The sequence below is a fragment of the Clostridium vincentii genome (assembly GCF_002995745.1).
Lineage (GTDB): Bacteria > Bacillota > Clostridia > Clostridiales > Clostridiaceae > Clostridium > Clostridium vincentii.
In genome coordinates, this window is record NZ_PVXQ01000007.1 from 1 (window position 1) to 57671 (window position 57671).

Here is a 57671-nt window from a genome sequence, read left to right on the forward strand (position 1 = left end):
ATTCGTTAGCCTAACAAGCAAATATCAAAAGATACATTAATTTCTAATGAACCGCCGTGTACCGAACGGTATGCACGGTGGTGTGAGAGGACGCTAAATAAAATAATTATTTAGCTCCTACTCGATTTCTAAAAAAATATTTGCACGTTTATAAATTAAATAAAAATTAGTCCTGCTTGTCCTGTTTTTTTACTAAGTAATTAATGTCATCAGAATTTGCTTGAACCATAACCTTAATATCTTGAAGCTCTCTTAAAATCTTTTCTAATAGTTCTTCTTTTTTAATACTCATGAGAAAGTGCACCTCCTAAAGTTTTGTTATATTAATTATAATTTATACTGTAAAAATTATATATGAGATGTACAAGTCATTTAAGGGGGATATTACCACTATATTAATAAAACAAATTAAATAGCAAAGAATCATTCCGTTAAATTCATTTGACAAATCTTTTGCAGATAATGGAGATATAAAACTTAAGGTGGAAGATGGCGAATGGAAAATAGATAGTTTTCATAGCGTATTGCAGTAATAGAAAGTTGTAATAATTTAATTACAAAACATAATGAATAATAATAGAGTAAATAAAAAATTAACATTAAATTAACACAGAAAAAGAAGGAAAGAACTTAAATATGTAGAAATATACTCTAGTTAATATGAATATATTGATTAATATCGTTATTAAGGTGGTGTAATATTATGAGCAAATTTGAAATCAGTGACATAGTTAAAGAAAAAGCATTCAAGAGCTTGATTCAAGAACTTGAACAAGAAATTAAAAATAAACCTGTTGAAATAGAAGAACTAGAAATTGAATATATTAAATTTTCTTTTTTAAATAAAGTTGAAAAAGAAGATTATGATGAAGAGCTAAAGGAATTGATGGCAAAGATAAAACAAGAAAGAAAAATTACCGCTAAACTAAGAGCTAAAATAGATAATTTGAAAAGTAATTTTGAAGGTAAAATTGTTATTAAGAACTAATTATAGTAAAAAATCGTTCTATTCTAATTATATGAATAGAACGATTTTTTCTATTTTTTTCTTTTAGCACTCCAATAGGCAGTAGCTTCATCTTCAAGCTTTTTTATTCTGATGTAATAATCAGGGAATTCCAATAAATGTGCTAAAGCTATTTTCCCAGTTAAAATTGGGTCATTTTGAGTTACATTAGCCTGGGGGAACTTATCTCCATGCTCCAGTTCTACATTTAAACCAATTTTAAATTGTTCGAGATCAAACTCTTGTTTAGAAAAATCAATTCCTAGAGTTTTAGCTATTTTTGATGCTTCATCTAGAGTAAATGATTTTTTGTTAGGCTCATCTCTTAGTCTCCATATTATCCAATTACTATGTTTCACTTTTACACCAAATTTATATTATTTTCATTGTTAGTATATGGTTAAAATATTAAATGTGTAACAGACTACGCTATGAAATTAGAGATTATCAGTAGTGTGTACTAGTACAGATATACAAATTCAATGTATAAAATAGAAAAAATGTATATTATAATTTGTTAGGGTAATGGAAACTTAGGGGGAAATTATGGGTTCAAAAAATGGTAGCAAGCTTTGGAGTAAATATTATATTATAACAATACTTCTTTCAATAGGAATTAATATGGTTAGCCATCTATTATTATCAACTATAGTAATACATGCAAAGGCAATTACTGGATCGGATATATATGCAGGGTTTATGACTACGGTCTTCACACTATCAGCTCTTTTTGTAAGAACTTTTATTGGCAAGGTTTTAGATAAAGTTGGGAGAAAAAAAGTCCTTATTGTAGGAATGATAATAACAGCAATAGCGGCTTTAATGTATGGAATAACTGATAATATATATATAATTATAATTTCACGTATTATTCATGGAATTGGATTTGGTATAACATCTACAGCAATTGCAACCATTGTTACAGATATTATTCCTGAGGATAGGCTCCTTGAGGGGATAGGATATGCAGGCATAGCTGCAACGGTGGCATCTGCTTTAGGACCTACAATGGCATTATCGATAATTGGATCAGACTATAGTAATTTTAAGAGTTTATTCTTCATAACATTTATAATTGCAGCAATAACAACAGTTTCTGCCTTTCCTGTGAAATATAAATTTCAAAGATCTGGCCATAAAATAATTATAAATAAGGAAGATGAAGAAAAAGAAGTGAAATTCTTTTCTTTAGGACTTAAGTTTTTTGCACCACTTGCAATTATATTTATTTTGGCAATAGCTCAAACTACAGTAATCTGCTTTAGCAACTCTTATATCTAGATTGTTTATAACTAAAATTACAAATCAATTTGGAGTTCATAAAATAGCATTATGTGATTTTGTGATACTAATAATTGTTTTATTTTTCATGGCAAATGTAATGTCTAAAAATATATTAATTTTATTAGCATTTCCATATGGATTAGTAATTGGAACTCTAATGCCTATTCTTAATGTTATGGTTATTAAGGCTGTTCCAAAAAAGATAAGAGGAACTGCAAATGCCATGTATTATGCTGCTATAGATTCTGGCTTTGGAATAGGGTCTCTTAGTTGGGGAATGGTAGCAGAGGCCCTAGGAGGATATAATCTTATATTTTTAATAGCATCGATAATAGCAATTGTTGGAATGATTGTATACATATTAAGTGAAAGAAAATTATCTAAAAAAGTTATAGTTGAGTATGGTATATAAATCTATAGAGGGCTGATGCTACGAAAGTATTAGCTTCCCTTTAATGACATGTAGAATATTATTACTCAATTGACAGATATACTCAAAATACTATAATATAAATTATAGATTTAAAATTGTTAAGCTCATATTATAATAGTAGCTTAATAAAAGGATTATATTTAATTGGGGGTAATTATGGCAAATAAAAATGATTTAGATGAATATTCATATGGTGGAAATAAGGGAAGAGAGAAGGGAAATCTTTTTACCTTTTTTGTAGGGATAATTGTTTTTGGAATAGGAGTGTTTTTAATATTTCAAAACACTACCATATCAAGTAATTTTGGTTTATCAAGAATGTTAGGATTTGATCCACCTTTTGGACTAGTATTATTGCCACTGATAATTGGAATAATAGTTTTATTTTTCAATGAAAAGTCAATACTTGGATGGTTATTAGTTATTTTTGGAGTAATATTTATTTTATTAGGAATACTAATGGGACTACAGATAAGCTTTAGACGGACTACTTTATTTATAGCAATACTTATGTATGGAATGACAGCAGCAGGAATTGGTATAACTTTAAAAGGGTTATTTGGCAAAAGTAAATAAATCATGCCATTGAATGTTAAATGGTAATATTATATAATTTATATTAAGCTTATATTCACTAGAATATAAGCTTTTAACTTATAAAAAAAAGGATGAGATTATGATGGAGAAAGTTACTTTTAATCCAAAGGACATAATATTTTCATTAGATATAGGAACACGTTCTATAATAGGAACAGTTGGTGTTGTTAGAAATAAAAAATTTGAAGTTTTATGCGAAAAATATCAGGAGCATGAAGAGCGAGCTATGATAGATGGACAGATACATGATATTAATTTAGTTGTTCAAGTTGTAGATGGTATAAAGAAAAAGATAGAGAATGAATTAGAGATAAAATTAGAAGAGGTTTCTATTGCAGCTGCAGGTAGATTTTTAAGAACCTGTGAAGCTAGGGCAGATATATCATTAAATGGAGAGCAGGAAATTGACAAGGAAATTGTAAGAAGTATTGAATTGAGTGCAGTAAAAAAGGCTGAAGAGGAAGTTAATAAAAATACAGCTGGAAAATTATATTGTGTAGGATATTCAAGAAAGGGATATTATTTAAATTCTTATGTAATTTCAAGCATTTTAGGACATAAAGGCGAAGAAGTAGGAGTTGATGTTATAGCTACATTCCTGCCACGTTCTGTTATTGATTCTTTATATACAGTAATGAATAAGGTTGGACTTAAGGTTATTAATTTAACATTAGAGCCTATTGCAGCAATTGAGGCTGTTGTTCCTAAAAATTTAAGATTATTAAATATAGCCTTAGTTGATATTGGAGCAGGGACATCAGATATTGCAATTAGTTCAAAGGAGACTATAAGTTCTTATGCAATGGTACCTATGGCTGGAGATGAGGTAACAGAGGTTATAGCACAAGAATACTTAGTGGATTTTAATGCTGGGGAAGACATAAAAAGAAAAATAGAGATTTCAGAGGAGATTACATATACAGATATATTAGGTCTTGAGAATACTGTCTCATCTGAAAATCTCAGAAAGCTCATAAACCCAGTTGTTAGTAAAATAGCTGAGGCTATTGCAACTAAAATAACTGAAATAAATGGAGGGAAATCACCTGCAGCTGTATTTTTAGTTGGGGGAGGAGCTCATACACCTGGGCTGCTTGAGAAAATTGCTGCAAATCTTAATATTCCAACTCAAAGAATTGCAATTAAGGATAGGACCTCAGTGCCAGAGTGTGTAGCAAATAATGACCTTGGTTCAGCAGGGGTTACTGTTTTAGGAATTGCTTTGATTGCAATAAGAAGTTTGGGAAATGACTTTATTAATGTAGAGTTAAATGATGATGCTGTAAGTTTATTTAATTCTCATAAACATACGGTAATGGATGTTCTTCTTCAGGCTGGAATTAATCCAAGTCTTTTAATTGGCAAGGCTGGTAAGAATATAAGATTTGTAGCTAATGGTAAAAAGAGACTAGCCTTTGGTAGCATTGGACAAAATGCTGGCATAACTATAAATGGTTCTCAGGCAAATATTGAATCTGAAATTAAAGAAGGAGATTCAATAAAGGTTACTTACGCACAAAATGGTAAGGATTCTTCTCCTAAGGTTAGTGAATTTATAGAGGATATTAATTCTATAAGTATTTATGTAGATAATAAAATTATTAACCTTGAGCCAATATGTATAGTGAATGAAGAAATTAAGGAATTTACAGAAGAAATAAAGGATGAGGATGATGTAAAAGTATTTATACCTAACACTCTTTTATTGCTTAAAAAATATATTTTAAAAGACGAAAAAGCCTTACTTAAGGATAATGAAGAAATAAATGATGATTTTATACTAGAAGATGGCATAAAATTATATACTAATAATGATAAGGAAGAAGTGGCTATAACAACTGAAAAAAATAGTGAGAAACAAGAATTTTTTACTGTAATGGTTAATAAAGAAGAGGTAAAGTTAAGTGGAAACTCTTCCTATATATTTGTAGATATATTTAATCATATGAATTTTGATTTAACAACCATTAGGGGAAATATTAGATTATTATTAAATGGTGAGAAAGCTGCCTATACAGATAAGTTAACCGAGGGAGATCAAATAGAGGTTTATTGGGATTAAGGCATATTTTTTTCATATGCCTAGTATTTTTTTGGAGGAATATCAATGATTGCCTTTTTAAAGGAAGCAGAGAATATTAAAGAAGAATTAATTACTATCAGAAGAGATCTACATGAAAACCCAGAATTGGGCTTCGAAGTCTTAAGAACTTCACAAATAGTTAAAGATTTTTTGAAAAAGGAAGGAATACCTTTTTGTTCTTTTGCAAAAATAGGGGTATGTGGAATTATAAAAGGGGAGAAAGATGGAGAGAATAAAACTATAGCCCTTAGGGCTGATATGGATGCACTTCCAATTCAAGATAGGAAAAAATGTTTATATAGTTCAAAGGTTCAAGGGAAAATGCATGCATGTGGGCATGATGGGCATACTACAATCTTACTTGGAGTGGCTAAAATATTAAATAAATATAAAAAGTCTTTTCACGGTCAAGTAAAGCTTATATTTGAACCAGCAGAAGAAACTACAGGAGGAGCTCCTATTATGATTAAAGAAGGGGTTCTAGAAAATCCTAGAGTAGATATGATAGTTGGACTTCATGTTACTGAAGATTTAGATTGTGGAAAGATAAAAGTAAGAAAAGGTACATCTAATGCTGCGTCAAATCCTTTTATAATTAAGATAAAAGGGAGTGGAGGACATGGTGCTCATCCAGATGATACCATAGATCCTATTATAGTGGCAGCAAATGTAATTACAGCAATTCAAACAATTGTAAGCCGGGAAGTATCACCCTTAGCGTCTGCTGTAATAACTGTAGGAAGTATTCATGGAGGAACAGCACAAAATATAATACCAGAAGAGGTAATTTTATCAGGTATTATTAGAACTATAACCAATGAAGACAGAATCTATTGCACAAACAGAATTGGAAAACTTGTTAAAGGGATATGTACTGCATTTAGGGCGGAGGCAGAAGTCCTAATAGAAGAAGGATATCCATGCTTATATAATGAGGATGATGCAGTTGATAGGGTAAGAAAATCAGCTGAAGCTATTTTAGGAAAAGAAAATGTAGTAGAGCAACAAAATCCTAGTATGGGTGTTGAAAGTTTTGCATATTTTGCTAATGAAAGACCCTCTGCCTTTTATTTTTTAGGAACTAGAAATGTTGCGAAGAATACGGATAAACCTGCTCATAGTAGTCTTTTCGACATAGATGAGAGAGCATTGCCCCTAGGAGTCGCCATTCAATGCGACATAGTATATGAATATTTGACAAAGAAGTGATTTAATATTATTCTAGTATAATGGATATTTATGAACAAAAGGATAACAATAGGAGTTGATTTTATTTTGAGAATAGAGATAGGAACAAATGAAGCTGGACAAAGATTAGATAAATTCTTAAGAAAGCTTTTAAAAGATGTACCTTTAAGTGCTATATTTAAGGCATTAAGAAAGGGAGATGTTCGAGTTAATGGAAAAAAGGAAAAAGAAAAGTATTCCTTGCAACAAAATGATGTAGTAGAAATTAAATATATTACAAGCGTTAAAGACACTGCTGAAAAATTCATCAAGGTGGATTCAAGTGGACTTAAAATATGCTTTGAGGATGAGAATGTTCTTGTTGTTGAAAAATGGCCAGGGGTATTAGTACATCCAGATAGCAATAAGAAGGAAGAAGCTACATTAACAGATTATGTACTTTCTTATTTAAATGAAAAGGGACAATATATTCCTGAAGAAGAAATAACATTTACACCAGCAGCTTGTAACAGACTAGATAGAAATACATCTGGTATGGTTATGTTTGGAAAGAATTTTGAATCTTTAAGAGTGTTAAATGAAACTATAAGAGATGGGCAAATCGAGAAGTATTATTTTACCCTAGTTAAGGGTAAAGTGAAAAGTGGATTATATAACGCCTATATCATAAAGAATGAAGAAACTAATACTTCAAAAGTATTAGATCATATGGCTCCAAATGCTAAGGAAATTGCTATGGAAGTTACTAGCATCCAAACAAATGGTGCTTTATCTTTCTTAGAGATAAATTTAATAACAGGAAGAAGTCATCAAATTAGAGCTCATCTTACTTACTTAGGTAACCCTCTTATAGGAGATTCTAAGTATGGGGATAAAAAGCTTAATTCATCTTTTGTAAATAAATTTGGATTAGAGCATCAATTCCTTTATGCATATAAGATTATATTTAGAGAAGTAGGAGGAAAATTAAGCTACTTAAGAAATAAAACTATAGTTCAAGCACTACCTCCTATATTTAAGAAGATAAAACTGGACACATTTAAATTTGATATATAGATAGGTGACGATTATGAGAGAAAAATCTTCAGTAGCTAAGGGTATGTTTATACTTTCCATAGCTGGTATTCTGGCTAAGGTAATATCTTTGTTTTATACACCTTTTTTACGAGAAATATTAGGAATTACAGGATATGGGGTATATACAAAGAGTACAGAAGTATTTGTATTTATATATGCTTTAACTTCCATGGGAGTACAGCCAGCTGTTGCAAAGGTTGTTGCGGAGTATACGGCATTAAAAAATCCTAAAGGAGCAATAAGAACTTTAAAAGTAGCCACCAAATTTTATGTTTTTATAGGGGCAATCCTTGGGATTTTAATGATAGTTTTTGCAGGCGTAATTGCTGATATTTCTAAAACACCAGAAATGAAAATCGGTATAATGGTATTAGGTCCTTGCGTTTTAATAACTTCAATGTTAGCTGTTCTTAGAGGATTTATGCAAGGAAAAAGTGACATGAAGCCAATTGCAATTTCTCAAATATTTGAGCAAATAATAAATGTTACATTAAGTCTACTTGGAGCTTATATACTAGTTCAAAGCAGTGTAGCTCTAGGAAGTGCAGGAGCACAGATTGGTACTTCTGTTGGTGCTTTATTTGCATGTCTATATATAATTTATTGTTATGATAAACAAAGGTATAAAGAGGAGGCTTTAGAGGCTCCTTCCCTGGATAAAAAAATAATAGATAGCAGAATCCTAAAAAAGTTAATTATGTACTCTGTTCCAATCACTATAAGTGCAGGATTGCAAAATTTTGGCGGTATAGTAGATATGGTTAATGTTTCTAAGCGGCTTTTAGTCGCAGGTTTTAGTCAGGATGCTGCAAATGCTTTATATGGTATGCTAGGAATATATAGAACTTTATACGGCGTTCCCTTAGTAATTATTACAGCAATAGGGACAACCGTTTTACCTGCTTTAGCTAAGTCACTTGTACTTAAGAATCGACAAGAATTAAAGAAAAGTATAAGTCAGGCCTTTAAACTAACATTTATGATTGCAATTCCATCAGCAGTTGGTTTATCAATACTTAGCTCAGATATATACATGGGTCTTTATTTAAGTGATGGAGGCTCTGATATGATGCTTATGGGTTCATTTGTTATGGTTCTTATGTCTATGACACAGATACAAAGCATAGTAATGCAGGGAATTAATAGACTATATTATATTCTGGGGACCTTTTGTATAGGAATTGTAATTAAAATAATAGTTAATTATGTCTTAGTTGGAATACCAGAAATAAATATTTATGGTGTAATTGTAGGTAATTGCTTATGGCATCTAATACCTGCTATATTAAATCATAGAAAGATATGTTCCATTATGAAGATGAGAATGCCAATAATAAGACTAATAATTAGGCCTATAGTAGCATCGTCAGCTATGGCAATAGTTATTTATGTTATGAAATTACCATTTGAATTTTTATATAGGTTTGTTGAGCCGTCAAGACTTACAGCAATACCAATTTGTATAATTGGAGTGGCATTAGGCGGATTTGTATATGCATACTTAATGATATTAATGAGAGGTATAACAAAAAAGGATATAGAGAATATATCTCCTAAAATAATGACAATACTTCCAAGATTTATGCGTATAAAGCTTAGATAAATTGAAAAATTGTGATACAGAGCTATATTTAAAAATGCTAATAAGTTTAGTATTTTTTTAATATAGCTTTTGTGTCACTTTTTTTATATAAGTATTGACACATTTGCCCTAAAGTATTATTATAATAAAACATAGTAAACATATGAAGATAATAATAATAATTAATATATAAATTATTAGGGGGTAAAATAGTGCAAACTTTTGTTGAAATTGAAAGTAGAAAATTAAAGATTAGAGGAATGCTCCATGTTCCTGAAAATATAAATGAGAAGATTCCTATAGTTATAATCTTGCATGGATTTTGTGGCAATATGATGGGACCACATTTTATGTTTGTGAAACTCTCTAAATTATTAGAAAAAATGGGAATAGCAAGTATAAGATGTGATTTTATCGGAAGTGGCGAAAGCGATGGAAATTTTATAGATATGACTATGGAAACAGAATTAGAAGATGCTAATAATATTTTAAATTATGTGAAGAATTTAAGTTTTGTAGATAATGAGAGAATAGCACTTTTAGGGTTAAGTATGGGAGGGGCAATTTCAAGCATGCTTGCAGGTAGAAGAAAAAATGATATTATGGCTCAATGTCTATGGGCACCAGCAGGAAATATGGATGAAGTTATTTTATCACAGAGTTATATTGGGGATAAATATGAAGAATTTAGAGAACAAGGATATTTTGATGTTGAAGGGTTGCTTCTTGGAGCAGGTTTTGTGGATAATGCTAAAGATATAAAAATCTACGAAAAAGCTGCTGAGTATGATAAAAAATCGCTTATAATTCATGGAGACAAAGATACTGTAGTTCAATTAAGTGCATCAGAAAGGTATATTGAAATTTTTAAAGAGGCTTCTCAATTAAAAATAATTAAGGGATCTAATCATACATTTGATAAAAAAGAATGGGAAGAGCAAGTGATTGAAAATACAGTGGAGTTCTTAACACAAGAACTCCTATAGGGAGTTTGAACCTTATATAAAAAGGCTTTACTATAAGTGAAAAATACTTATATTAAAGCCTAATTTTATTTCATGTACCTTAATATTCTTGTTGACCAAATGTTCCAAGGAAGGTGAAGAGTCCGAAGGTTATAAGTATAATTAGAATGTTTTTAAATACGTTTAATGGTCCAATTACATTCTGTATCAACATGTTGAAAACAATCAAAATTATGCCAAAGAGCAAAAGGTAGATAATTATATCAGTTATGGATAAATTAAGATAAATTGTTTTTTGAACCTCATAAAGATTAAGTACCACACTTACAATGGAGGTTACAAATAATGTGATAGTATATCCGTATATATTTATACTAGGAATAGAGGTAAATACATATAAACCTATAAGCTCTAATACAGCGACTATTAATGAATTTCTAAGAATAATTCCCTGCTTATTTATACCATTTAATATCCCAAACATAGTAACTGAGGTGAAGAATATTGGAGCTGATAAAGCACCATATTTAATATAATCGCCTAAATCATTTCTTTGATAAAGCATTTCTCCTAAAGCATCTGGTATTAGGAGGCATATTGTTGTGGTAGCTAGTCCTAAAAGGAATGCTATCTTCATAACCTTTTTTATCCGGACCCCAGCATCGTAGTAGTTTCCTTTACTAATACTTTGGGAAAGGTCTGGAATAAGCAGGATGTTAATGGAGCCAACAACTATAAGGGGCATTCCAATAATCATCATTGCCATACCTGTGAATTTTCCAATCATTGATAAGGCTTCTGTATGTGAAAAGCCTGAATTTACTAGACACCTAGGTATGACTAAGGTGGATAAAGTATTAAATATATTGCTTAAAAACCCGTTCAAGGTCAAGGGCAAGCAGAGAATTAGCACGTTGAAAAGTAATTGGGAACGTCTTTCTGTTTTTTCATAGGTCTTTGGAATTTTGTTAATACACCGCCTATAATAAATATAAAGCAAGATAAGACTTTGCAATTCTCCAAGAGAAAGGGCAACATAACAAAGAGTAACTAATAAAGTTAGATCCTTAGCAGTAAATAAATAGATTAAAATTCCTACAGTTAATATTCTTAAAGCTTTCTCGAAAATATCAATTATAGCCGGTACTGCTATTTTATAAGTACCCCAAAAATATCCCTTCAATATATTAGAGAGAGCTATAAAAACCATAGCAGGACATGTCACCTTAATTGCATCGATGGTTCTAATATCGTTTATCCCTTGCCCTCCTATTGTAGGTGCAAAGAAAAAAACCATTATTCCAATAAAAATTGCCCATGCAATATTAAATATGGCAACAGTATTAATTGTCTTGAGTAAATTACTATTTTGATTTTTTTCAGCATACACAGCAGAAATTTTAGAAATAGATGTTGAAATTCCAGCTGACATCATGCAAATAAAAAGATTATATATAGGCATAACCAAATTATATAATCCCATTCCTTCAGGTCCTAATACATGAGAAAGATATATGGAAAAAATAAAACCCAAAATTCCTGTGGTTATATTAGAAGCCGTTAATAAAAATGAATTTCTAAAAAAGTTGTCCTTATGCAAAGCTTGTTCACCCCTTTAACTACAATAAAGCATATTCAAAAAAACAGAAAATTAGAATAATATTAATTTTATTGCTAACAATAAAATTAAAAGGTGGTTATGCAATGAGAAAATTTACTGTTTTATTATTAAGTTTAATATGTTTATCATTTAATATGTTAATAGCAACACCGGTAGCGGCGGCAACTGTATTAAAGGAAGGTGTTTACAAAGTAGATGAGTTAAAATTTTCATCAGATATTATTTATATTATTGAAAATGTTTCCACAACCAATAGTATTAATATATTTGTTTTTGATAAGGATGAAGTTATACAACAATCTATACGATTGCAACCTAAATCACAAAAATATAATTTGCTACCGCTTCAAGCTGACTACAAAATATCAATAATTGGAAAGGGAGAAGCTTTGATTTCTTAAAAGAAAATTGGGATATTATATTTTAAGTATTTAATTTTTATATTAGCGAAAATATAATAAAATGAGGTGTATAAAATGAAAATTAAGAGAATTTTAATGATTTTTCTAATATTTATAATTGGGTTTACTCAAAGCCCAAAAGCAATTATAAGTTCAAAAACTTATAAACAAGGAATCTATAATATTTCTGAAATTCAGCCGTTTAATGCTACGGCTAAGCTTATAACTCCCAATAATGTTACAAGTTTAGTAATACTTGATTCTAATGGAAATCAGAAACTATATAAAAGATTTGATGTTAGAAATGAAGTTATAAACTTAGGAACTATTAATAATGGAGATATTATATTAGTAGTTGGTACTGGAGAGATAGCTATTATAATTTCTACATAAGTTTTTTGTGGATATTATTTGTTTGGGAATATGTGGTACAATGTGTTGAAAGTTAAAGCAGATTGCCTAGAAATTATTTAACAAAGATGTAAATTTAATTGTTGTTATAAATATAATAGGCACTTTTTTTATAGTTTATTAAATTTTAAATTAAGAGGGAATTAAAAAAATGTATGATTTGAGTAAGTTAAAATTAATAGCAAGTGGTGGACAAGCAGATATATATGAATTAGATAATGACAAAATATTAAGGGTACTTAGAAATCCTCAAGATAAAGCCTATGCCCTAACAGAATTCTATGTTATGAAAGCTTTAGAAGATAATGGAAAAGAAGTTCCCAAAGTATATGAATTTATAAATGTAGATAATAAGCCGGCAATAATTATGCAAAGAATCTATGGTAAAACCATGTTGTTGCAGATGCAGAAAAAGCCTTATCAGCTATTTTCTCAAGTTAAAAAGCTTGCAAGTCTTCAAATAGAAATTGCAGGGTCTGCAAAAGGTTTGAATTTGAGTCCCATAAAACAAAGAGCTAGATATCTTATATCAAAAGTAGAAATGTTAGATTCTGAAATGAAAGATTTTGTAATTGATGTTATAGATGAACTTCCAGAAGGAAATGATATTTGCCATGGCGATTTTCATCCAGGTAATATAATTATTTCAGAGGATAAGTATTATGTAATAGATTGGTTTGGAGTGACATCAGGTAGGAAACTTTCAGATATAGCACATACATTTATATTAATGAAGAATACACCGAAAATTGAAAGTGTGTCAAAAATGGAACATTTCATTACAAGCACTGTAGGGAATTTGATTTCAGGAAGGTATATCTCAAATTGCAATAAAATAGAACAGTTTGATTGGAGTGAATTTTCAAAATGGCTGATTGTTAGAGCTGCTGAGAGATTATATTATGGGATGCCTTCGGAAAAAGCAAATTTAATTAGTTTTATTAAAAAATGTATGAAAGCTGATAAATCTAAAATAAGTTCCAATAAATGGTGGAAGTTGTTATAACTAAAAGAAAGCTAGGTAATTTTTTTAAATTACCTAGCTTTCACAATTATAAACTAAATTAAATTTTTAGGATTTAAGCATTTCAATTCATCAATAACAAAAAGTCCATCTTTTCTAATTAATATATCATCAAAATAGATCTCTCCACCATCGTATTCAGGTCTTTGGATTAAGACTAAATCCCAATGAAGGGCTGAATTATTTCCGTTAGGAGCATCATCATAGCAGCTTCCTGGAGTAAAGTGGATAGAACCAGTTATTTTCTCATCAAATAAAGTATCCTTCATAGGTTCTAAAATATATGGGTTTACTCCAATTGCAAATTCTCCTACAAATCTTGCACCCTCATCCATATCGAAGACCTTATTTATTCTTTCGGTATCATTAGCTGTTGCCTCTATTATCTTTCCATCCTTAAAGGTAAGCTTAATATCTTCGTAGGTAAAGCCGTCGCGAAGAGATGGAGTGTTATAAGAAATTATTCCATTAATTGAATCTCTAACAGGTGCAGTGTAAACTTCACCATCTGGTATATTCATTTCTCCAGCACATTTAACAGCAGGAATATCGCGAATGGAGAATGTTAAGTCTGTGTTTTTCCCAGTAAGCCTTACCTTATCAGTTTTATTCATTAGAGCTTCAAGGGTATCCATAGCCTTAGACATTTTTGAATAATCTAAGTTACACACATTAAAGTAATATTCTTCAAAGGCTTCAGTGCTCATATTAGCTGATTGTGCCATTGAATAGTTAGGGTATCTTAAAACAACCCACCTTGTTTTTGGAACTCTAATTTTTCCATGAACAGGCTCTCCAAAATATTTTCCGTAAAGGGACATTTTATCAGCGGGAACATCTGAAGTTTCAGAAGTGTTTCTGCCAGCTCGAACTCCAATATAAGCATCCATATCGGACATTCTAGCAGCTTCATATTTAGCCATAAATTCTAATTGTTCTTTTGTGGCATTCATAAGTAGTTCTCTATCTACTTCCTTATCTTTTAAGGTAACAAAAGGTATAGCCTTAGCGATGTAAGCTGCCTTAACTAACTCCTTAACTAAAGGATGACAATCACCTATTCCTTCAATTAATACTTTTTCACCTTCTTTTAAATTGCATGAATAATTTATTAAATTATTAGCTAGTTGTGTAAATCTAGGATCTTTCATATAATTTTCCTCCTTAGGTCAATAATTAGTTATAGTATAGCATTAAGTTAAGATTATTCAAGGAGACAAGTAATAATTTAAACCCTAGAAAATATAAATTAATGAAGAGATAAATTAGGAGGAACTATGAGAAAACTTCTTAGAGATATTATTATAGCTATTTTAATAGTAACAGCCGCCTTTTCGGTGTTTAAAATATCAAACAAATATAGTATGAGCGTATTAAAGGGAGACATAGATTTTACAGTAATTTCTAAGAGTTGTGAAAATGCTAAAGCAATTGCAACTGATGATAATAAAAACCTCTATATTGCGTATAGAGATTGGTTAAAAGCTATTGATAATGAAGGTAAGGAAAAGATATTATTTAAAAATAAGGAATTAGATATAGAAGATATAATTTATTACGAAAATAAAATTATTTATATATCAGGGGATAAACTTGAAGAGTATTCCTTGGATAGTGGCCTGGTTAATACTTTATATAGTGGGATACCTAATGGCGGAAATGGAATAGATAGGAAGTTATTATTAAAGGACGACATTATATATTTGTCAGTTGGAGGATCTACAAATTCTGGAATAGCTGAAGGTAACGAGGTTGATTTACCTTCAATGGATATAACTTTAACAGGAATTAATTATAAAGATACAGGTGCATTTAAGGTAAAGGGAATAATTAGTTCTGCTGGAGAAAAGATTAGCAAGGTAGCCTTTGGAAATGGGGCACTATACTATATAAATTTGAAAAATAATAAAATGAATTTATATTCAAATGGAATTAGAGGTATAACAGGATTTGATTTCAATAGCGAAGATGAGATGATGGCAATATTTTCAGGCATGAAAAATGAAGGGTTAAGGCCTGTGAATAGAGATAAGGACTATATATATAAAGTGGAAATAGATAAATGGTACGGATGGCCAGATTATAGTGGGGGGGATCCTATAAGTTCTCCTAGATTTAAGGAAGAAGAAATAATTCAGCCTCTAATTGCGAATCCTCCAACACATGTAATAGACGGGCTAGTATATCAACATAAAACTTTAGATACACTAAAAGAACTCGCTATAGATACTGAAGGAACTATTTTAGAAAAGGATAGTCTTCTCTTTTGGGATAAAGAAGAGGCTGTGATATGTGCACTAAGTCCAGAGAATATTTATTTTAAAGTTCTCAAGATAAAGGAGAGCAGTGAAATCAAAGATATTATTTTTAATAAGGATGAATTTTTAATTCTTGATAGTAGTTTAGGCTGTATCTATAGAATCTCTCAAAAACAAGGAATGTTAGGATTTAAACTTCCCATTGAAATCTGGACATTTATTTTAGGATTAACATTTGTATTATTATCAATTTTAGTTTTAAAACTTACTAAGAAATTTCATAAATAAATTATAGATGAATTCATTGATTTTCAATGAATTCTTTTTAGTTAATATAAGACTATGTTTATTTGGATGTAAAAATATGGTAAAATTAACTAGGAAGAGGTGATTTTATGGGTAAGACATTGGTGATCAATATGAATGATGTATATATTAAAGGAGATATTCTAGATGTTGCAAAAGAAAATACAGGAATAATATATAATATATCAAAGGAAACAGAAGAGGAACTGTCTATAGACTATATAGATGCAGATAATAAAAATATACTAAGGAGAAGTGAATATGATGCGTGTACCTTTTTCTTTAATATAAGCTCTATTTGGGGATTTAAAAAAAGGGAGAGTCTTTTTAAAGAGGTTTATACTTATTTAAAAGAAACTGGAGAAATATATATATGGGATATAAAGAAGGAGAGGGGAAATTTCATTGATAATAAAGTTGAAGTAGTACTCCCTGGGGATAAGGTTAAAAGGGTTGTATTAAAAAATTATAATCCGTTAATAACTTGTAGCATTGAAGAAGTGAAAAAAACTCTTGAAAAGTATTACGAAATAGTAGAGACTAAAACGTGGGAAGATATATTCTTTATTAAAGGTGTAAAAAAGAAGGTACCATAAGACAAGGAGGACTAAAGATGAAAATTTTGCTAACTGCCATAAATTCTAAATTTGTTCACAGTAATTTAGCTGTCAAATATTTAAAGGAATTTACAGCTGATCTACCATATGAGGGGAAAATTAGAGAGTTTTCTATAAATTATAGGGTAGAGAATGTATTAAAAGAAATAATAGAGGAAAAACCTGATGTAGTTGCATTTTCAACTTATATATGGAATGTGGAGATGGTTACTCGTTTAGCTAATCTAATTAGTATGCTAGATCCTAAAATAGAATTATTATATGGTGGACCAGAGGTATCTTTTGATAGTAGAGTATTTTTAAAAGATAATGTTGGGCATTATATAATTGAAGGAGAAGGTGAAAAGACATTTAGAGAATTTGTGGAATTTAAATTAGGAAATAAAAATATTGATAGCATAAAAGGACTGCATTATAGACACGGAGATAATATTTATTCTAATTCAAGTAGGCCTTTAATGGATATGGATGATCTAGTCTTTCCATATAGAGAAGAAGATGATTTAAATAATAAAATAGTTTATTTCGAAGGAAGCAGAGGATGCCCATTTAATTGTAAATATTGCTTGTCGTCAACTACTCATGGAGTTAGATTTCATTCAGTTGAAAGGTCTCTAAAGGAGCTCCAGTTCTTTATTGATAAAGAAGTGACTTTGGTAAAATTTGTGGATAGAACTTTTAATTGTAATCATAAATATTCCATGGCTATATGGGATTTCTTAATTAATTCAGATACTAAGACACAATTTCACTTTGAAATATCAGCAGATATACTAAAAGAAGAAGAGATAGAACTTCTAAAAAAAGCGCCAGAGGGTAGGTTTCAATTCGAAGTTGGAGTACAAACTACTAATGATCAAGTTCTTAAAAATATAAATAGGTTCGTGAATTTCAGCGATATAAAGGAAAAGGTTGTAGAATTATTATCAATTAGAAACATAAAGCAACATTTAGATTTGATTGCAGGACTACCAGGCGAAGATTATATTTCCTTTGTTAGATCATTTAATGATGTACATAGTATAAGACCTGAGGAAATTCAACTTGGCTTCTTAAAACTTCTTAAAGGTTCGTCTATGAGGGAAGAGAGTGGAAAGTACGGTATGAAATATTCCCCTTATCCTCCATATGAAATATTAAGTACGGATACATTATCTTATGAGGAGTTAATTAAGCTGAAAAAAGTTGAAGAAGTGGTAGATAAATATTATAATAGTCACAAATTCAATAATATTCTTAATTATTTTTATTCGAAATTTGAGACTCCTTTTATATTCTTTTCTGAATTAGGTGATTTTTTTGAAATGAAGGGTTACTTTAATAGAAATATTGGGAACTCAGAATATTATAAAGTTTTTTTAGATTTTAATATGGAAGTACTGAAGGCGGATAATAGAGTCTTGAAAGACGTTATAAAATATGATTATTTAAGTTTTAATAAAAAAAGAGGAATACCTAGCTATATAAAAGGGGAAATTAATGATGATATTCACAAAAAAATAAAAGATAAATATAGAAGTGAATATTCATTTAAAGAATATAGTGTTGAAAATTTCTCCATAGATATGGACAAATATTGTAATAAAAATGTTATAATAAACACAGAAAGTTATTACTTGGTAGGGAATAATGGAGAAATGATAAGAATATTCTTTTAACTGACATTAAAAAAAGTAATAAAATGTTGAAAAAAATAGGGATGAGTGTATAATGAGAATATGGGACAAAGTAATTAATACTATATAAAGCATTAATACATATTTTGTTCATATGACACAAGTTAAGGGCATGAAGGTGGTGATATTTTGGCATTAGATGCAATTAAAAAAGTGAAGGATGCTGAGGCTGAAGCAGACCAAATGATTAAGGATGCAACAGCAGAAGCAAAAGAAAGTGTTCGATTAGCCAAGGAAGAATCTGAAAAACAATATGATGAAGTTTTAGACCAGGCGAAGAGAAAATGTAGTGGTATCTTAGAAGAAGCATTGGCTGAAGGAAATAAGGACGCAGAACCTATATTAGCTAACGGCGTGAAGGATTCAAAGGATATTTCTAGCATAGTTAAAGAAATTAAGAATAATGCTGTTAAATTAGTGGTTGAAAGGATAGTGAAGGTAAATGGCAATAGTTAAAATGAATAAATTCACTTTGTTAGCCTTTGAATCACAAAAAGCTGAGCTTTTAGAAAAGTTACAAAGCTTTTCAGAAGTAGAATTCATTAATTTACAAGATGATGATGTTATCGAGAATAATGAAATGCTTATTGACCTGTATAAGGACGATTCAGGTTCACAGTATGCAAAGTGTGAAGAAAAATTATCTATGGCTAAATTTGCTCTCCAGTTTTTAGAAGAGTATATTCCTAAAAAATCAGGATTTAAGGCAATGAAGGAAGGAAAGAAGGAATTAACATTAAAGGAGATTGAAGATCAGGTGCTAAAAAGTAGCTGGGAAGAAATCTATGATAAAGTTAAGGATAAGGAAGATAGTATAAATGGTTTAGACAATAAGATAACTAAACTACAAACAATAATTGATACCATGACTCCATGGGAAAAATTAGATGTTTCTTTTAAAGATCTATCTTCAATGAAAACTCCTCACTTCTTAGGAAGTATTCCTAAACAATATGAAGAAACTTTTGCTTTAGAAATTACTGACTCATATGTTGAAATTATATCTTCAAATAATCAAGATTTATTCTTTTTAGTTATTTGTGGAGAAGATAAAAATGAGGAAATTGCTGAAAAATTAAGAGAGTTTGGATTTAGTCAATTCAAGACAGAATTAACTGATGTTCCTATAAAACTTATTCATGATAGCATGGATAAGATTGAAAAACTTCAATCAAAAAAGTTTTTTGTTTGTGAATCATTATCAGCACTAGATGAAGAACATAAGCTATTTCAATTAGCTTACGACTATTATGATAGTATGGTCATTAGAAAAGAAGCCGTTAATAATTTTTTGAAAACAGAAAATGTTACGATTATTCAAGGTTGGCTTCCGATAAATGAAAATGAAAAATTTAAAAATATAATAGAAGAAACATTAGCAGGGGATTTTTACTTTGTTTTTGAAGATGTAAAGGATGAAGAAATTTTAGATGTTCCTATAAAATTACACAATAACAGTCTAAATAATCCTTTTGAAAGTATCACAGAAATGTATAGTGTCCCAAGATATGACGAAATAGATCCGACACCACTTCTTACACCATTTTACTTATTGTTCTTTGGAATGATGGTAGCAGATGTAGGTTATGGATTAATTCAACTAGTAGCAACATTAGCTGCTCTTAAATTATTTAAATTTGATGAAGCTACAAAGAAATTTGTTAAATTTTTCTTTTATTTAAGTTTTCCAGTAATAGGATTTGGACTTATTTATGGTTCTTTCTTTGGAGATTTTATAAAGTTTAAGGGTTTAATAAATCCTAATACAGATGTTAATACAATACTTATTGCATCAATAGTATTTGGTATTGTTCAGATATTCTGTGGTTTAGGAATAAAAGCATATATGCTTATAAGAATAGGCAAATATAAAGACGCATTTTATGATGTAGGTATTTGGGTTATTACCCTTATAGCTATAGGTATACTACTTGGTGCTGGAACCTTAGGATTATCTGATTTAGGTAAGAATATTGCAATGGGTGTTATGATATTTGGAATGCTTGTAATTATACTTACTGCAGGACGAGAAATGAAAGGCAAAGGTGCTCAATTAGGTCAAGGAGTTTATGCATTATATGGAATAACTAATTATGTTGGAGATCTTGTATCTTATACAAGATTGATGGCACTAGGACTTGCTGGTGGTTCCATTGCAAGCGCATTAAACTTAATAATAGATATGGTGCCAGGAGTAGCAATATTTATAGCAGGACCATTAATATTTATATTAGGACATTTATTTAACTTAGGGCTTTCTCTATTAGGTGCCTATGTGCATACTTGTAGATTGCAATATGTTGAATATTTTGGAAAATTCTACGAGGGTGGAGGAAAAGCAATTACTCCATTCAAAACAAATAATAAATACATTAATTTAAAAAGAGATTAGGAGGATTATACATGGAAGCAACTTGGATTCAGTTTTTTATTGATAATAACGGAGGGTTTATCTTCGGAGCATTAGGTATTGCATTAGCAGTTGGTATGTCTGGTATAGGTTCAGCAAAGGGTGTTGGTTTAGCAGGTCAAGCTGTTGCAGGTCTTTTAACAGAACAACCAGAAAAGTTTGGTAAAGCTTTAGTACTTCAATTATTACCAGGTACACAAGGTCTTTATGGATTTGTTATAGGGTTTGTAGTTTTAGGTAAATTAGATACATCTCTTACATTCCAACAAGGACTTTACTTGTTCTGTGCTTGTTTACCAATAGCTATAGCTGGGTTATTCTCAGGTATTGCACAAGGTAAAGCGGCGGCTTCTTCAGTTCAAATTTTAGCTAAGAAACCAGAACATAATACAAAGGGTATTGTTCTAACAGCAATGGTAGAAACTTATGCTCTTTTAGGATTCGTTATATCATTCTTATTAGTTAACAATTTATTCTAGGATTGGAGAAGTGAAGTTATGTCAAATGTAAGTAATCTGACTTCTAAAATCCTAAAGGATGCAGAAGAAAGAAAAAATAGTATTTTAGCTGCAGCTGAAGATGAAAAAGCTAATATTCTTAAAAAGAAAAATAACTCTGCAAAATTAGTAGAAGCGACAATGTTAGATAAAGCTATTATTGAAGCTAAAACAAGAAAAGAAAGAATCATTTCTAGTGCTTTACTTAAGGCAAGAAATGAAAAAATCAAAGCAAAGCAGGGTATTATACAGGAAGTTTTTGAAAAAAGTATAGAAGAACTTTGTAATTTAAGTAAAGATGAATTTATCGCTTTTCTTAAAAATAGCATATTGTCATTAGATATATCCGGTGATGAAAAACTAATTCTTAATGAACAAGGAAAAAAAGTTGTTGATGAAGTTTTAATCAAGGAAATAAATAATGAACTTGCTCTAAAGGGCAAAAAAGGTGAGTTAACTATAAGCTTAGAAATAAGAGATTTTAAGGGCGGATTTATTTTAGAAAGAAATGGTATTGAAATAAATAGTACTTTTGAAGCTTTAGTAAACTCATTAAGAGATGAATTAGAACTTGAAGTGGTAAAGGAACTATTTGGTTAAGGAGGTTAAATAATGGATGTTATGGAATTTACTCAAGTTATTCCAAGAATTAGAGTATTGGAAACTAGACTCCTTGATAAGGCCAAGATTGACAGAATGATAGATTCTAATTCTGCACAAGAGGCATTAAAGGTGCTTCAGGAAACAGAGTATGCAAATGTTATGATAAATGTTAAAAAAACAGAAGATTATGAAGAAATGTTAAGTGCTGAACTTAAGAGAGTCTATCATGAGGCTTATGACATGTCCCCATTAAAATCTCTTGTAGATATAATGAGCATTAAATATGATTATCACAATATTAAGGTTATGTTAAAGGGAATGTTTCTTAAAAAGGATTTTTCTTATATGTTGATACCTGTTGGAATGATTGAAGTTTCTAAATTAAAACTTTCTATAGATACAAATAGCTTAACTGATTTTAATCCAATTATGAGAAAAGGTATTGAAGTAGCTATAGATGATTTTAATGCTAAAGGTGATCCTCAAAGGATTGATATTATATTAGATAAAGCTATGTTTGAAGAGATGGTAGAAATAGCGAAGAAATTAGAGGATGATTTTACCCGAAAATATGTTGAAGTTTTAATAGACTTAACTAATATAAAAAGTCTATTAAGAGTTAAAAAGCAGAATAAGGGTAGAGAGTTTTTCTTAACTTTAGTTATAAATGGAGGCTCTATAGATAATGACAAATTAGTGACTTTACTTAATGATGCAGTAGAAAATGTTTCAAGTAAGCTATCATATACTAACTATGCTGAAGTGTTAAAACAGGGCATAGACCAATATGTAGTTAGTGGATCAGCATCTCTTTTAGAGAAGTTAATTGATAATTATATTATGGGAATGATGAAGAATGCTAAGATGATAACTTCTGGTGGAGAGCCTTTACTTGCATATATTTATGCAAAAGAAACTGAAATAAAGGTAGTAAGAATTATAATGGTTGGCAAGCTCAATAATATTACTGAGGAAGTAATAAGAGAAAGGCTGCGTGATATTTATGTTTAAGAAAATCGGTGTAGTTGGAGACAAAGATTCAGTTTTAGCCTTCAAAGCATTGGGAATAGATGTATTTCCAGTTACTGAGCCTGATGAAGCTAGAAAAACTATTGATAAATTAGCAAGAGATAATTACGCAGTAATATTTGTAACTGAACAAGTTGCAAAAGAAATTGAAGAAACAATTGAAAGGTACAATAAAGAGACACTTCCTGCTGTAATATTAATTCCAAGCAACCAAGGAACATTAAATATTGGTATGCAAAGAATTAGTGACAATGTAGAAAAAGCTGTAGGTGTTAATATCTTATAGAAAGGTAGGTTGATTAGGTGAAGACCGGAACGATAATTAAAGTTTCTGGACCTTTGGTAGTTGCTGGAGGGATGGAAGAAGCTAATATATATGACGTATGTAAAGTTGGAAAGATGGGTCTTATCGGTGAAATTATCGAAATGAGAGGCGATAAGGCATCCATCCAAGTATATGAAGAAACATCTGGAATAGGTCCTGGGGATCCTGTTACTACAACAGGAGAACCACTAAGTGTTGAACTTGGACCTGGACTTCTTGAATCAATGTTTGATGGAATACAAAGACCTTTAGATGCATTAATGGAAGCAGCTCAGTCTAACTTCTTAAAAAAGGGTATTTCAGTTCCATCATTAGACAGAGAGAGAAAGTGGGAATTTAAAAAGGTAGTTGAAATCGGAGATGAAGTTAATCCTGGCGATATAATTGGTACAGTACAAGAAACAACAGTTATTATGCAAAAGATAATGGTACCTTATGATGTAGCAGGAAAGATTAAAGAAATCAAAGAAGGCCAATTTACAGTTATTGACACAGTTTGTATTATAGAAACTGCTAAGGGTGACAAGGAAGTAACATTAATGCAAAAATGGCCTGTAAGAAAAGGTAGACCATATGCAACTAAGTTGAATCCAATAGCACCAATGATCACAGGACAAAGAGTTATAGATACATTTTTCCCAATAGCTACAGGTGGCGCAGCTGCAGTTCCAGGTCCTTTTGGGGCTGGTAAGACAGTAGTTCAACATCAAATTGCTAAATGGGGAGATGCAGAAATCGTTATTTACGTTGGCTGTGGAGAACGTGGTAATGAAATGACTGACGTTTTAAACGAATTCCCAGAACTTAAAGATCCTAAAACAGGGGAAAGCGTAATGAAAAGAACAGTTCTTATTGCAAATACATCTAACATGCCAGTTGCAGCAAGAGAAGCGTCAATATACACAGGTATTACAATTGGAGAGTATTTTAGAGACATGGGCTACTCAGTAGCAATTATGGCTGATTCTACTTCAAGATGGGCAGAAGCTCTAAGAGAAATGTCTGGTAGACTTGAAGAAATGCCTGGGGATGAAGGTTATCCTGCTTACCTAGGGTCAAGAATTGCTGACTATTATGAAAGAGCCGGTAAGGTTATATGTTTAGGTAAGGATCAAAGAGAAGGATCAATTACAGCGATTGGGGCTGTATCACCTGCAGGTGGAGATATTTCAGAACCAGTTACTCAATCAACTTTAAGAATTGTTAAAGTGTTCTGGGGACTAGATGCAAATCTTGCTTACCAAAGACATTTTCCATCAATTGACTGGTTAACATCTTATTCGTTATATGCAGATACTGTAGATGGATGGATGGATAAAAACATTAAAGAAGATTGGTCAATATTAAGAAAAGAAAGTATGTCATTACTTCAAGATGAAGCATCTTTACAGGAAATTGTAAGACTTGTTGGTGTCGATGCATTATCAGAACAGGATAGATTAAAGCTTGAAATTGCTAAGTCAATAAGAGAAGATTACTTGCAACAAAATGCTTTCCATGAAGTAGATACCTACACTTCACTTAATAAGCAATATAGGATGTTAAAGCTTATAATTGAATTTAAGAGAGAAGCAGAAAAAGCACTAGAAGCAGGCGTGTACTTGAATGAAATTTTAGCTCTTGAAGAAATAAGAGATAGAATTGCAAGAAGTAAATACATTGTGGAAGAGGATTTAGCTAAAATAGATAAAACTAATGTAGACCTAAAGGCTGAAATCAAAAAGTTAATTAGCAGCAAGGGAGGGTTACAAGATGCTTAAAGAATACAAAACAGTTACTGAAGTAGTTGGCCCTTTGATGATTGTTGCAGGTGTTGAAGGGGTTAAGTACAATGAACTAGTTGAAATAGAACTTCAAACTGGAGAAATGAGACGAGGTAAGGTTCTTGAAATTAATGGATCCAATGCAATGGTTCAAATCTTTGAGGGTTCCACAGGAATTAACTTAAAGGGAACTAAGGCTAGATTCTTAGGAAAACCTCTTGAAATTGGTGTATCAGAAGATATGCTAGGTAGAGTCTTCACTGGTATGGGTAAACCAAATGATAATGGTCCTGAAATAATACCAGAAAAAAGAGTAGATATAGAAGGAGAGCCTATTAACCCAGTTGCTAGAGATTTTCCATCTGAATTTATTCAAACAGGAATTTCAGCTATTGATGGACTTAATACGCTAGTTAGAGGACAAAAATTACCAGTGTTCTCTGCATCAGGACTTCCTCATGCACAACTAGCAGCTCAAATTGCAAGACAAGCAAAGGTTCTTAACTCAGATGCTAAGTTTGCTGTTGTATTTGCAGCTATAGGTATTACCTTTGAAGAAGCTCAATTCTTCGTAGATGAATTTAAAGAAACAGGAGCAATAGATAGATCTGTTCTATTTATGAATCTTGCATCTGACCCAGCTATCGAAAGAATAGCTACTCCAAGAATGGCATTAACCACAGCTGAATATTTAGCTTATGAAAAAGGTATGCACGTTCTTGTTATAATGACTGATATTACAAACTATGCAGAAGCATTAAGAGAAATATCAGCTGCTAGAAAAGAGGTCCCAGGCAGACGTGGATACCCTGGATACTTATATACTGACCTTGCTACTTTGTATGAGAGAGCGGGAAGACTAAAAGGTAAAGAAGGGTCTATTACACAAATTCCAATATTAACAATGCCTGAGGATGATAAAACTCATCCAATTCCAGATTTAACTGGATATATAACTGAAGGTCAAATAATTCTTTCAAGAGAATTATATAAGAAGGGTATTGTGCCTCCAATAGACGTTTTACCTTCACTTTCAAGACTTAAAGATAAGGGTATTGGTAAAGGAAAGACTAGAGAAGATCATGCAGATACTATGAATCAATTATTTTCAGCATATGCTCAAGGTAAGCAAGCAAAGGAATTATCTGCAATCCTTGGAGAGTCAGCTTTGTCAGATGTTGATAAAAAGCTTGCAAAATTTGCAGAAGCTTTTGAGCTTGAATATGTATCTCAGGGCTTTACTACAAATAGAACCATCGAAGAAACTTTGGACTTAGGTTGGAAACTATTAAAGATGATACCAAGATCTGAGCTTAAGAGAATCAGAGATGAATTCCTTGACAAGTATATGCCAAGAGAGGAGTAGTGTATGGCAAAACTTAATGTGAATCCTACTAGAATGGAACTTTCAAAACTAAAAAAAAGACTAGCAACCTCAACAAGAAGTCATAAACTCTTAAAGGATAAGCAAGATGAATTAATGAGACAATTCATTATTTTAATTAAATATAATAATACTCTAAGAAAAGCAGTTGAAGAACAACTAGAGGGTTCTTTAAAGGATTTCGTTATGGCGAGAGCTTTAATGAGTTCGGAATTTTTAGAGGAAGCTATAGCATATCCTAAAGAACATATAACTGTTGAAGTAGGCACAAAAAATGTTATGAGTGTATCTGTTCCTGTAATGAACTTCAAGCGTGAACTTGAAGGAGATGAGGGTAGCATTTATCCTTATGGATTTGCCAGCACTTCTTCAGAACTAGATGATGCAATATCCAAGCTTTATGGAATACTTCCAAAGCTACTTGAACTTGCAGAAGTTGAAAAGTCATGCCAACTTATGGCTGATGAGATAGAGAAGACAAGAAGAAGAGTTAATGCTCTTGAATATATGACAATTCCCCAGCTTCAAGAGACTATCAAGTATATTAGAATGAAACTTGATGAAAATGAAAGAGCTTCTATAACTAGACTTATGAAAGTTAAGAGCATGATCGAACAAAGAGTAGATTAAAAAGCTTCCTTAGGGAAGCTTTTTTTCTTTATATAATATAGATAAAAAAGAATATTAAGATTTTTGTAATTGCTAAAAAAAGTCGATAATAGTATAATCCATTTATAAGATTAAAAAAAGTTGTAAAGAAAGACATAAAAGGTAAGGAGCAAAATTAAATATGCAATATATTAAACCACTTGTAGCGACTTTCTTAATTGTATACTTTGTTATGCCAATGTTAATGAAGCTAGCAAATAAGTTGGAGTTTACAGATAAACCAACAGAAAGAAAGAAACATAGAGGAGAAATTCCATTATGCGGAGGCTTTGGAATATACATAGGCTTTTTTATAATGTATTTTATATTTATGAAAGAAAATAGAAGTGAACAAATATGGATATTTATAGCGGCTACATTAATTTTTTTAATTGGTATAGTAGATGATTTTTATAAGGCAAAAGGCAAGGAATTTCCTATATATCCAAGACTTATTATACAAATACTTGCGGCTATATTAGTATTTAAATCGGGGATTGTATTTGAAGGTTTTGCTAACCCTTTTACAGGACAATATGTTTTATTATCAGGGGGAGTACAATTCGTATTAACAATCATATGGATTTTTGGAGTTACAACAGTAATTAATTGGTCAGATGGTATGGATGGACTTGCTGGGGGAATCTCTTTAGTATCTTCAATTACCTTTTTTATAGTAGCAATAATATTAGGGCAAGGAGAATCAGCAATGTTCTCTATAATCCTTTCAGGTACTATGATAGGATTCTTAATGTATAATAGGCATCCTGCAAAAATATTTATGGGAGATTCAGGAGCAAACTTAATTGGATTTTTACTCAGTATAATCGCAATTGATGGAGCTTTTAAGCAAACCACAGTTTTGAGTTTGTTTATTCCTATTTTAGCTTTAGCAGTCCCTATTTTTGATAATTTATTTGTTATAGTTAAAAGATTTTGGGAAGGTAAACCAGTATATGAGGCGGATAGGAGTCAAATACATTATAGGCTAGAGGAAAAAGGTTTTTCTATAAATCAAACAGTAAGCTTTATTATTGGTATAAGTGTAATATTTAGTACTATATCTATCATACTATTATTAATTAAGCATTAAAATTTATTTACAAAGATAAAAATATAGTATACAATGTATGAAAGTGAATATAAACTTATCATGAGTGGTGGAGGGAATGGCCCGATGAAACCCAGCAACCGGTATGTATTATCATATGTATATTTGGTGCTAAATCCTGCAGCGGAAGCTGAAAGATAAGGGTTGTTTTATAGTATAGTAAATTATTATACCTAAAGGATACCCTTTAGGTATTTTTTGTTATATAGCCAATAAGGTAAGTAGCAAAGCGAATATTTTAGCAACTGAAAATAAAAAATAATTTGATATGGGGGAGTATATTATGGAAAAAGTTGAAAGTTTTGAATTAGATCACAGAAAGGTTAAAGCACCTTATATAAGAAAATGTTGTTTGCTCGATGGAGAAAAGGGAGATAAGGTAACTAAATTTGATATAAGATTTCTTCAACCTAACAAAGAAGCTTTTGGAACAGCAGCAATGCATGGACTTGAGCATATTTTAGCTCATTCACTTCGAGATAAGCTTGAAGGAATAATAGATTTATCACCAATGGGCTGCAGGACTGGATTTTATTTAAGCATCTGGGGAGATAGAGAACCAGCAGAGATAAAAGAAGCTGTAGAATATGGATTAAAGATTGTATTAGAATCTAAGGAAATTCCAGCAGCTAATGAAATTCAATGTGGAAATTATAAGGATTTATCACTATTTGGAGCTAAAGAATATGCTAAGGAAGCCTTAGATAGAGGTTTTTCTCTTAACATATATGGGGAGTAAGAAGTGTTAAAGCTTAAGATGGTTAGAATACCTAAGGATGAAGTCCTTAGGTATTTAGGCTATAAGAAGCAGGAAATTGAAGAATCCTTAAATAAGTTAATTGATGAAACTATTGAAGAGTCTAAAGAATTGCTACTTCCAAAGTTTGTTTATGGAAGCTATAAAAACAAATTACAAGATAATGGCGTATTGCTAGAGGGCACCAATTTAGTTCTTGAAGGAAAAGATATTAAGGAACATTTAAAATATTCAAATGAAGTTAGTGTAATGGCAGTGACAATAGGCAGTAAAATAGAGACGAAAATAAAATTCTATGAAAAAAGCAATCTCACTAAAGCATTAATATTAGATTCATGTGCTACAACAGCTGTGGAAGAAGTTTGTGATCAAATAGAGGATTATATAAAGATGGAAGCAAACAAAAATAATTTATCAATAACCTTTAGGTACAGTCCTGGGTATGGAGATTTGCCTTTAACTATACAAGGTGAAGTTATAAGCATTTTAAAGGCAGATAAGACAATAGGCCTGACAGTATCTGACCATCATATACTATTTCCCAGGAAATCCGTCACAGCTATCATAGGATTAATACCAATGGGGCATGAATTAAAAGAAAAAGGATGCAAAACTTGTAAAAACTATGAAACCTGTGGATTCAGGAGAGAGGGGATTATTTGTGGATCTTAGAGAATATATAAAAAATAATATCCTTGTAATTGATGGAGGCATGGGGACCATGCTTCAAGTAAAAGGGCTAAAACTTGGAGAAACTCCAGAAGTGTTTAACATAGAAGAGGCAGAAATAATAAAAGATATTCATAAAGATTACATAGAAAATGGTGCTATGGTTCTTACTACTAATACCTTTGGAGCAAATGAATTAAAACTTGAACATTGTGAATACAGTGTTGAGAAAATAATTGATGCAGCTATAAATATAGCTAAGGAAGCAAGAGAAGATAAAAAGATATATATAGCTTTAGATATTGGACCAATAGGGCAACTTTTAGAACCTATGGGAACATTGAGTTTCGAAAGAGCCTATGAAATATTTAAAAGACAAATTGTTCAAGGTGTTAAATCAGGGGCTGATTTAATTATTATAGAAACAATGACAGATTTATATGAGGCTAAAGCTGCGGTACTTGCAGCAAAAGAAAATTCAAACCTTCCTATACTATGTACAATGTCATTTGAGGAAAATGGAAGAACTTTTACAGGCTGTACTCCAGAAAGTATGGCAGTAGTTCTAGAAGGATTGGGTGCAGATGCGGTAGGAGTTAATTGCTCTTTAGGACCTAAGGAGTTATTACCAATAATAAAAAGAATAGTAGCAGCTACTAATATACCTGTAATGGCACAGCCTAATGCTGGATTACCTGAATTGCGATTGGGGAAAACTATATTTAATGTTACTCCGGAAGAATTTGCATATTGGGTAGAAAAGTTTGTTTGCGAAGGGGTTAGTATTATAGGCGGATGCTGTGGTACTACACCAGAGTTTATCAAAAAACTTAGGGCGATAGCAGATAATAACAAGAGGCTTAAGAGAGATAAAATAACATATTCTTGTATTTGTACTCCTTCAAATATGCTAAAAATAGAAGGGGTAAAGATAGTTGGCGAAAGAATAAACCCTACAGGTAAAAAGTTATTTCAGCAGGCTTTAAAGGATAATAACTTAGATTATATTTTAAAGCAAGCAATAGATCAGGTAGAAGCTGGGGCTGATTTGTTAGATATTAATGTTGGATTACCTCAAATAGATGAAAAGGAAATGATGATTAAAGTAATCAAGGAAATTCAAGGAATTATGGATGTACCTCTTCAAATAGATTCATCAGACCCTGAAATTTTAGAGGCAGCATTAAGAATATATAATGGGAAGGCATGTGTTAACTCAGTAAATGGAGAAGACGAAGTTTTAGATAAAATACTTCCTATTATTAAAAAATATGGAGCAAGTGTAGTTGGACTAACTTTAGATAAGCGAGGAATTCCCCCTACTGCTAAGGAAAGATTTGAAATTGCAGAAAAGATAGTAAATAAAGCAAAGGAATATGGAATAGATAAGAAAGATGTATTTATAGATTGTTTGGTCCTAACAGCATCTGCGCAACAAGCAGAAGTTCAAGAAACATTAAAGGCAGTGAGACGAGTTCATGATGAATTAGGAGTTAAAACTCTACTTGGAGTTTCTAATATATCTTTTGGACTTCCGTGTAGAGATCTTATAAATGAAACTTTTCTAGCAGCCGCACTTGCTAATGGATTGGATTTACCTATTATGAATCCTAATAGTACAGGAATGATGGATGTAGTTAATTCTTATAAAGTATTAGCTAATATTGATAAGGGTTCAGCAAATTTCATTTCTATCTATGGTGGAGCAAAGGTAGATAGAAGTGTCAGATTTAAATCTGGTAAAAATGATAATAATTCTACTGATGAAAGGGATCTAAAATACATAGTTATAAAGGGATTAAGAGATGAAGCAGCAGGAGAAACTAAGGAACTACTAAAAACAAATACTGAACTTGAAATAGTTAATAAACTCCTAATTCCTGCATTAGATGAAGTAGGTAAAAAGTTTGAAACGGGAGAAATTTTTCTTCCACAGCTTATACAATCGGCTGAAACTGTAAAAAAGGCCTTTGAAGTTATAAAAGCAAGTCTTATATTAAATAATTCTGCTAGTATTTCAAAAGGAAAAATAATTTTAGCTACAGTTCAGGGAGATATACATGATATAGGAAAAAATATAGTTAAGGTTATCCTTGAAAATTATGGGTATGAGATAATAGATCTTGGCAAAGATGTTCCCGTTGGGACGGTAGTAGATGCAGCATTAAAAAATAACGTGGGATTAGTTGGACTAAGTGCACTAATGACAACCACTTTAAAGAGTATGGCAGAAACTATAAGATCCCTAGAGGAAAATGGATACAAAGGAAAAGTATTTGTTGGTGGAGCAGTTTTAACTCCTGAATACGCAAAGGAAATAGGAGCAGATTATTATGCTAAGGATGCAAAGGAAGCTGTTGAAGTCGCAAGGCAAATATTTAATTAATTAAATATAACTTTACTAGGCTGTTTTAAGGGGATTAGATTCACTTTAAAACAGCCTTTTTTATTTACAAAAAACTTTACATGCGTGTACATATTTGGTATGCTAGTGTATATTCATCGTAAAGAGGGGGCATATAAATGAACAGTAGAACAAAACAAATGGTATATGCAGCATTATTAACTGCATTAGCAATTATTATTCCAATACAATTTTCTTTTTTAAGAGTTTATTTTCCACCATTTAGTGCTACATTAGCATCGCATGTGCCTATGTTTATGGCGATGTTTATTTCACCATTTGTGGCAATAATTGTTGGGGTCGGATCAACTTTAGGATTTTTCCTTACAGGACTACCTTTGCCAATAGTAGTAAGAGCTGCTACACATATTTTAGTTGGATATATTGGGGCTAAAATAATTCAAAAAAATAAAAATTATGTTAAAGCGGTAGTAATTACGGCTCCTATACATGGACTAGCCGAAGCTTTAGTCGTAATACCTTTTGTAGGATTTGCTGATTATAAATTTTTAGTTTTTATGGCTGGTTTCATAATAATACATCATACTGTTGATGCTATAATTTCTTTCGTTATAATTAAAGCGTTAGCCAGAGCTAGAAGGAAAAGTATATATAACACTTTCTTAGAAGTTAAAGAAGCAGCGTAAATAAATATTGTAGGAGCTAAATCAGGAGTATAAAAGTATACTCCTGATTTTTTTATATTTGGAGTATATATTAAATAGCCTTTATATTATTGAGAATTAGGGCTATAATAAGAGTATGATACTAAGAGATAGAGGTAAAATATGAAGAAGAATATGCGAGAAGAAAAAGAAATTTTAATAGAAAAAAGAGAACTTATCAAAGAAGAAATTCAGGAGAAACAGTCGAATATAAATGCAATAGAACAAAAGGTTAAGAATATTAGTAGGGAATCAGGAGGTGGATATAGTGAAGAAAAGGAAACTACTGATAAGGTTTATGAAGTTCTAACTAGAGAAATTACTAGTTATGAAGACGTGTTAAAGGAACCTTATTTTGGTAGAGTAGATTTTAGAGAACATAGAGGATTAGAAGAAAGTATATACATAGGCAAAAAAGGAATAAGTAATGTTAAAAAGGGTGAAGAGGTTGTAGTAGATTGGAGAGCTCCTGTTGCAGACCTTTATTATAGTGGAACAGGAGGAGAAGCCTTTTATAAAGCACCAAATAGAATTATTGAAGGTGAACTGAGCCTTAAAAGAAAATTTTTATTTAATGACGAGGAAATAGAGAAGGTTTTTGATGAGGGAATTAATGAACTTATGATCAACGGAGAAGCTGGTCAAGGATTAATTGATGAACTGTTGAAAGTTAATCTAGAGGAGAGCCGAGGTAAAAAACTTAGAGAGGTAGTTGCAACAATCCAAAAAGAACAAAATGAAATTATAAGGTGGCCTAAAAATCTGCCTATTATTGTTCAAGGTTCTGCAGGATCTGGAAAAACTACCATTGCCCTACATAGACTTGCTTATTTAATTTATAGGTATAGAGAAACTATGGAAGGTAAAGATATACTTGTACTTGCACCAAACAAATTGTTTCTAGATTATATTTCAGATATTCTTCCAAGCCTTGGGGCATCTCAAGTTGAGCAAGATACATTTGAGGAGTTAGTATTATCTAAGCTTAAAATAAAAAGCAAGATATATAATAAGGATGAAAAGCTTAAAAGTATAATGGAAGAAAAAGATGAAGATAAGAAAAAACTTATAGTAGATTCAAGTGAAATAAAGGGTAAGTTAATCTATAAAGCTATGATAGATAGATATATTACTTTGGTTGAAAGCAAAGAATTAGATATCGAAGATATAATTGTAGCAAATGAGGTACTATTTAGTAAAAAAGAAATACTTAGATTATATTTGAAGGATTTAAAATCGTACCCAATTAATAAAAGAAAAGATGAGATTAAAAGATATCTTAATCTTAAAATAAAAGAACGGGTAAACGTACTGCTTTATAAAACAGATCTTCAGTGGGATATTAAAATAAAAGAAGTAAGACTAAGCGGTGAAGATTCAAAGGAGAGACGAGAAGCGCTAATTGCGGTGTATGATGAGAGAGATAAGATAAAAAATGATATTTCTAAAAATGCAAAAAAGCAATTAAATCTATATTTCAAAAATTGGAGAGGAATAGGATCAAAAGATATTTATTATAACTTCTTTAATGATGAAGAATTATTTTCTATAGCAACTGATAATGAAATCCCTGATGACTTATATAAATTTATGAGGGACGAGTTTAATGAAAATTATGAGAATAACATTATAGATGAGGATGATTTGCCTACTCTTTTATATATAAGAATTATCCTTGAAGGAATAGCAGAATCAGAAAAATTTGAACATATAGTAGTAGATGAAGCTCAAGATTATAGTCCTTTCCAAGTTTTTCTTGTAAATATGATTGCTAAGAGGAATTCTTTAACTTTAGTTGGGGATTTGGCTCAAGGGATATATTACTATAAGGGAATAAAAACTTGGGATGATATTACATTAGGATTGTTTAACGGAGAGGCAACGTATGTTCAATTAACTCAAAGTTACAGATCAACTGTTGAAATTATAGAGCTTGCACAGGGTGCATTAAATGCACAGAATCTTGGACTTAAAAATGCTAAGCCTGTATTAAGACATGGAGAGAAACCTTATATTAAAAAGGTTAGTCATGAGGATGAATATCCTAAGACTATTGATGAAATAATAGATGAAGTTAAAAATAAGGAAAAAAGTACTGTGGCTATTATAACTAAAAATAGCGAGGAAGCTTTAATATTAGATAAAATTCTAAAAAAGAAGAGTAAATATTCCTTTGAATTAATTAAGGGAAAAGAGAAGGAAGTTCAAAAAGAATTAATAATAATTCCTTCATATTTAACTAAAGGATTAGAATTTGATGCAACTATTATATTTAATCCAAGCACAGAAACTTATGGAGACAATTTATTAGATCAAAGGTTATTATATGTCTCTTTAACTAGAGCTCTTCATTTGGAATATGTTATTGAAAAAGATAATATTACGACTTTACTAGAACCTTATAATGTAAAGGGCTAAAATTCTTGTAATAAAGAATTCATACTAGTATAATAAAGATTATAAGATAATTGGTATTTGGAGGTAAAGATATGACAGCTGAAAAGTTAAAGGATAATATTTACTCGGTAGGAGTAAAGGACCCAGGATTAAGAGTTTTTGATATTATAATGGAAACTAAAAGAGGAACTACATATAATTCATATGTAATTAATGATGAAAAAGTAGCTCTAGTGGATATTTGCAAAAATGGATTCTATGATGAATTTAAAGGTAATTTAAAGGAAGTTATAGGAAATAAAAAGTTAGATTATGTTATAGTTCAACATACAGAGCTAGATCATAGTGGAACAATAAAGATGTTAATTAAAGATTATCCAGAGATTATTGTTGTAGGAACAAGAAGTGCTTTAAGCTTTTTGGACAATATAATAAATGAATCGTTTAATAGATTAGAGGCAAAAGAAGAATTAAATTTAGGTAATACAACATTACAATTTATTGCAGCACCAAATTTACATTGGCCTGATACTATGTTTACATATATAAAGGAAAAGAATGTATTATTTACTTGTGATTTTACTGGATGTCACTATTGTCCAGAAAAGTCAATTGAAGAAGTAGGAGCAGAGGAATATTTTGAGGAAATGAAGTATTATTTTGAATGTATAATGGGACCTTTTAAGCCATTTGTACAAAAAGGCCTTGAAAAAATAAAGAATTTAGATATAGATATTATGGCTCCTAGCCATGGACCGATTCATAGGGGTGAAAGTGTAGCTAAAGCATTAAAGTTATATGAAGAATGGGCTATAATAGAACCAGTGAATCCTAAGAAAGTGGAAATATTTTATATAACAGCCTATAAAAACACAGGCGATATGGCTAATTACTTAAAGAAGAAGATAGAAGAAAAGGGATTTGAGGCAGGAGTTCATGAAATAACTTCCATGCCTATAGAAGAAGCTATAAAGTTAATCGAAAAGGCTAAGGGATTGATGATTGGTTCTCCAACAATAAATTCTGATGCAGTTAAACCAGCGTGGGATTTACTATCTTTAGTTAACCCTGTCATTAACAGAGGAAAGGCAGCAATGGCCTTTGGTTCTTATGGATGGAGTGGTGAAGGTGTACCTATGCTAACAGATAGACTTAAATCTTTAAAGTTTAAAATTGTAGAAGGTGGATTAAAGTTTAAATTTGTACCATCTGAAGAAGATTATAAAAGAGCTGATGAAATGGTTGAAGATTTTATAAAGTTAATGTAGAATATATTTTAATAAGACACTTATTTAGAATAAGTGTCTTATTATTTGAAAAATTTATAAATTTATATAAAGAGGTGAAATTAATGGAAGAAAATGAAAAAGAGGAAAAACAAATAATGTCTTTTAAAGATGAGGATGGAAATAAAGTAGATCTTGAAGCAATAGCTAGAATATTTGTTGAGGAAACGGAATATGTTTTATTAGCACCTTTAGATGAAGAAAGTGAAGATGTATTTGCTTTTAGAATAGATATTGTTGATGAAAAAGAAGAATTAAATCTTGTTGAAGATGATAAAGAATTCGAAAGAGTAACAAAGGAATATAAGAAGCTTTTATATTAAGGAGTTGTGAAATCATGGAAGTTACAGAAATAATGAATTTTCTAGAAGATAATGGATTATCAGAAATAAAAGAGTTAAAAGTCAAAGAGGATTTTATTGTTATAAAATGCTATTATGATTTTGACAAAGAGGAGATATCCGCAGCAAGAGCGTATTCTAATGAAGAAAGCGATGCTGAAGAAGAAAGTGATGAATGGTATAAGGATTGGTTTTTTTCATATTTATATGATATAGCTAAGGACAATGTAGGAGAGATATTAGAGGAGACTGAAGAAGAGTTTGAAGTCTCGAGTATGTATAAAGTATTGGATAATGAAGCAAGTAGTTCAGAGTACGTTAAGTTTATTACTATATTTTGTAATGATACCTTTGAAGGTGATTTAGAAGACGTATTAAAGGATTACATTTAACCTTATAATTTCCATTGCAATATGAATACCTTGTGCTATAATATAAACATAACCTTCCTGAGATGTGCGCATAGTTTAATATGTTCAACCTACATAATTGATTCGGGATTCGCAAAACTTTTGCTGATGTCGTGCTTCCATTTTATGATGAAGAAGGCTGACGTAAGATGAGCTTAACCCACCTGCTAACAGCGGGTATGGATTTTTAAACAAACGGCATTTTGGGAAATATATGTATATAAGACCTCAATATTTTATATTGAGGTTTTTTTGCTGTTGTATAACTATGCATCATATTTACATGACTACATTAAGCAGAAATTTTTTCGCACTGAAAATGTTTATTTCTCTTTTTATAGCGTTTATATAGATTCTTTTGATATATATAAACAAGCTTGTCCAAATCGGTAGAAAGTTTTATCATAAATTTGTTTGTAGGGGAAAGATAGGTTAGTAAAAAGTTTAAGAGCCTCTTTTTTCTTTTTATCCTTTTAGTTAACTGGTTTTTATACATTTTATCCACCTCTTTTTACAAATTTTGTAATTCACTTAGTAAAATAATTATATCATAATGACTAATTATGTAAACTGTATTCGTTTTTCAATAAAATACAATAAATTACATAAATTATTAAAAAAATCACAGTAATATAACTTAAATTAGACCTGTATGTAGATAAAGGTAAGGAAGATAAAAATAAACGCTATAAAAAAATAAAATCTTATGATTTAATGGCAAAGGTTGATAAATTGAGAGAATATAGGTAAAATAAGCTTATAACTTAATTAAAGGAGTTGTACTAATGGACGTAGATTCAATGAAGATAGAAGCAGTAATAGAGAAGATAAATATGTTATACAATAAGAGTAAAGAGGAAGAGTTAACTACAGAGGAAAAAGAATTTCAACAAAAGTTGAAAAAAAGATATATTGATAATGTAAAACGTAATTTCAGAGGACAATTAGAGGGAATTGAGTTAAAAAAGAAAAAGTAGGAGGATCTTACGAAATGGCAGTAACGGTTGAGAAACTAATTAAGGATTTCGAGCTTGAGGTTTTAATAGAAGGAAACCTAAAACCAGAAATTACAGTAAATGATATAAATAGGCCAGGGTTACAATTAGCAGGATTTTATAATTATTTTGCTCCTGAAAGGCTACAGATTATTGGAAAGGCTGAATGGAGTTTTTTAGATGATATGAAAATAGAACTTAGACGAAAGAGGCTAAAAAAGTACTTTAGTTTTGACATGAATTGCGTAATAATATCAAGAGATTTAGAACCTCATGAGGAGCTTGTAGAATACGCTAAGAAAAAACAAATATGGCTACTTAGAAGTAATTTTGTAACTACTAAGTTAATGAGTAGGCTTACAATTTATCTTGCAGAGAAACTAGCACCGGAAACAAGACTACATGGTGTATTGGTAGATGTTTATGGTATAGGTATTTTAATAACTGGAGAGAGTGGAATAGGTAAGAGTGAAACTGCATTAGAGTTAATTAAGAGAGGACATAGATTAGTAACTGATGACGCAGTTGATATAAGGGAAATAGATGGAGATCTTATAGGTTCATCACCAAGGGTTACAAGAGGTATGCTTGAGGTTCGTGGTATTGGAATTATAGATGTTCCAACTTTGTATGGATTAAGCTCAGTTCAAGAAGAAAAACAGATAACATTGGCTATGCATTTTGAACACTGGCAAGATGATAATGACTATGATAGATTAGGAATAGATGATAAATATGAAGATATATTAGGGGTTAAACTTAGAAAACTCACAATACCAGTAAGACCTGGTAGAAATATAGCAGTAATAATAGAAGCAGCAGCAGTTAATTATAGACATTCATTAATGTCAGAAGAAACATCTGTAGATATTATAGAAAGTAGAATGGATGAAGTGGCTTTGGAATAAACTAGAGTATATTTAAATTATAGGAGGCTTACAATATGGATGAAAAAGATAAAAATGCTTGGAGTAAATATGATGAAAAGGGCATAAAAAAAATATTCGATTTTAATGAAGGTTATAAAGAGTTTATGTCAAAATGTAAAACTGAGAGAGAATGTGTAAAGGAAACAATAAGAATAGCTAAGGCACATGGATATAGAGATTTAGAGGACGTAATTAAAAAAGATGAAATATTAAAGGCTGGGGACAAGGTTTATGCTAATAATATGGATAAAGCAATCGCATTAATAATTGTAGGAGAAAAGCAACTTCAGGAAGGTCTGAAAATCCTTGGAGCTCATATTGATTCTCCAAGATTAGATTTAAAACAAAATCCTTTATATGAAGATTCTGAACTTGCTCTTTTAGATACTCATTATTATGGTGGAATTAAAAAATATCAATGGGTTACTCTTCCACTATCTATTCATGGGGTTGTAGTAAAAAAAGATGGAACTAAAATAGATATAGTAATAGGAGAAGATGAAAGTGATCCTGTTGTTGGAGTATCTGATATTTTAATCCATTTAGCACAAACTCAGCTAGAGAAAAAAGGTAACAAGGTTATTGAAGGTGAAGATCTTAATGTACTTATTGGAAGCATACCTCTTAAGGGGAAAAGTAAAGATAAAGACAAAGACAAAGTGAAGGCAAATATTCTTAAGATCTTAAAAGAAAAATATGACTTTGAAGAAGATGATTTTCTGTCAGCTGAAATTGAAATTGTGCCTGCAGGGAAAGCTAGAGATTATGGCCTAGATAGAAGTATGGTTATGGCGTATGGACATGATGATAGGGTTTGTTCTTATACTTCTATTATGGCAATGTTAGATATTAAAAAGGTAGATAAGACTTCAATATGTTTATTAGTTGATAAAGAGGAGATTGGTAGTGTAGGTGCTACAGGAATGCAATCGAAATTCTTTGAAAATACTATAGCAGAAATTATTGATAGAGTAGAGGAATATTCAGATATTAAGCTTAGACGATGTTTAAAAAATTCTAAAATGCTTTCCTCTGATGTAAGTGCGGCTTTTGATCCAAACTACCCATCTGTTATGGAGAAGAAAAACTCAGCTTACTTTGGTCGCGGGATAGTATTTAATAAATACACTGGTTCTCGCGGTAAATCAGGATCTAATGATGCCAATGCAGAATATATGGCTGAACTTAGAAATATAATGGATAAAAATGATGTTTCATTCCAAACAGCTGAACTTGGGAAGGTAGATCAAGGCGGCGGAGGAACAATTGCTTATATTTTAGCTGCATATAATATGCAGGTAATTGATTGTGGAGTAGCAGTTCAAAATATGCATGCACCTTGGGAAGTTGCAAGTAAGGTTGATATATATGAAACTTTTAGAGGTTATCATGCATTTTTAATGGAAGCATAGACTTTATTACAGGCTAGATTGTAAATCTAGCCTGTTTTTTTATCTAAATATGGCATTTTACATTGACAATAAACTTATAATACATTTAAACTAAGGAAAGGCCTATGGTTGTTATATTAATAGGGAATAAGGTGTGAGTCCTTAGCAGTCCTCGCTACTGTAAAAGCTACGAAATCTTAAGATATACCACTGAAAAGAAATCTTTTTGGGAAGGTTAAGATAGTAGGTTTGAAGCTTTAAGTCAGGAGACCTGCCATAGATCTAATTTCAAATATATTTTCGAGGGGGAAAATCATGAAAAAATTATTATCCAAGGTAATGGCAATATTGTTTATAGTATCAATATTTATTGCCAAGCCAAGCACTGAAGTAGTGGAAGCTGCTACTGTAAATAATAACTTAGACAATATGATAAGTAGCACAATAGACGGAATACAAGAAAGTAAGCCTAATCCTGAATTTGGAGGTCAAATGGAATGGCTAATTATAGGGATGGCTCGTTCGAAAAATTGGGTACCATCTTCTTATTATGAAAAGTATTATAAAAGCGTAGAAGAAAAGGTAGAAAAAGAATTTACAAAGGTGGAAGCATTTACACCAGATTATAATAATAAAGATTATACAACTATTTCTGATGCTGCAAAAATTGTACTAGCTCTAAATGCAATAGGTAAAGATGCTAGAGATGTTGCAGGACATGATTTAGTTCAGTTAATACTTGATAGAAAAGGTTTAGGGGATGGAGGAGTATATGAACTTCTATATTCGTTACTTGCCTTAGACAGCAATGATTACGTAGAAACACAGGGCTCGATAAATACAAAGGAAACAATAGTTAATAAGCTCATTGCACAAAAGACAGCTTTAGGTGGATTTGGATATGAATATGGCGGAGAACAGGTAACGGATATTGATACCACTGCTATGGCAATTCAGGCATTAGCTAAGCATAATAATAGAGAAGATGTAAAAAAAGTTCTAGCAAGTTCTTTAAACATTTTAAAAAGTAAGGAAATAGCAACTGGTGGTTATCATGATGACTGGGGTACAGGCGTAAATCCATGTACTACAGCTCAAGCAGAAGTAGCTTTAGTAGCCTTAGGAGACAATAGTGTAGCGAATTTTGAATCAGCACTAGCACCTTTTTATGAGGAAGGAAATGGATTTAAGTTTTCTGTGGATTCTCCAGTTGATGATATTACAACTGCTCAAGTACTTTATTCTCTTGTAGCATATGAGAGATCTAATGAGGGTAAAAGCTTTGTATTTAATATGGCAGATGTAACATCAAAAGCTAAGACAGTTGCAGATAATATAGTGTCTACAGATATTTTTAAAAACATAAAAACTAATAATTCGGAAATTATTATAGGTGGAGCTACAATAGAAGGTAAAAAATATTCAATGACCTTTAAAGGTAGTGATATCACAGATACAACTATTGATTTTAATAAAAATATTTCTTTATATTCAAAGAATAAGGATAAAATTAATACGTTAGCAGACAATGCTTTTATAATAAATTTTGAACATAGTGGAAATATTCCAGATAAAGCAAGTGTAAGTATGCAAGTAGATTTAGCTGATGGAGAATATAAATTATTCTATTTTGATGAAACTACTCAAAAATCAGTAGAACAAGAATCAAAGGTTATTGTAAAAGATGGTGTAGCTCTCTTTACCATAAGTCATTGTTCTGATTATTTCATTGCAAAGGAATTAAAAACTGCAATTACACCTGTTAATACAATTACTGATGAAACTGTTGATATAACTGCTGATGAAACCACGGATGAAACCATTAATTTAGTTAGTGATGTAAATGGAGTTAAAACAGGAGATTCAGCAAATATAGGATATTTAGTAGTCTTTATGATAATTTGTGGAATAGTAGCTTTTAGAGCTAGAAAAAAAGAAGTAGCTTAGGATAAAATAGAAGGGTGCTGAATTATTTCAGCACCTTTTACTAACATTTAAAAATAATAACTAGTGAGGCAAAATAGTGATGAAGAAATATTGGAAAGGCATAGGTCTTTGTATATTAATACTTATATCCATAATTATTGGAGTAAGTAGTTGTGAAATTCAAAGCCCAGAGGAAGTAGTATCATCAAATAAGGATGAAATTACTGAAGTTGAAGAAAATAATAATGAGGCAACAGATGATGCAGTAGATGAGGTGGCTAATAATGATACCTCAAGTGATGTAATTAATACTGAAGAAAGTACTCCTTCGGAAGTACCTAATGAGACAACATCTGAAGAAACTTCAAATGTTGAAACTTCAAAGAGTACAGCAAGTGTAGTTCAAGAGGCAGATAAGAACACCACAATCAATCAGGTTTCTGATAATCAAGTGCCTGAGAAATCAACGGTTCAAGAACCTAAAGTGGAGGAGAAAAAATTATATGCTAGCTTAACTATAGAATGTAAGACAATTTTAAGCAATATGGATAAGTTAAGTGCAAATAAAAAAGGATCTGTACCAGCAGGGGGTATAATATATTCTAATACTTTGAATTATACAGAGGGAAAAACAGTTTTAGATGTATTAAAAAGTAGTGGAATAACAATTGATGCAAATGGAGGTTATATTAAAGGTATTAGTAATCTATATGAATTTGACTGCGGAGGAACTAGTGGATGGATGTATAGTGTTAATGGTGAATTTAAAAGGGTAAGTGCTGGTTCTTATAAAGTGAAAAATGGAGATAAGATTCAGTTTAGATATACGGTTAACTCAGGAGATTTGGAGGGGTAAACTTTGGAAGATAAAAAATTTGAAGATAGCTTCTCTAGCTATCATCCAATAATTAATTTTATATATTTTCTAGGGGTAATATCCTGCAGTATGTTTTTTATGCATCCTGTATTTTTAGGGATTTCAATTATTAGTGCTATGTCATATTCATTTTACTTAAAGGGAATGAAGGCTATTAAGTTTAATTTGTTATATATGATACCAACCCTTTTGTTTGTTGCACTAATAAATCCAATTTTTAATCATGAAGGAATGACTATACTTCTCTATATTAATAAAAATGCTTTAACTCTGGAGGCTGTTACATATGGAGTAGCTTCAGGAATAATGTTTATATCAGTTTTAATATGGTTTAGCTCCTACAATGTAATAATGACCTCTGATAAATTTATGTACATATTTGGAAGGATTATTCCTTCCACCTCTCTTATTATCTCAATGGTATTAAGATTTGTTCCAAGGTTTAAAAGACAAATTAAAGTGATTTCAGATGGTCAGAAATCCATCGGTAAGGATGTTACAAATGGAAATGTTTTTCAAAGAACAAATCATGGAATAAGGATATTATCAATTCTTACAACTTGGTCATTGGAAAATTCTTTTGAAACAGCTGATTCTATGAAAGCTAGAGGGTATGGATTAAAGGGGAGAACTAGTTTCTCTCCATTTAAATTTAGTAAAAGGGACAGGATAGCTTTAATAATACTGCTGATTCTTATAGGTACAGTAATTATGGGCGGAGTTTATGGAGAAAACAGCATAGATTATTTTCCTAGTATTATAGTAAAGCCTATAGAGTCTTTTAGTATCTATGTTTATACTTCATATTTAATATTATGTATATTTCCTATTATTATTAATATTTGGGAGGAGATTAAATGGAAATTATTAAAATAGAGAATTTAACATTTAAATATCCTCTTAAGGATAAGAAAGCTTTAAATAATATAAATCTGTCTGTTAATAGTGGAGATTTCATTGTTATTTGTGGTAAATCAGGCTGTGGAAAGAGTACATTACTTAAACATTTAAAGCCTACATTAACACCCCATGGAGAAGTTCTTGGGAATATATATTATGAAGGACAGGATATTATAGAAATTGATAGTAGAGTCCAGGCATCAGAGTTAGGTTTTGTTCACCAAAGTCCGGAGAATCAAATCGTAACAGATAAGGTATGGCATGAACTTGCCTTTGGACTTGAGAATTTAGGGTATGATAATGAGATTATAAGGCTTAGAGTAGCTGAAATGGCCAGTTATTTTGGAATTGAGAAGTGGTTTTTCAAGGAGGTTTCAGAACTTTCTGGCGGAGAAAAACAAATTCTTAATTTAGCTTCTATTATGGCAATGTCACCTAAGGTATTGATTTTAGATGAACCGACCTCTCAACTTGATCCTATTTTGGCGGCTGAATTTCTAGATACTATTAAAAAGATAAACATGGATCTTGGGATTACTGTTATTTTATCTGAGCATAGGTTAGATACAATTTTTCCTATGGCGGACCGTGTAGTTGTTATGGAGCACGGGAATATAATTATAGATGCTACTCCCAAAAAGGTAGGGGAATTTTTAAGGGATAATAAAAATGATATGTTTCTTGCAGTACCTTCACCTATGAGAATATATACCAAAATTAATAATAATTTAGAGTGCCCTATAACAGTCAGAGATGGAAGACGATGGCTTGATAAATTACTTTCTAATAGTGAAATAGTGATTACAGAAAATGAAGAAATTAAAGAAGAACCCCTAGGAGATCAGGTAATTGAACTTAAAGAAGTTTGGTTTAAGTATGAGAAAAATGGTTCATACATCTTAAAAGATTTATCTCTAAAGGTACATAAGGGAGAATTATATTCAATAGTGGGGGGAAACGGTACTGGTAAAACTACAACTTTGAATTTAATAAGTGGAATAAATAAAGCCTATAGAGGCAAAGTTTTTATTCACGGCAAAGAAATAGGGAAATATCTGTCTAAAGAATTATTTAACAATAATTTAGGAGTTCTTCCACAAAATCCTCAATCCATTTTCACAATGAAAACAGTTAGAGAAGACCTAATGGAGATGTTATTTGATATTGATATAAAGGAAGATGAGAAAAAACAACGAGTTTCAAAAATTGTAGAGACTTTAGATATAGAAGATATTTTAGATATGCATCCCTATGATCTAAGTGGAGGAGAACAGCAAAAAGCAGCCCTTGCAAAAATATTACTCCTAGAACCTAAAATTCTTCTTCTTGATGAACCTACTAAAGCATTAGATAGTTTTTATAAAGAGAAACTTGGAGTCTTTTTAAAGAAACTTAAAAGGGATGGGATTACAATTATTATGGTAACCCATGATATTGAATTTGCAGCACAGGTTTCTGATACATGTGGAATGTTTTTTGATGGAAGCATTATAACTAGTGGATCACCTAAAAAGTTTTTTAGTAATAATAATTTCTACACTACCTCAGCAAATAAGATGAGTAGAGATATTTTTAAGGCTGCAATAACTTGTGAGGATGTGATTAAGTTATGCAAAAAGAATCTATAAAGAAAACTGTGCTATCTATGTTAATAGTTTTATTAATAATACCAGCAACAATTTTGTTTGGTATTTATGTTTTAAAAGATAGGCAGTATTATTTTATAAGCATATTAATAATTATATTTACAATGGTGCCTTTTTTCATGCTCTTTGAGACACGAAAACCTAAGGCTAGAGAAATAATAATTATAGCAGTTCTTTCATCCATAGCTGTAGCTGGAAGAATGGCATTTTTTATGATTCCTCAATTTAAACCTGTTATGGCTATAGTCATAATTACAGGGATAGCTTTTGGATCTCAGGCAGGGTTTTTGACAGGGGCTGTTTCAGCATTTGTATCTAACTTTTTCTTTGGACAAGGACCTTGGACACCTTGGCAAATGTTTGCTTTTGGGCTAGTGGGCTTTTTAGCAGGAATATTATTTAAAAGGGAAAAATTAAAGAAAAATAAATCTATACTATGTGCCTTTGGAGGAATTGCAACTTTAGTTATATATGGAGGGATTGTTAATATGAGTTCCGTATTAATGGTTACATCAAAGATAACAGTTCAGGCAGTGGTAGCTGTATATGCAGCGGGTTTTTATTTTGATATGATACATGCTTTATCAACTGTGGTATTTTTATTTTTTATATCAAAACCTATGATAGAAAAATTAGATAGGATAAAGGTTAAATATGGACTTATAGAATCAATCTAGGTAACATAACTTATTATAGAATCATATAATGTAGTGTGACAATAGGAGGGGATTTAAATGATAGATAAGTCCCGTTTAAAGAATTACGGATTATGGGTTTCTATAGCTGCATTGATTCCGTTGCTATTACAAGGTTTTGGATTAGATGTTTTACCTGATAATTATAATGCTATCATAAACGCTATTCTTAGCATACTTATAATGCTAGGATTAATTAATAATCCAACTACTGAGTGCAAGTGGTTTCGAGATGATGAAAATAATCCTAAATGTATAGAAAGATATAAAGAAAAGTAAAATAGACTCCCCTAGTAGATAAATACCTACTAGGGGAGTTTATGTTTAAATTAAAAATGGAAAATTATCAATTAATGAAAATATGCAGAAAGGAAATTTTTAAGATATTCATCCTTCATCTTCATACATCCAATGCAACCATGGCGCTTATCATTTTTAAAATAACCATGGCAGTCTGAACCTGCACTTACTAGTAAATTATTGTTTAAGGCAATATCAATTAAAGATGTTTCTTCTTCATGAGAATTTTGAAAGTAGATGGCCTCAATTCCATCTAAGCCTAGGCTTAAAAAGTCATCTATAGGAGATTTCGAGATTAAGATAGGGTGAGCTAAAAAGACCAAAGCATTATATTTTTTTAATAGCTTTATGCCATCCTCTGTGGAAAGCTTAGTTGTAGGAACAAATGCAGGACAATCATTCCCGATAAGTTCTTTAAAGACTTTATCCATGTCATATGGGTAGCCAGCCTTTATAATTTCTTTAGCGATATGGGGTCTTGCTATTAAACTTTTTCCATCATGCATTATAGCTTCAAAGCTTATTTCAATATTAAAGATTTCTTTTAATTTAGAAATCATTTTTTTTGCTCGGATTATTCTTTCATTTTTTATACCGTCTAAAGCTTTAATAAGCTCATCATTAATGTAGCTATCATCTTTAAAATATCCTAGAATATGGATGCTTTCTTTATTATAATTGGTTGATAATTCTATGCCGGGTATTAATTTGATATTTAATTTTGCAGCTTCTTTTATTGCCTCATCAAGTCCTGAAATAGTATCATGGTCTGTAACAGCTAAATATTCTACACCATTGTTGGAAGCTATTTGAACCACTTCCTTAGGGGTTAAGACACCATCAGAGAATGTGGTATGTACATGAAAATCGACCTTAGTCATTAAATCTTGCTCCTTTCTATAATTATGAATTTTCTATATATAAAACCTATGTTATAATTTACGTATTATTAGTATTTTACTATAGTTTGTTTTAACTAACAATAGATAGGGGAGGAAATGGATATGCTACTTATGATTGATAATTATGATTCCTTTGTTTATAATCTTGTTAGATATTTTAAAGAGTTAAATGAAGACATTGTAGTATATAGAAATGATAAAATAACATTAGATATTATTGAACAAGAAAATTTTTTAGGAATAATTTTATCTCCAGGGCCTAAAGCGCCTAAGGATGCAGGATTATGTCTAGATATTATACATAATTTAAAAGGAAAAATACCCATACTTGGAATATGTCTAGGACATCAATGTATAGGAACTTATTTTGGAGGGGAAATTATAAAGGGTAGAGAGCCTGTCCATGGGAAGCTGAGTTATATAAAACATGATGGAGAAGGAATTTTTAAAGATATAAAAAGACCACTTAGAGTAACTAGATATCATTCCTTAGTAATATCGAAAATGGATTTACCTAAGGAGATTAAAGTGACTGCAGAAACAGAAGATGGTGTTATAATGGGAATAGCTCATAATAAATATCCTATATATGGAGTTCAGTTTCATCCAGAAGCAGAGCTCACAGAGGATGGACATAAGATATTAAATAATTTTGTTTTAGAATGTAAGAGGTTTAATAAAAATGAACTTTAAGATAAAAGAATTAGAAAAAAACTATGATCCATTTTATACATATAAGCTTTTTAAAGAATATAAGGATAGTATTTTTCTTGATAGTTCAAAGGAAGATAGTGAACTTTCCTTATATTCATTTATAGGAATAAATCCAATATGTAGATTTAAAGCTGAAGGCAATACTGTTTATTTAGATGGAGAAAGGCTAGAGGGAGAGAATCCCTTTGATTTCTTAGAGAAACTTATGGATAAATATAAGATTGAATATAAATCAGAGCTACCTTTTATAGGAGGAGCTTTAGGCTATTTTTCCTATGATATAGGAAGAATTTTAGAAAAATTACCTAATACAGCCAAAGAGGATGTCCATATTCCAGATAGTATATTTATGGTTTATGAGAATATAATTATCTTTGATTTAGTAGGTCAGAAAACCTTTATTTCTTCACTTGGGGAAATAGATAATAGTATAGAGTCCATTGAAATAAGACTAAAGGATTATAAAGAGAAAAAAGAAATAGTATTTAAAGAAAATGACAATAAGTTTTATTCGAATTTCAATAAAGCTGAATATGAAGAAGCTGTCTTGAAAGTTAAGGATTATATAGAGAGTGGAGATGTTTATATAGCTAATATGACTAGGCGTTTATGGTGCAATAATCAGGAAGAATCCTTTGATATTTATGAAAAACTTAGAAAGATAAATAAGGCACCTTTTTCTGCCTATATTAATTATGAAGAGTTTCAAGTAATAAGCTCTTCCCCTGAAAGATTTTTATCCATAAGGGAGGGGTTAGTACATACTAGCCCTATTAAGGGAACTAGACCAAGGGGGAGAACTGCAGATGAGGATTTAAAAAATAGGAATGCACTAATAAATTCTGAGAAGGATAAGTCCGAGCTTCTTATGATTGTTGATTTAGAGAGAAATGATTTAAGCAAAGTCTGTAGACCAAATACGGTTAAGGTTTTGGAATTATTTAAGATAGAAGAATATGCAACGGTATTTCATTTAGTAGCAACTATTGAAGGAAGACTTAAGGATAATATATCCGCTGTTAAGTGCATAAAGGAATGCTTTCCTGGTGGATCCATAACAGGAGCACCTAAGATAAGGGCCATGGAAGTTATAGAAGAGATAGAGGGTCTTAAGAGGAATATATACACTGGAGCAATAGGATATTTTGATTTAAGAGGAAATTGTGATTTTAATATAGTCATTAGAACAATAATAAAAAAAGGGGATAAGGCTTACCTTGGGGTTGGTGGAGGAATAACCTGGGATTCCGAAGAGGATGCGGAATGGTTTGAGACCATAGATAAGGCTAGGGCTTTAATGAGGGTATTATAATGAGAAAAATAATCTACCGAGAGGATAATATTTTATTAGATGAAGGAAGCTTTTTTGGCAAAGGTGTTTTTGAAACTATTCTTTGGCTTAAAAAACCTGTGTTTTTAGAGGAACACATAACAAGACTTAAAATTGGCATGGAAGTTTTAGGCCTGGAGAATTTGGAGGAAGAGAAGTTACTAGAATTTTTAAGTAAACTCTCTATAGAGAATAAGGGAGTAAAGATTATGATAACTCCTTTAAATATTGTAATCACTACTAGAAATATACCCTATGGAGAAGAGGTATATAAAGAAGGTATGAATTTAAATATATCAAAGGTATTAAGAAATAGTACCTCAGCTTTAAGCTATATTAAGTCAACTTGCTATATTGAAAATATATTAGAAAAGGCAAAGGCAAATAAAAATGGAGCTGATGATATGCTGTTTTTGAATGAAAAAGGCTATATTACAGAAACTAGTTGTAGCAATATATTTTTAATAAAAAACCATGGAATTTTAACCCCTAGAAGAGAAAATGGGTTATTAAGTGGTATAATAAGAAAATGGATTATAGAAAATTTTAAAGTCCAGGAAACAGATATTACCCTTAATGATCTAAAAGAAGCTGATGAGGTTTTCATCACAAATAGTCTTATGGGTATAATGAAAATTAAACAAATAGATGATTTTACTTATAATGATGAGATAGGTGTAGTTGACATAAAGCATAAATATGACGCAACTAAACTTAAAATAGGAGGATAATGCAGAAATGATAAATAAAGAAAAAATAATTCAAGGGGTAAAGTTAATATTAGAGGGTATTGGAGAAGATCCAACCAGAGAAGGTTTAATTGAAACTCCAGATAGAATAGCAAGAATGTATGAAGAAATATTTGCTGGGATGGATAAAACAGCAGAGAAACATTTATCTAAAACCTTTAGTATAGGCAGGGATGATTTAGTTTTAGAGAAGGATATAACATTTTACTCTACCTGTGAACACCATCTGGTTCCTTTTTATGGAAAAGTTCATATAGCTTACATACCAAATGGCAGAGTGGCAGGACTTTCAAAGCTTGCAAGAACCGTTGAAGTATATGCAAAAAAACCACAACTTCAAGAAAAATTAACCTCTGAAATTGCTGATGCTATAATGGAGTACTTAGGTGCACAAGGCGTTATGGTATTTATAGAAGCCGAGCACATGTGTATGACTATGAGAGGGGTTAAAAAACCTGGGACAAAAACAATAACAACCACATATCGAGGAGTCTTCGAAGAAAATAGTGAGCTTAGGCAAGAGGTACTATCCTTAATTAAAAATTAGAGAGGTGTTGTACCTTGGAGAGAGTTAATCAAATACTAGAAAATAAGAATTATAGGAATTATTTAAAAAGATTAGAAGATCTAGAGCAAGAAAGAGAATTCTGTAAGCATACAATAGAGCATTTTCTTGATGTTGCAAGAATTGCATATATAAAAGTGCTTGAAGATAATTTAAACTATTCTAAAGAGGTTATATATGCTATAGCCCTTCTTCATGATATAGGAAAAATCCTTGAATATGAAGAAGGAATACCACACCACAGGGGAAGCGTAGAGATATCAAAAGAAATATTAAAAGAAATAGATTTTACTGAAGAAGAAAAAGCTAGTATATTAACAGCTATTGAAGAACATAGGGAAGGTTCAGAGAAAGAGCTTTCAAAACTAATATACATTAGTGATAAGTTGTCTAGAAATTGCTTTAATTGCAGGGCAGAGAAGAAATGTTATTGGAGTGAGGATAAGAAAAATTTTAATATAAGATATTAATCGTGTTTTAGGGGGATTTAAAATGATAATAGGTAATAAAAATTTTGTTATAGGTGAGAGAACTTTTGTTATGGGTATCTTAAATGTTACTCCTGATTCTTTTTCTGATGGAGGAAAATATAATGAGGTTGATCTAGCTGTAAAAAGAGCTGAAATCTTAATAAAGGATGGGGCAGATATAATAGATATTGGTGGTGAATCCACTAGACCAAATTCTGAAGATGTAGATGATAATGAAGAAATACAGAGAGTGGTTCCAATAATTAAAGCTATTAAGGAAAAATTTGATATACCTATTTCAATAGATACCTATAAAGCAAAAACTGCTGAGGCGGCAATTTTAGCTGGAGCGGATTTAATAAATGATGTTTGGGGTTTTAAGAAGGATAAGAATATGGCTAAGATAGCAGCTAAATATAAGGTTCCATGTATACTTATGCATAACAGAGAGGATTTTCCTTATAACGAAATTATGAAAGATATATTAATGGAATTAATTGATAGTATAAATTTAGCACTAGAGGCTGGTGTTAAGAGAGAAAATATTATTTTAGATCCAGGTATAGGCTTTGGAAAGAACTATGAAGAAAACTTGATTGTTATGAATAACCTGGAACAGATAAAAACCATGGGATTTCCAATGCTTTTAGGAACTTCAAGAAAATCTATGATAGGAAATGCCTTAGGACTACCAGTAGATAATAGAGTGGAAGGAACCTTAGCAACAACAGTTATAGGAATTATGAAGGGGTGTGAGTTTGTTAGAGTGCATGATGTCCTTGAAAATAAAAGAGCATGCATAATGACAGACAAAATTTTAAGCTCAAAGTAAAGGCGGAATATAAATGGATAAGATATTAGTAAAGAACTTTGAGATATTTGCAAATCATGGTGTCTTTAGTGAAGAAAAGAGTTTAGGGCAAAAATTTATAATGGATTTAGAAGCAAGTGTATCTCTTGAAGAGGCTGGGAAAACGGGAGATTTAATGAAGTCAGTCCATTATGGAGAGCTTTGCCATTATGTAGAAAAGGTGTTTACAGAAAATACCTACGATTTAATTGAGACAGCAGCTCAAAAAGTAGCAGAAGAGACTTTAATTAAATATCCAATAATAAAAAGCATAAAAGTAACATTAAAGAAACCTTGGGCGCCTATTGGAAGGCACTTAGAATATGCCGCTATTGAAATAAAAAGAAGCTGGCATGAAGCCTTTTTATCCATAGGAAGTAATATGGGTGATAAGGAAGGAAATTTAAATACTGCAATTAAAGCTTTAAGAGACAATAGCAATATTATTGTTGAGAAAGTTTCTTCTTTTATAATAACAGAGCCTTGGGGAAAAGTGGATCAAGATGAGTTTGTAAATGGAGCAATTAAGATAAAAACTCTGCTATCTCCAAAAGATTTGATGAAATCATTATTGAACATTGAAGAAGATATGAAGAGAGTAAGGAGAGTTAAATGGGGACCAAGAATAGTGGATTTAGACATAATTTTTTATGATGATTTAATATCAGAAGATGATTATGTTACTTTGCCTCATCCAAGGATGGAGGAAAGGCAATTCGTTTTAATTCCTTTAAATGAAATTGCACCAAATAAAATACATCCTATACTAAAAAAGAGAATATTTAAATTATTGAAAGAATTGAAAGATACTGTAAGTCATAGAGATTAAATCTATATGTTTAAGAACAATTAAAAAATACCAGATCAAAGATACGTGGCGTCTTTGGTCTGGTATTTTTTGATTTGCCTTATTTAAATTTCTTTGCTTCATTTTCAATATAAGTGCAAAAATCATATAAATTATAATGAGTAGGAACATTATCCATGCTTATAATATCTTCTTGAAAATTTCCATCCCAGGGATATAAGGTTACTATACTAGAGCTATATACCTTAATAATATATTTAGTACCTGAAAAATCTATTCTGATTTGATAAGGCTCTATCTCAGTGGGGATGTTCCCTTCTTTATAATCATCGTCAGATAAAGAGTGAATGAAACTTTCTATTATCATATTTTCTGTATCACTAACAGAAATATTCTTATACATATTTGTATTGAAAATCTCTAAAGAAAAATCTTCATCATTAAGTATTTTTGTATAGACTTCATTTGTATAAAAATTAGGACTCTGTTTATTTTCAAGGTGTATGTACTTAGGATCTCTAAGGCCACAACCTTGAAGAGTAAAAACTAAAAGTAAAAGAATAATAAAACTTAACCTCTTCACAAAATACCTCCAGATAAAGTAAACTACCATATTAATTTATTCTTGACAATATTTTTTAGAACAGTATAAAAATATGTAACAGGGACAAAATTATAGGTAAGGCACATGATGCAAAATAGATAAGGCATACCTTTGCTATTTTTTTAATATGTCTAAGATTGAATTTGGAGGTGTTTATGTTTACTAATTTAAGACGGGGGTCTTATGTCATTATGACTTTAATTTTGGTATATGCTACTTATTATATTTCATTAGGATTGCTTAAAATAGGTTTTAATGGTGCTTCTGGAGAATTTTTTTTCATTGTATTAGGATTTTATTTAGCAATACCATTAATTAAATACACTAAAATAAAAAAGAATGTTATAGAAGGGGAGCTTGAGGAAAATTATAAGATAAACAAAAATTTAAAAAAATTAAATATTCTAGGAAATACTATTGAGGATGCAACTTTAAAGTATAAAAATCAGGATATAAAAATAGAAAAGTTAGTTATTACAAAAAAGGGCATATTTAATATAGTAAAGTGCAATTATACTGGAGATATTTTAATTGAAGAGGATAATAGATGGCATAAAACAAAGAACAAAAGAAAAGATGCTCTACTCTGTCCTATAAATACTATTAGAAATTATAGATTGGCCTTAACTAGCATCTTTGAAGAAGAAGAAATAATAGATTTGATTGTAATTGTAAATGATAGGATTTATATTCAGGGGGAAGAATATTCTGATGTCCCAATAATAAGATATGATGAAATTCTATCCTATATTGAAGATTATGATGGAGAAGAAAAGTACAATGAAGAGGAACTTTACGAAAGAATATATCCAAGTATCGTGAATACTAAGAATACTTCTGAGGACAATAAACTTTATAATTTATTTTTAGATTATAAATGGATATTTAGAAGCAGGCTAGCTTTTATATCAGTTTTTTTGATTTTATATCTTCTTAACATAGTTTATTTAAATAAATGACATAATAGAATATGCTAAAATAGTTAGAAAGTTAGAAATTTCAAGTAAAGACTAAAATGAAGGTAGTAATAGAGAATGACTCTTAAAAGGGCAACGTACCCCCTAGAATTATTGAAATAATTCTAGGGGGTTTAATTTTTTGTAGATATGAATAGATTTATTAAAATCTACATATGGTATTTTATATATTTAACTAAGCACAATATATTGTGTAATTTGCTGAAATAGGTTAAAATAATATTTATGCTCTTAATTTTCAAATAGATAATTAAGAAAAGAGAAAAAGGATTTTTAAATAATTATTAAATTATCGTAAAACAAAAATGGAGGAATATATATGAGTGAAATACTATCAAAAACATTTTTAAAAGAATATAGAGAGGTCGAGAATACACCTTTAAGCAATATTGGTGAATTCGTTTATTTAAGAACTTATTCAAGGTATTTAGGCGATGAAAAAAGAAGAGAAAATTGGTTTGAAACTGTTCTTAGGACAACAAAATATAATATTGAACTTGGTATGGACTTCAAAAAGAAAAATGGATTAATTATAAATATGAAAAATGAGATAAAAGAAGCTGAAGCTTTATTTGATAACTTATTTAATTTAAGAACTTTTACATCTGGCAGAACCCTTTATATGGGTGGGACAGATATAGTAAAAGAATATCCACTTTCAAATTTTAATTGTTGTTTTACAATGATTGAGAAATTTCATGATTTTGTAGATGTATTTTATCTTCTTATGGTTGGTTCTGGTGTAGGAGTTAGAATTGATAAGGAATTAATAGCCGATATGCCTAAAATACGGAATATACATTTAAGTGGAATATACACTGAAGGTGTTTATAAATATACGCCAAAAGAATATATGGAAGATACAAAACTTATTTTAGATAAAAAAGATATGGCTACAATTAAAATTGGTGATAGCAAAGAAGGTTGGTGTAAGGCATTAGAAACTTACTTCAAATTAATTACAGATGAAGAATATACTAATATCAAAAAAATAACACTTGATTATAGTTATGTTAGACCAGAAGGTGAAAGATTAAAAAGATTTGGAGGACGTGCATCTGGACACAAATCATTAAAGAGAATGTTTGAAAAGATTAATAAGGTTTGTAATAACCGTATTGATGGTATATTAAAATCAATAGACATTCTTGATATATCAACTATAATAAGTGAAAATGTAGTATCTGGTGGAGTAAGACGTAGTGCAATGATGATTCTTTGTAATGAAGATGATACAGATGTTATTAATTCAAAAAGTAATATCTACAAAATAGTGAATGGAAATTGGATAGAAAATCTAGATGTTTCACATAGAAAAATGAGTAATAATTCTGTGTTATATAAAAAAAGGCCATCTTTAGATAAAATAAAAGAAATATTAAATTCCATAAAAATAAATGGTGAACCAGGATTTATTAATGGAAGTGAAGCAAAAAAAAGAAAAGATAGTTTTAAGGGTTGTAATCCCTGTGGAGAAATTTTGCTTAAATCGCATGAATGCTGTAATTTATCTACAAATAATTTAGTTGCTTTTGTAAATGAAAATAACGAATTAGATATTGAAAATTTAGAAGAAATATTAAAATTATCTATAAGAGTAGCACTTAGAATGACTTTAGTAGATGTTGAACTTGAAGAATGGAATAAAGTTATGAGTGAGGATAGAATAATTGGGATTTCTTTAACTGGTATGATGGATATGGTAAATAAAACAAATATGAGCTATGGACATTTAGCTAAATTGTTGAAACATTTAAGAGAGGTTGTTAGAAATGAAGGTACAAGATATTGTACTGAACTTGGAATTTCTGTACCCGAGCTTATGACTACAATTAAGCCTGAAGGATCTCTTTCAACACTTCCATGTGTAAGTTCAGGAATTCATTATTCACATTCTAATTATTATATTCGAAGAGTTAGAATTGCTACATCTGATCCATTATACAAAATGATAGAAAAACTTAAATGTTATCCTATATATAATGAAAATGGGCAAACGGATGAAAATTGTACAACAAAAGTTATAGAGTTCCCAGTAAAATCACCAGATGGAAAAACAAAGTATGATGTTGGAGCTATAGAACAGCTTGAACTTTATAAAATGTCAATGATAAACTGGACAGATCATAATACTTCAATTACTGTACATGTAAAAGATGAAGAATGGAATGTAGTTGCAGAGTGGTTATATGAAAATTTCGAGTATGTAGTTGGAATAACTTTTTTACCATTAATGGATGAGACTTATCCACTTCTTCCTTATGAAGCTATAGCACAAGAAGATTATGAAGAACGTATAAAAAATATTAAGCCAATAGACTATGAATTATTAGCAGAGCTTGATGACGACGAAGAACACGAAATCATCGATACTGAGTGTGCAACTGGAGCTTGTCCTGTAAGATAATATAATGATAAAAGTTCTCTCCTGGAATAGGAGAGAACTTTTTTTGAAAAAATATGCAAATATCTAGTTGTTACAAATAATGTTGCATACATAATAAAAAGACCTTATCAAATAGTAGTTAAACTAAATGATAAGGTCGTTTTATTAAAAATATGGTGCCGATGGCCGGACTTGAACCGGCACGGTATTACTACCAGAGGATTTTGAGTCCACCACGTCTGCCAATTCCATCACACCGGCATATTTTCACAACAAGAATATAATACCATAACTATAAAAATAATTCAAGAAAAAAATTTTTCGTGTTAAAACGATAAAAAATTTCAATATGTGGTTGTTAGAAAGTGCTAGATTTGTTAGAATAGAAGTAGGGTAAAAATATCCCCCAGTGGGACAAAATTTAGCCTA

General features: G+C 30.7%; 58 protein-coding genes, 1 tRNA gene, 1 other RNA gene and 2 riboswitches. Of the genes, 52 read left to right on the top strand and 8 right to left on the bottom strand.

The annotated features are described in order from the left end of the window. Positions 1-166 precede the first annotated feature (166 nt). Complete coding sequence (locus CLVI_RS17965) at positions 167-292, bottom strand: hypothetical protein (RefSeq protein WP_278320499.1); 126 nt, start codon at positions 290-292, stop codon at positions 167-169. Between the two features lie 411 nt (positions 293-703). Here CLVI_RS17965 and CLVI_RS04500 point away from each other — a divergent pair, with 411 nt between their 5' ends. Next, entirely contained in the window at positions 704-988 is a 285-nt protein-coding gene (locus CLVI_RS04500; RefSeq protein ID WP_106058932.1) for a hypothetical protein, read from the top strand. Positions 989-1038: 50 nt separating this feature from the next. On the opposite strand, the gene CLVI_RS04505 is transcribed toward CLVI_RS04500, so the two are convergent. After that, entirely contained in the window at positions 1039-1365 is a 327-nt protein-coding gene (locus tag CLVI_RS04505; protein ID WP_106058933.1) for a DUF5661 family protein, read from the bottom strand. A 187-nt stretch (positions 1366-1552) separates the two neighbouring features. Here CLVI_RS04505 and CLVI_RS04510 point away from each other — a divergent pair, with 187 nt between their 5' ends. The 8 genes from CLVI_RS04510 to CLVI_RS04545 all read left to right on the top strand — a co-directional run bounded on the left by CLVI_RS04510 (position 1553) and on the right by CLVI_RS04545 (position 10236). Continuing rightward, positions 1553-2287 (top strand): MFS transporter, encoded by a 735-nt coding sequence (locus CLVI_RS04510; RefSeq protein WP_106058934.1) that lies wholly within the window; start codon positions 1553-1555, stop codon positions 2285-2287. 1 nt (position 2288) lies between these two features. Further along, complete coding sequence (locus CLVI_RS04515; protein WP_170065589.1) at positions 2289-2702, top strand: MFS transporter; 414 nt, start codon at positions 2289-2291, stop codon at positions 2700-2702. A 177-nt stretch (positions 2703-2879) separates the two neighbouring features. Continuing rightward, a complete protein-coding gene (locus tag CLVI_RS04520) occupies positions 2880-3299 on the top strand; it encodes a hypothetical protein (protein WP_106058936.1) in 420 nt (139 codons plus the stop codon). 103 nt (positions 3300-3402) lie between these two features. Beyond that, positions 3403-5382, top strand: coding sequence for a cell division protein FtsA (locus CLVI_RS04525; RefSeq protein WP_106058937.1), 1980 nt, complete (start codon positions 3403-3405; stop codon positions 5380-5382). Between the two features lie 45 nt (positions 5383-5427). Next, positions 5428-6612: a M20 metallopeptidase family protein gene (locus CLVI_RS04530; RefSeq protein ID WP_106058938.1), complete on the top strand. Its 1185-nt coding sequence runs from the start codon at positions 5428-5430 to the stop codon at positions 6610-6612. A gap of 66 nt (positions 6613-6678) precedes the next feature. Then, positions 6679-7647: an RluA family pseudouridine synthase gene (locus CLVI_RS04535; RefSeq protein ID WP_106058939.1), complete on the top strand. Its 969-nt coding sequence runs from the start codon at positions 6679-6681 to the stop codon at positions 7645-7647. Positions 7648-7660: 13 nt separating this feature from the next. Beyond that, positions 7661-9271: a putative polysaccharide biosynthesis protein gene (locus tag CLVI_RS04540; RefSeq protein WP_106058940.1), complete on the top strand. Its 1611-nt coding sequence runs from the start codon at positions 7661-7663 to the stop codon at positions 9269-9271. Positions 9272-9462: 191 nt separating this feature from the next. Further along, the gene (locus tag CLVI_RS04545) at positions 9463-10236 is read left to right on the top strand and encodes an alpha/beta hydrolase (RefSeq protein ID WP_106058941.1); all 774 of its coding nucleotides are present in this window, start codon (positions 9463-9465) and stop codon (positions 10234-10236) included. Between the two features lie 79 nt (positions 10237-10315). Here the strand turns inward: CLVI_RS04545 and spoVB are convergent, their stop codons facing one another. Then, complete coding sequence (gene spoVB, locus CLVI_RS04550) at positions 10316-11815, bottom strand: stage V sporulation protein B (protein ID WP_106058942.1); 1500 nt, start codon at positions 11813-11815, stop codon at positions 10316-10318. Positions 11816-11919: 104 nt separating this feature from the next. Between spoVB and CLVI_RS04555 the strand changes: the two genes are divergently transcribed. From CLVI_RS04555 to CLVI_RS04565, 3 genes are all read left to right on the top strand, one after another. Further along, entirely contained in the window at positions 11920-12237 is a 318-nt protein-coding gene (locus CLVI_RS04555; protein WP_106058943.1) for a hypothetical protein, read from the top strand. Between the two features lie 75 nt (positions 12238-12312). Continuing rightward, positions 12313-12630, top strand: coding sequence for a hypothetical protein (locus CLVI_RS04560; RefSeq protein WP_106058944.1), 318 nt, complete (start codon positions 12313-12315; stop codon positions 12628-12630). A 178-nt stretch (positions 12631-12808) separates the two neighbouring features. After that, positions 12809-13654 (top strand): phosphotransferase family protein, encoded by an 846-nt coding sequence (locus CLVI_RS04565; RefSeq protein WP_207655329.1) that lies wholly within the window; start codon positions 12809-12811, stop codon positions 13652-13654. A gap of 53 nt (positions 13655-13707) precedes the next feature. Here CLVI_RS04565 and CLVI_RS04570 read toward each other — a convergent pair whose 3' ends face one another. Further along, positions 13708-14823 carry an aminopeptidase gene (locus CLVI_RS04570; protein WP_106058946.1) on the bottom strand — a complete coding sequence of 372 codons (1116 nt, stop codon included), beginning with the start codon at positions 14821-14823 and terminating at the stop codon, positions 13708-13710. A gap of 126 nt (positions 14824-14949) precedes the next feature. Here CLVI_RS04570 and CLVI_RS04575 point away from each other — a divergent pair, with 126 nt between their 5' ends. From CLVI_RS04575 to ssrS, 22 genes are all read left to right on the top strand, one after another. Further along, positions 14950-16218 carry a PQQ-dependent sugar dehydrogenase family protein gene (locus CLVI_RS04575; protein ID WP_106058947.1) on the top strand — a complete coding sequence of 423 codons (1269 nt, stop codon included), beginning with the start codon at positions 14950-14952 and terminating at the stop codon, positions 16216-16218. A gap of 131 nt (positions 16219-16349) precedes the next feature. Next, on the top strand, positions 16350-16832 hold the full coding sequence (locus CLVI_RS04580) for a hypothetical protein (RefSeq protein ID WP_242980555.1): 483 nt from the start codon (positions 16350-16352) through the stop codon (positions 16830-16832). A gap of 17 nt (positions 16833-16849) precedes the next feature. After that, positions 16850-18511 (top strand): B12-binding domain-containing radical SAM protein, encoded by a 1662-nt coding sequence (locus CLVI_RS04585; protein ID WP_106058949.1) that lies wholly within the window; start codon positions 16850-16852, stop codon positions 18509-18511. 147 nt (positions 18512-18658) lie between these two features. After that, the gene (locus CLVI_RS04590; RefSeq protein WP_106058950.1) at positions 18659-18985 is read left to right on the top strand and encodes an ATPase; all 327 of its coding nucleotides are present in this window, start codon (positions 18659-18661) and stop codon (positions 18983-18985) included. After that, the gene (locus tag CLVI_RS04595) at positions 18972-20921 is read left to right on the top strand and encodes a V-type ATP synthase subunit I (protein ID WP_106058951.1); all 1950 of its coding nucleotides are present in this window, start codon (positions 18972-18974) and stop codon (positions 20919-20921) included. The genes CLVI_RS04590 and CLVI_RS04595 overlap by 14 nt, the downstream gene beginning before the upstream one ends. A gap of 11 nt (positions 20922-20932) precedes the next feature. Continuing rightward, the gene (locus CLVI_RS04600; protein ID WP_106058952.1) at positions 20933-21418 is read left to right on the top strand and encodes a V-type ATP synthase subunit K; all 486 of its coding nucleotides are present in this window, start codon (positions 20933-20935) and stop codon (positions 21416-21418) included. Positions 21419-21436: 18 nt separating this feature from the next. Beyond that, positions 21437-22036: a V-type ATP synthase subunit E gene (locus CLVI_RS04605; RefSeq protein WP_106058953.1), complete on the top strand. Its 600-nt coding sequence runs from the start codon at positions 21437-21439 to the stop codon at positions 22034-22036. A 12-nt stretch (positions 22037-22048) separates the two neighbouring features. Further along, positions 22049-23050, top strand: a complete 1002-nt coding sequence (locus CLVI_RS04610; protein WP_106058954.1) for a V-type ATP synthase subunit C — start codon at positions 22049-22051, stop codon at positions 23048-23050. After that, on the top strand, positions 23043-23354 hold the full coding sequence (locus tag CLVI_RS04615) for a V-type ATP synthase subunit F (RefSeq protein ID WP_106059049.1): 312 nt from the start codon (positions 23043-23045) through the stop codon (positions 23352-23354). The genes CLVI_RS04610 and CLVI_RS04615 overlap by 8 nt, the downstream gene beginning before the upstream one ends. Positions 23355-23371: 17 nt before the next feature. After that, entirely contained in the window at positions 23372-25153 is a 1782-nt protein-coding gene (locus CLVI_RS04620; protein ID WP_106058955.1) for a V-type ATP synthase subunit A, read from the top strand. Further along, positions 25146-26522 carry a V-type ATP synthase subunit B gene (locus tag CLVI_RS04625; RefSeq protein ID WP_106058956.1) on the top strand — a complete coding sequence of 459 codons (1377 nt, stop codon included), beginning with the start codon at positions 25146-25148 and terminating at the stop codon, positions 26520-26522. The genes CLVI_RS04620 and CLVI_RS04625 overlap by 8 nt, the downstream gene beginning before the upstream one ends. Before the next feature lie 3 nt (positions 26523-26525). Further along, positions 26526-27170, top strand: a complete 645-nt coding sequence (locus CLVI_RS04630; protein ID WP_106058957.1) for a V-type ATP synthase subunit D — start codon at positions 26526-26528, stop codon at positions 27168-27170. A gap of 160 nt (positions 27171-27330) precedes the next feature. Then, positions 27331-28281 carry an MraY family glycosyltransferase gene (locus tag CLVI_RS04635; RefSeq protein ID WP_106058958.1) on the top strand — a complete coding sequence of 317 codons (951 nt, stop codon included), beginning with the start codon at positions 27331-27333 and terminating at the stop codon, positions 28279-28281. Positions 28282-28333: 52 nt separating this feature from the next. Beyond that, positions 28334-28443: riboswitch (SAM riboswitch) on the top strand. Positions 28444-28582: 139 nt separating this feature from the next. Beyond that, entirely contained in the window at positions 28583-29038 is a 456-nt protein-coding gene (locus CLVI_RS04640) for an S-ribosylhomocysteine lyase (protein ID WP_106058959.1), read from the top strand. 18 nt (positions 29039-29056) lie between these two features. Beyond that, entirely contained in the window at positions 29057-29728 is a 672-nt protein-coding gene (locus tag CLVI_RS04645) for a vitamin B12 dependent-methionine synthase activation domain-containing protein (RefSeq protein ID WP_170065596.1), read from the top strand. Further along, positions 29718-32111: a homocysteine S-methyltransferase family protein gene (locus CLVI_RS04650; RefSeq protein WP_106058961.1), complete on the top strand. Its 2394-nt coding sequence runs from the start codon at positions 29718-29720 to the stop codon at positions 32109-32111. The genes CLVI_RS04645 and CLVI_RS04650 overlap by 11 nt, the downstream gene beginning before the upstream one ends. Positions 32112-32248: 137 nt before the next feature. After that, on the top strand, positions 32249-32776 hold the full coding sequence (locus CLVI_RS04655) for an ECF transporter S component (protein ID WP_106058962.1): 528 nt from the start codon (positions 32249-32251) through the stop codon (positions 32774-32776). A gap of 141 nt (positions 32777-32917) precedes the next feature. Beyond that, positions 32918-35212 (top strand): RNA polymerase recycling motor HelD, encoded by a 2295-nt coding sequence (gene helD, locus CLVI_RS04660; RefSeq protein ID WP_106058963.1) that lies wholly within the window; start codon positions 32918-32920, stop codon positions 35210-35212. A gap of 71 nt (positions 35213-35283) precedes the next feature. Continuing rightward, on the top strand, positions 35284-36459 hold the full coding sequence (locus CLVI_RS04665; protein WP_106058964.1) for an FprA family A-type flavoprotein: 1176 nt from the start codon (positions 35284-35286) through the stop codon (positions 36457-36459). A gap of 83 nt (positions 36460-36542) precedes the next feature. Beyond that, entirely contained in the window at positions 36543-36800 is a 258-nt protein-coding gene (locus CLVI_RS04670; protein ID WP_106058965.1) for a DUF1292 domain-containing protein, read from the top strand. A 14-nt stretch (positions 36801-36814) separates the two neighbouring features. Continuing rightward, positions 36815-37210 carry a hypothetical protein gene (locus CLVI_RS04675; protein ID WP_106058966.1) on the top strand — a complete coding sequence of 132 codons (396 nt, stop codon included), beginning with the start codon at positions 36815-36817 and terminating at the stop codon, positions 37208-37210. Between the two features lie 51 nt (positions 37211-37261). Beyond that, positions 37262-37442: non-coding RNA, 6S RNA (ssrS, locus tag CLVI_RS04680), on the top strand. A gap of 78 nt (positions 37443-37520) precedes the next feature. Here the strand turns inward: ssrS and CLVI_RS04685 are convergent. Continuing rightward, on the bottom strand, positions 37521-37724 hold the full coding sequence (locus tag CLVI_RS04685) for a Spo0E family sporulation regulatory protein-aspartic acid phosphatase (RefSeq protein ID WP_106058967.1): 204 nt from the start codon (positions 37722-37724) through the stop codon (positions 37521-37523). Between the two features lie 289 nt (positions 37725-38013). Between CLVI_RS04685 and CLVI_RS04690 the strand changes: the two genes are divergently transcribed. From CLVI_RS04690 to CLVI_RS04730, 9 genes are all read left to right on the top strand, one after another. Beyond that, positions 38014-38205 (top strand): DUF896 domain-containing protein, encoded by a 192-nt coding sequence (locus tag CLVI_RS04690; protein ID WP_106058968.1) that lies wholly within the window; start codon positions 38014-38016, stop codon positions 38203-38205. Between the two features lie 14 nt (positions 38206-38219). Next, positions 38220-39131, top strand: a complete 912-nt coding sequence (gene hprK, locus CLVI_RS04695; protein WP_106058969.1) for an HPr(Ser) kinase/phosphatase — start codon at positions 38220-38222, stop codon at positions 39129-39131. A 35-nt stretch (positions 39132-39166) separates the two neighbouring features. Further along, positions 39167-40564 (top strand): aminopeptidase, encoded by a 1398-nt coding sequence (locus CLVI_RS04700; protein ID WP_106058970.1) that lies wholly within the window; start codon positions 39167-39169, stop codon positions 40562-40564. Between the two features lie 88 nt (positions 40565-40652). Then, positions 40653-40836: riboswitch (cobalamin riboswitch) on the top strand. 22 nt (positions 40837-40858) lie between these two features. After that, the gene (locus CLVI_RS04705) at positions 40859-42490 is read left to right on the top strand and encodes a hypothetical protein (RefSeq protein WP_106058971.1); all 1632 of its coding nucleotides are present in this window, start codon (positions 40859-40861) and stop codon (positions 42488-42490) included. 79 nt (positions 42491-42569) lie between these two features. After that, positions 42570-43325 carry a DUF4430 domain-containing protein gene (locus CLVI_RS04710; protein ID WP_146127303.1) on the top strand — a complete coding sequence of 252 codons (756 nt, stop codon included), beginning with the start codon at positions 42570-42572 and terminating at the stop codon, positions 43323-43325. Between the two features lie 3 nt (positions 43326-43328). Then, positions 43329-44222 carry an energy-coupling factor transporter transmembrane component T gene (locus CLVI_RS04715; RefSeq protein ID WP_106058973.1) on the top strand — a complete coding sequence of 298 codons (894 nt, stop codon included), beginning with the start codon at positions 43329-43331 and terminating at the stop codon, positions 44220-44222. After that, the gene (locus CLVI_RS04720) at positions 44204-45874 is read left to right on the top strand and encodes an ABC transporter ATP-binding protein (protein WP_106058974.1); all 1671 of its coding nucleotides are present in this window, start codon (positions 44204-44206) and stop codon (positions 45872-45874) included. The genes CLVI_RS04715 and CLVI_RS04720 overlap by 19 nt, the downstream gene beginning before the upstream one ends. Continuing rightward, positions 45856-46569 (top strand): ECF transporter S component, encoded by a 714-nt coding sequence (locus CLVI_RS04725; protein WP_106058975.1) that lies wholly within the window; start codon positions 45856-45858, stop codon positions 46567-46569. The genes CLVI_RS04720 and CLVI_RS04725 overlap by 19 nt, the downstream gene beginning before the upstream one ends. A gap of 57 nt (positions 46570-46626) precedes the next feature. Then, positions 46627-46866: a phage holin gene (locus tag CLVI_RS04730; protein ID WP_106058976.1), complete on the top strand. Its 240-nt coding sequence runs from the start codon at positions 46627-46629 to the stop codon at positions 46864-46866. Positions 46867-46937: 71 nt separating this feature from the next. Here the strand turns inward: CLVI_RS04730 and CLVI_RS04735 are convergent, their stop codons facing one another. Continuing rightward, complete coding sequence (locus CLVI_RS04735) at positions 46938-47768, bottom strand: PHP domain-containing protein (RefSeq protein WP_106058977.1); 831 nt, start codon at positions 47766-47768, stop codon at positions 46938-46940. A 123-nt stretch (positions 47769-47891) separates the two neighbouring features. Here CLVI_RS04735 and CLVI_RS04740 point away from each other — a divergent pair, with 123 nt between their 5' ends. The 7 genes from CLVI_RS04740 to folK are packed head-to-tail and all read left to right on the top strand — an operon-like array spanning position 47892 to position 53296. Next, positions 47892-48482, top strand: a complete 591-nt coding sequence (locus CLVI_RS04740) for an anthranilate synthase component II (RefSeq protein ID WP_106058978.1) — start codon at positions 47892-47894, stop codon at positions 48480-48482. Then, the gene (pabB, locus tag CLVI_RS04745; RefSeq protein ID WP_106058979.1) at positions 48472-49815 is read left to right on the top strand and encodes an aminodeoxychorismate synthase component I; all 1344 of its coding nucleotides are present in this window, start codon (positions 48472-48474) and stop codon (positions 49813-49815) included. The genes CLVI_RS04740 and pabB overlap by 11 nt, the downstream gene beginning before the upstream one ends. Further along, a complete protein-coding gene (locus CLVI_RS04750) occupies positions 49815-50564 on the top strand; it encodes an aminotransferase class IV (RefSeq protein WP_106058980.1) in 750 nt (249 codons plus the stop codon). Before pabB ends, CLVI_RS04750 begins: the two co-directional genes overlap by 1 nt. Positions 50565-50571: 7 nt before the next feature. Beyond that, the gene (gene folE, locus CLVI_RS04755; protein ID WP_106058981.1) at positions 50572-51129 is read left to right on the top strand and encodes a GTP cyclohydrolase I FolE; all 558 of its coding nucleotides are present in this window, start codon (positions 50572-50574) and stop codon (positions 51127-51129) included. Between the two features lie 14 nt (positions 51130-51143). Beyond that, positions 51144-51617: an HD domain-containing protein gene (locus CLVI_RS04760; protein WP_106058982.1), complete on the top strand. Its 474-nt coding sequence runs from the start codon at positions 51144-51146 to the stop codon at positions 51615-51617. A gap of 22 nt (positions 51618-51639) precedes the next feature. Beyond that, positions 51640-52449 (top strand): dihydropteroate synthase, encoded by an 810-nt coding sequence (gene folP, locus CLVI_RS04765; RefSeq protein WP_106058983.1) that lies wholly within the window; start codon positions 51640-51642, stop codon positions 52447-52449. Between the two features lie 13 nt (positions 52450-52462). Then, positions 52463-53296 (top strand): 2-amino-4-hydroxy-6-hydroxymethyldihydropteridine diphosphokinase, encoded by an 834-nt coding sequence (gene folK, locus CLVI_RS04770; RefSeq protein WP_106058984.1) that lies wholly within the window; start codon positions 52463-52465, stop codon positions 53294-53296. Between the two features lie 79 nt (positions 53297-53375). Here folK and CLVI_RS04775 read toward each other — a convergent pair whose 3' ends face one another. Beyond that, positions 53376-53858: a DUF4883 family protein gene (locus CLVI_RS04775; RefSeq protein ID WP_242980558.1), complete on the bottom strand. Its 483-nt coding sequence runs from the start codon at positions 53856-53858 to the stop codon at positions 53376-53378. A gap of 176 nt (positions 53859-54034) precedes the next feature. Between CLVI_RS04775 and CLVI_RS04780 the strand changes: the two genes are divergently transcribed. Beyond that, positions 54035-54838 (top strand): hypothetical protein, encoded by an 804-nt coding sequence (locus CLVI_RS04780; RefSeq protein WP_106058986.1) that lies wholly within the window; start codon positions 54035-54037, stop codon positions 54836-54838. 337 nt (positions 54839-55175) lie between these two features. Next, positions 55176-57263: a ribonucleoside-triphosphate reductase, adenosylcobalamin-dependent gene (nrdJ, locus tag CLVI_RS04785; protein ID WP_106058987.1), complete on the top strand. Its 2088-nt coding sequence runs from the start codon at positions 55176-55178 to the stop codon at positions 57261-57263. A gap of 153 nt (positions 57264-57416) precedes the next feature. Here the strand turns inward: nrdJ and CLVI_RS04790 are convergent. After that, positions 57417-57503: transfer RNA gene (locus tag CLVI_RS04790), tRNA-Leu, on the bottom strand. Positions 57504-57671: the final 168 nt, after the last annotated feature.

Coding starts and splice junctions, on each gene's coding strand:
- CLVI_RS17965 (WP_278320499.1), bottom strand. CDS start 292: ATGAGTATTAAAAAAGAAGAACTATTAGAAAAGATTTTAAGAGAGCTT.
- CLVI_RS04500 (WP_106058932.1), top strand. CDS start 704: ATGAGCAAATTTGAAATCAGTGACATAGTTAAAGAAAAAGCATTCAAG.
- CLVI_RS04510 (WP_106058934.1), top strand. CDS start 1,553: ATGGGTTCAAAAAATGGTAGCAAGCTTTGGAGTAAATATTATATTATA.
- CLVI_RS04520 (WP_106058936.1), top strand. CDS start 2,880: ATGGCAAATAAAAATGATTTAGATGAATATTCATATGGTGGAAATAAG.
- CLVI_RS04525 (WP_106058937.1), top strand. CDS start 3,403: ATGGAGAAAGTTACTTTTAATCCAAAGGACATAATATTTTCATTAGAT.
- CLVI_RS04530 (WP_106058938.1), top strand. CDS start 5,428: ATGATTGCCTTTTTAAAGGAAGCAGAGAATATTAAAGAAGAATTAATT.
- CLVI_RS04540 (WP_106058940.1), top strand. CDS start 7,661: ATGAGAGAAAAATCTTCAGTAGCTAAGGGTATGTTTATACTTTCCATA.
- CLVI_RS04555 (WP_106058943.1), top strand. CDS start 11,920: ATGAGAAAATTTACTGTTTTATTATTAAGTTTAATATGTTTATCATTT.
- CLVI_RS04560 (WP_106058944.1), top strand. CDS start 12,313: ATGAAAATTAAGAGAATTTTAATGATTTTTCTAATATTTATAATTGGG.
- CLVI_RS04570 (WP_106058946.1), bottom strand. CDS start 14,823: ATGAAAGATCCTAGATTTACACAACTAGCTAATAATTTAATAAATTAT.
- CLVI_RS04575 (WP_106058947.1), top strand. CDS start 14,950: ATGAGAAAACTTCTTAGAGATATTATTATAGCTATTTTAATAGTAACA.
- CLVI_RS04580 (WP_242980555.1), top strand. CDS start 16,350: ATGAATGATGTATATATTAAAGGAGATATTCTAGATGTTGCAAAAGAA.
- CLVI_RS04585 (WP_106058949.1), top strand. CDS start 16,850: ATGAAAATTTTGCTAACTGCCATAAATTCTAAATTTGTTCACAGTAAT.
- CLVI_RS04595 (WP_106058951.1), top strand. CDS start 18,972: ATGGCAATAGTTAAAATGAATAAATTCACTTTGTTAGCCTTTGAATCA.
- CLVI_RS04600 (WP_106058952.1), top strand. CDS start 20,933: ATGGAAGCAACTTGGATTCAGTTTTTTATTGATAATAACGGAGGGTTT.
- CLVI_RS04605 (WP_106058953.1), top strand. CDS start 21,437: ATGTCAAATGTAAGTAATCTGACTTCTAAAATCCTAAAGGATGCAGAA.
- CLVI_RS04610 (WP_106058954.1), top strand. CDS start 22,049: ATGGATGTTATGGAATTTACTCAAGTTATTCCAAGAATTAGAGTATTG.
- CLVI_RS04615 (WP_106059049.1), top strand. CDS start 23,043: ATGTTTAAGAAAATCGGTGTAGTTGGAGACAAAGATTCAGTTTTAGCC.
- CLVI_RS04625 (WP_106058956.1), top strand. CDS start 25,146: ATGCTTAAAGAATACAAAACAGTTACTGAAGTAGTTGGCCCTTTGATG.
- CLVI_RS04630 (WP_106058957.1), top strand. CDS start 26,526: ATGGCAAAACTTAATGTGAATCCTACTAGAATGGAACTTTCAAAACTA.
- CLVI_RS04635 (WP_106058958.1), top strand. CDS start 27,331: ATGCAATATATTAAACCACTTGTAGCGACTTTCTTAATTGTATACTTT.
- CLVI_RS04640 (WP_106058959.1), top strand. CDS start 28,583: ATGGAAAAAGTTGAAAGTTTTGAATTAGATCACAGAAAGGTTAAAGCA.
- CLVI_RS04645 (WP_170065596.1), top strand. CDS start 29,057: ATGGTTAGAATACCTAAGGATGAAGTCCTTAGGTATTTAGGCTATAAG.
- CLVI_RS04655 (WP_106058962.1), top strand. CDS start 32,249: ATGAACAGTAGAACAAAACAAATGGTATATGCAGCATTATTAACTGCA.
- helD (WP_106058963.1), top strand. CDS start 32,918: ATGAAGAAGAATATGCGAGAAGAAAAAGAAATTTTAATAGAAAAAAGA.
- CLVI_RS04665 (WP_106058964.1), top strand. CDS start 35,284: ATGACAGCTGAAAAGTTAAAGGATAATATTTACTCGGTAGGAGTAAAG.
- CLVI_RS04670 (WP_106058965.1), top strand. CDS start 36,543: ATGGAAGAAAATGAAAAAGAGGAAAAACAAATAATGTCTTTTAAAGAT.
- CLVI_RS04675 (WP_106058966.1), top strand. CDS start 36,815: ATGGAAGTTACAGAAATAATGAATTTTCTAGAAGATAATGGATTATCA.
- CLVI_RS04685 (WP_106058967.1), bottom strand. CDS start 37,724: ATGTATAAAAACCAGTTAACTAAAAGGATAAAAAGAAAAAAGAGGCTC.
- CLVI_RS04690 (WP_106058968.1), top strand. CDS start 38,014: ATGGACGTAGATTCAATGAAGATAGAAGCAGTAATAGAGAAGATAAAT.
- hprK (WP_106058969.1), top strand. CDS start 38,220: ATGGCAGTAACGGTTGAGAAACTAATTAAGGATTTCGAGCTTGAGGTT.
- CLVI_RS04700 (WP_106058970.1), top strand. CDS start 39,167: ATGGATGAAAAAGATAAAAATGCTTGGAGTAAATATGATGAAAAGGGC.
- CLVI_RS04705 (WP_106058971.1), top strand. CDS start 40,859: ATGAAAAAATTATTATCCAAGGTAATGGCAATATTGTTTATAGTATCA.
- CLVI_RS04710 (WP_146127303.1), top strand. CDS start 42,570: ATGAAGAAATATTGGAAAGGCATAGGTCTTTGTATATTAATACTTATA.
- CLVI_RS04720 (WP_106058974.1), top strand. CDS start 44,204: ATGGAAATTATTAAAATAGAGAATTTAACATTTAAATATCCTCTTAAG.
- CLVI_RS04725 (WP_106058975.1), top strand. CDS start 45,856: ATGCAAAAAGAATCTATAAAGAAAACTGTGCTATCTATGTTAATAGTT.
- CLVI_RS04730 (WP_106058976.1), top strand. CDS start 46,627: ATGATAGATAAGTCCCGTTTAAAGAATTACGGATTATGGGTTTCTATA.
- CLVI_RS04735 (WP_106058977.1), bottom strand. CDS start 47,768: ATGACTAAGGTCGATTTTCATGTACATACCACATTCTCTGATGGTGTC.
- CLVI_RS04740 (WP_106058978.1), top strand. CDS start 47,892: ATGCTACTTATGATTGATAATTATGATTCCTTTGTTTATAATCTTGTT.
- pabB (WP_106058979.1), top strand. CDS start 48,472: ATGAACTTTAAGATAAAAGAATTAGAAAAAAACTATGATCCATTTTAT.
- CLVI_RS04750 (WP_106058980.1), top strand. CDS start 49,815: ATGAGAAAAATAATCTACCGAGAGGATAATATTTTATTAGATGAAGGA.
- folE (WP_106058981.1), top strand. CDS start 50,572: ATGATAAATAAAGAAAAAATAATTCAAGGGGTAAAGTTAATATTAGAG.
- folP (WP_106058983.1), top strand. CDS start 51,640: ATGATAATAGGTAATAAAAATTTTGTTATAGGTGAGAGAACTTTTGTT.
- folK (WP_106058984.1), top strand. CDS start 52,463: ATGGATAAGATATTAGTAAAGAACTTTGAGATATTTGCAAATCATGGT.
- CLVI_RS04780 (WP_106058986.1), top strand. CDS start 54,035: ATGTTTACTAATTTAAGACGGGGGTCTTATGTCATTATGACTTTAATT.
- nrdJ (WP_106058987.1), top strand. CDS start 55,176: ATGAGTGAAATACTATCAAAAACATTTTTAAAAGAATATAGAGAGGTC.